The organism is Microcoleus sp. S13_C3 (assembly GCF_036700905.1).
In the GTDB taxonomy this organism is placed as follows: Bacteria; Cyanobacteriota; Cyanobacteriia; order Cyanobacteriales; family Microcoleaceae; genus Microcoleus.
Genome location: NZ_JAUBPT010000058.1, coordinates 1 through 45,571, shown reverse-complemented (window position 1 = coordinate 45,571; position 45,571 = coordinate 1). Strand labels below are relative to the sequence as shown.

The following is a 45,571-nucleotide window of genomic DNA, read 5'->3' as shown; positions in this document are numbered from 1 at the left end:
GCCCCATGCCCCATGCCCCATGCCCCATGCCCCATGCCCCATGCCCCATGCCCCATGCCCCATGCCCCATGCCCCATTACCTACTTTTCGATAATTTCCTCTGGACGCAGACCGGCACGGCGATCGGTGTAGGAAACTTCATGGGGGTCGATCGCACCTTTCGGCAAATAAGCGAATTCGCGCAGCGGTGTCACCATCGGATCGTCTGTAACCTTGTAGGGCAAACGTCCGAGGGCCACGTTGTCATAATTCAATTCGTGACGTTCGTAGGCGGCTAACTCATACTCTTCTGTCATCGACAAACAATTAGTCGGACAATATTCTACGCAGTTGCCACAGAAGATACAAACACCAAAATCGATACTGTAGTGCTTGAGTTGTTTCTTCTTAGTTTCTTTGTTAAATTCCCAATCCACCACAGGCAAATTGATCGGACACACCCGAACACAGACTTCGCAGGAGATGCACTTGTCAAATTCAAAGTGAATTCTGCCCCGAAAACGTTCGGAAGGAATTAATTTTTCGTAAGGATACTGCACCGTAATCGGTCGGCGTCTCATGTGGTCAAAGGTAACAGATAGCCCTTGACCGATATACTTAGCAGCTTGAAGAGTCTCTTTGGCGTATTCGCCTACTTGATTGAGGAATTTTAGCATGGTGTTCTCTCTCTGTACTTGAGTTTTTGGTAATTGCTAATTGATAATAGGTAATTGCTTAACAGCTATTTTTTTTAGCTGTTGCCATTTACCTATTACGAATTAACCGCCAAAAGCAAAGGGAAAGGCAAGCTTCAAAGCTGCGGTCAATAGCAAATTAACTAAAGCAACGGGCAGCAAAAACTTCCATCCCAAATCTAGCAATTGGTCGATCCGAACTCGCGGCAGAGTCCAGCGGAGCAGAACTGCCAGAAACAAGAAAAAGTAGGCTTTCAGCATCGTCATTGTAATGCCCAGCAAGCCGGTAATTACCTGCAACCAAGGAGTCGTCTCGCTCAATCCCAGGGCATTTGTCAGCACTCCGACAGGAATCGGGCATTCCCAGCCGCCGAGGTACAAAACTGCTACTAGCAGGCAAGAAAGGACGAGGTTAACGTAGGAAGCGATATAGTACAAAGCAAATTTCATGCCTGTGTACTCAGTCTGATATCCTGCTACCAATTCTTCTTCTGCTTCCGGGAGGTCAAAGGGCAACCGTTCGCATTCTGCTAGTGCTGCGATCCAGAAAATCAGGAAACCTGCGGGCTGCCGCCAGATATTCCAGCCGACAATGCCGTAGCCGGCTTGCTGCTGTACGATGTCGATCGTACTGAGGCTATTGGACATCATTACAACTGCCAATACTGCCAAAGCTAGGGGAATTTCGTAGCTGAGGGATTGAGCGGCGGCTCTGAGTCCTCCGAGGAGGGCGTATTTGTTGTTAGAAGCATAGCCGGACATCAGCAAGCCGATCGGCTGAATGCTAGACAGAGCAATCCACAGAAATATTGCTGTCCCCATATCGGCGATCAGCATATGCTCTCCGAAGGGCACGATTAAGTAAGACAGAAAAACTGGAATCACCACAATTACCGGGCCTAGGGTAAATAGCAGCGCGTCAGCTTTTGCGGGTACGATGTCTTCTTTGAATACCAACTTCAGACCATCAGCAACGGGTGCTAGCACTCCCAGAGGGCCGATGAATTCCGGGCCTACCCGCTGTTGAGCGGCGGCGGAAATTTTCCGTTCCAGCCAGACGCTAGTCAGTACCCCGAAGACGGCAGCGACAATCATCAGCAACATTGGCAGCGGTAGCCAAAGCACTTGGGCGATGTCCGTCGGTAAGCCCAAATTCATCAGGGCTTCTACAAAACTTCCTTGTAAGTCAATTCCTGGGTTCATTATTTCCAGCTTTTGAGCGCTCGCATATATTTTTATACCCATCCTTAGTAGGAGTAGGCTTGGAGAGTCGGGTGTTTGTAAAGATTTTTAATGCTTTACCGCTTTTTAGTATATCGCCGGACTGGCTCCAACAACGCACACACAGGGTGAAGTTATAATTATATGAGCCCGCAGCGTAGCTAATGGGGTTGGTAATTTATGGTTGGCGGTTGACGGTTGCAAGGCGGTGAGGACGCAAATTGAAAAACGACCAGCAAATATTTCAGTCCCCAGGCGGGGAAAAGGTAGAGCACTGCAGGGATTTTGACACGGATACACGGATGAGTTGAGCTATCTGAGCCAAACAAAAGGGCTCAGAGTTAAATCTGAGCCCTTTATAATGCTTTAAAGTAACTTTCAAATGGTTTAAACCATTGATTTTACGCTACTTTTTTTATGGAACTGGGCAGAATCGAACTGCCGTCCAAAGCGGGTATTTACCTTCCGATCGTTCACAGGTTTATCCCCTCTGATCCTCGGGGCGGGAACCATCTTTATCCTAAATGGGAGGATTTTCTAGTGATTGCTTTCCTAGCTAGCCGACTAGAAACGTTTAGCTAGGGCATCCGTTGGGGGTTGTTATGCTACCGTTAACGGAGTTAGGTGGCATACACTCTAAACCAAGCTCAAGAAGTTTTTAGGCTACAGCTACGGCTTTGCGAGCGAAAGGAACGATGTTGTTCGCATTTACTATTTTTTTTGAGCCGATATTAACGAGAGTAGACTCCCTCTCGACCTGCATCACGGAGCAGCTTTCGCCACCCTGTCGAAACCATTACAGCCCCTCGTGTGTTCTTTAATCATAGACAATATTTCGTGTTGCGTCAAGCGATTTTAGATTTTAGATTTTAGATTTTAGATTTTAGATTTGGGATTTGGGCACAAAGCTGAGTCAAGAATATTTACATCTTCCACCATTTTCTTGAACAGGCTTTCCGGCCTGTTCCACAAGAGTTGAGTTTTCCTGTGGGGTGGGCCGAAGAGCCCGCCCTTTCAACGTTTATTGACAAGGGTGCAAAATGTCAGCCATGCCAACTTTAATGCAAGTTGTCGTCCCAGACGCCGATGTAAATCCGATCGCGCTCATTGCGTTCGATCGTCCCTTCCAGCGAACCCTTCCTAAACGTAAACCGATTACTCCGGCGCTGCTGCACGTCGCCCAAGCCTTGCAAAATCTCCCTGCTGGCGCCGCCCACCATCCCGTTTAAGGCGGTTCGCACCACCAAATCGTCCACAGACTGAGCAAAAGAACCCTCTGTTTGTACTAGCTGGCCCGAATCGCGATCGTAAATGTAGCCGAGAGTAATCCGATTTGGCAATATTTCGTAAAGTGCGGTTCGAGTATTCGGCCAATAGCCCCTGGCTTGAGAGTCAGTCGGTTCTCCCAATTGGGATAAAATCTGACTTTCCGGCGTACCAACGGCAAATCCAGGGATTGTGGGAGTCTTCTGATAACTGGTTCCCGGTTGTTCGCTGGGTGCGGGCGATCGATCTGGCGGCAACTCTTTGTCAACAAGTTTTTCTGTTGGTGTGGGTTCGACAGCTTCGGGAGAAGGCGCTGGTGTTGGTGCTGGGGCGGGTGTTGGAGTTTCAGCAGCAGGCGCTGGAGTTTCAGCAGCAGGCGCTGGAGTTTCAGCAGCAGGCGGCGGAGCTTCTCTGCGAGTGGGTGCTGGCGTTGGTGTCGGCGCGGGAATTGGTGCGGGGTTCACGCGCGCGTCTGGATCTGCTGGGGCCGAAGTGCGATCGTCCTGGGCCACCGGTGCGGGTTCCGAAGACGGCCGGTTGAGGAAAACCCTAGCAATACCGACAAAACCTGCCACAATAAGTGCGATCGCCACGATCCCCAAAATCCACCAAACCTTGCGGTTGTTGTCCCCAGAAGACACCACCGCAGGCGCTGTTCTGGAACCCGCAGGCGACTGAGGCCCGTGTCCCGGAATCACCGCCACTGTCGGCCCGGTGCTCGGCGACGCTGCACCATGAGGCTGCCCCTGCAGCAGCGACAGCCACTCATCGACGGTAGCAGGGCGATTTTGAGCTTCTACCGTCATCCCCCGCATCACCGCCGAACTGACAGCCGCACTTAGTTGAGGCTGCAAGTCGCGGGGTGAAGGCATCGGCTGACTGGTGCGTAAAATTGCAGCCACCGGCACCTGTGCTGTCAGTAAAGTGTAAAGCGTCGCCGCCATACCGTAAACATCTGTGGCTGGCGTATATTTTCCTTGGGCAAAATACTGTTCTGGGGGCGCGTAGCCGTCTGACACCATATTAGTGTGACTTTGGGTTGCACCTGGAGTAAACTCGCGGGCAATGCCAAAGTCAATCAGCACGACTTCCTGAGTACCTTGGCGCAAAATAATGTTTTGTGGTTTGATATCTCGGTGCAGCAAACCCTTTTGATGAACTGCTTTCAAAGCAGCCCCAATTTGAGTGATGTAGAGAATTGCGACATTTTCTGGCAGCGGATTATTTGAACCGACTACATCTGCCAAATTCTGACCCGCAATGTAGTCCATCACCATGTAAGGCTGCCCGTCTTCGACAAAGAAATCGCTGACGCGGACAATATTGGGATGAACGCAGGAAGCCAACCGCCTCGCTTCGTCTTGAAACTTGCGATCGAACTCAGCAAAATTGGGTTGCTGCCGCAGAGATTCGTTGAGCGTTTTTATGACTACAGGCTGTCCTAAATAGCGGTGATTTGCCCTGAAAGTAATTCCAAAGCCGCCGCGGCCCAATTCTTGTTCGAGGGTGTACTTTCCACCCTGTAAAGTTTTGCCGATTAGCGCATCCATAGGTTCAGGCGATCGCGTACCAGATAATATGGCTGATTATGGCACGTCTAGTGGGTTCTCCTCACCAGTCCAAAGAGCGATCGAGAAGTACGATCGGCTCTAAGTAGCAGGTTGGCTTCTAGCTGACGTTGATACTTAGAGCCGGCCTCAGACCAGATGTGAGTGTATCCCATGATCTTCTCCGATCGCTGAACTATCTGGATTTTTTCTGGAAGCAGCATTCAAATTCATCCTTTTTTCAACTTCCCATTAATTCCTTTACTACTTTTTGTAACAGGGATAATTGACTGTTTTCACCGAGCTTTAAAACATTTTGAGTTAGCGTACTAAAATGTAAAGCTGTGATGGGATGCTCGATCAGTTCAGAGCTGGCAATTGACTCTCCTGAATATCTATTCCCAATCAAATGATAGACTCTAAAGCCTTTCTTAATCAATTTTCCGATACTTTGTGCTGGAGGAACATAATACTGAATAAATGTTTCGTTCTTCAAATCCAAGCAGATCATATTTTGGATTTTGTTAATAGGTTGAATCTCGCTGTTGTAATAGGATATCAAAGGTAATAATCTACTACTATTTTCACCTTGAATTGTTCGGTTGATTGTTAGCTCTCCGCTTTCGATATCTTCAATAATACCCATCCGTCCAATTAAGGTTGGCGTATAAAAATCATTTGTATAACAACTAATATACAGAGCCTCTGATTCATCTACAAAATATTTTTGATCGTTAATTAATTTTTCTGAACTATTTTTTCTCCTTCTTAAAAAGCGAAATTTAGATTCTATTTGTTTCAAATCGCGCATTAAATTTTTTATGTATATGCAACCATCTTGATACAGAAATTCTACCGCAACCGCTTTAGCTTCCTTGTTTTTAGGGCTGCGTACATAAATACTAAAAAATTGTTTTTCCGGAAATGATTGATTAGTAATACGCAAGCCCAAGTTCGGATTTGCAAGACTCTGGGATATCCAGTTCTTAATTTCCAACTCAATCAAAACTTTCTGAAATTCTGGGGAAATATTTATTTTATGTGTAGAGCAAAAATTTTTCCATTGCTTGCTATCTTTTTCCCCTATTAGATAAGCAAAAATAGAACCCTCTACATCCAAAAAATTACCCTCGGTAAAAGCTTTCGTCTCATCGTGGAGACTAGCTCGATCGATTTTACGATCTGTATAATTAAGAAGCGCCCAATCAGATTGCTCATCTCCCACAGCAGTAAATTTTGGTATATTTATCCCCTGTGTGCTAAAAAACTGTCCTGTCTCCAAATAGTTAAATCTTTTCTTTAACTGTGAATAAAAATCTACTTGCGATTCACTATCTATTGTTGTTGATGGACACCACAGAGCGTCTTTTCTCTGGTAAGCCATTGAACCCGCTTCTTCCTCCAAAAATTTATTGAAAACCAAATAGTTTTTTTCCGGTTCGAGTTGAATATCTGACCATTTAATAGATTCAGTAATTCTCCAGCAAATCTCGTCCTCACCGTCAGCTTCTACTTCTTCATAGGTACTAACAGTTTTTCCATCATTGTAAAATGCGATAGTAGATACGCCTTGATGTTTCAGAAAATGTTGCAGAACTTGTTGGTCAGATTCAGCTAAATCGACCCCAGTATTGTTAATAATTTCTAACGATTCTACAGATTCTATGTCTTTGATGAAATGGTTTTCTAAGTAGTGATCGGCCTGAAAATGAAGAGACTTGAAAGCAATATTGCACTCACTTAAAAAACCCTCAAATTTTGTCATGAGGTTTTGGTAATGATAAAGCTGAGTTTTTTTGAACTTGTCATATTTTTTAGGATCGCTATCAAATTGCATAAAATAAATATAATTTTTGCTGCGAGCATCTAGATCGCGCTCGAAGTAGTAATTCTTATTTTTGTATACCAACAACTCTCCTAAATTATCACCATCTACAGTCTTGTAATCTTTTCGATCTTTTTGTAATAAAAATTTTCGGTTTTTTCTAGACAATGTTAATGTTAGTACATTATGTGGATTGTATTTGATTAACAAATTCTGTCCCCATACAAAAAGAGCGTCTTTCGATTTGCTTAGCGTCGTGGAATGAAGTAACAGTAATTCTTCAAAACCCTTTAGTGTTTCAACGGATAAGCCTTGAGACAGAATATAAAACTTGAAAATGAGGTTGAAAATTCTTTCTCGATCGCTAGAATTGTCTGTAAATAACTTTTGCCATCCCGAATGATTTTTATTAGGGGATAAAAAGAACACATATTTTTGGCCACCAGTATAGGATAGGAAGTATTGAATGTCTGAATTTTCCCGTTTTTCCCCATGTTCAACCAGCCTTTTTTTGATTTCATTTTTAATTTCTTTATGCCGTTCTTTATAAAAGCTAGCCGGTGACTCCTCATTTTCAAAATCTTTATCTTTAGCAATCGGATCTTTAAGAATAAAATGTTCTATCCCTTGTCCGCTTTTAAATAGATACTGAAACAGTTTTTCGGCAACTTTTTGTGGAGTTTCTAAGATTTTTATTTGGTTGGTTCGCGATATATCTGATAAGGCTGCTGTTTTATTTTTCATTTTATTTCTCCTTGTGAAACAAAAAGTCTGTGAGGATATTGGATTGTACTGGACAATTGCGATCGTCAAAGAAAATCAAATTTCCCGAAAATAACATGGGTGAGTATTGTAGATTTTTTTCTTGGGCGGCGTGCAAGTTAAGAAGTAACCCCCTTGCGGTGCTAAATTCTGGATAGTCTGAAACAATCGCATTCAGCTTGTTTTCGGTTTTATCCAGCGTCTTTTTGGACAGGCGATTTCCCGAAGCCACGCTCCAAGCTTTAACATCAATACAAAATAGCGTATTCTCCTTGACATAGTACAAATCAAACCGCTCGTATAGCTTACGATACTTTTTGAAATCTCGCAATGGCTCAAAACGATAGCTGGATTTTATGTCTTTCCAGTCTTTGCCTTGGAAAACTTCATCTTTAATCCAGCCTTCCACAAAATTTTCAGCGAGTGAGGGATACAACACATCGTAAAAGAAATGCGGACGCGGAATATAAGTATTAAAAACTTGCGGTTGTGGCATCAACTTGTTGTACCGTCTGTAGATTGAATCAGTCGAAGTATCTAGGGAGCCAATTTCATTACCTTCTAAGTCATAGCCTCGCTCGCTGATTTTTAGATATTCAGGATATAACCGCTTCTGATAAGGATATATTTTTTCCCCATTGATGCTATCACTGATAATCTGGATTTTTTTACCGCTTTCTTCCTCGGAAGCTAAATAGGGCGTAAATTCAACTTGTTCTGGGTTGTGATAGAATAATGACTCAATAAATTCAGCAGGAAATAGCCCTGAATCTCGCAACTTTTCCAGATACTTAGCTGGGTCTTTGAAAACAATTGGGTCGCGCAACGCATCCCACGTTTTTGTGATGTCAAAAGTATGTTTATTAAGATGAAAGCGCTCGATTTCCTCCAACATTTGTGTTCTAAAGTCTTGAAAAGCCAGAGTGGCATCAATCTCATCAATAACATGATCGTCATAATCCTTAATCGATCGTTTTTTCTCTTCTTCTCGAACGCTTAAGTAAACTTTGTGGTTGTTAACGGAAAATTTCCGAATTTCCTCCTTTTCTTTCCCTTCCAGGTATCTGTAAAAATTCACTAAATTTTTTCTGGTTTCTTCATTAACAAATATTTTTACCACTTGGTTTGGAAAATCGCGTCTCTCAGATCTGCCGATAGCTTGCAAAACTTGTTTACCTAATAAAATCTGGTGTTGCTGCTGTCGAAATTCTCCCGCTTCTGGTCGGCTGAGGTATTGGTTGAAATCTTTGATTTCAAGATTAGACTCTCCCAAGTTTACAATACTTTTCATTAAGGCAAAATGGTAAAGCGTAATAGATAATCCCGAATCTTTTGATTTGTTAAGCGATGGACCCATTACTGTATAGTAACTGTCCATTAACAAAGCTAAAGAGTCGAAATCTTTTTCATCGCCGTTAGGGTTTCTGATGATAGGATTCAATCCTTTGGAAGCTGATTGATAAGCCGATATAAAGAAGATTTTCTCCCCTTCTTTTTCAACCAGCTCATCCAAATACGTGTGAGGAACTTTTTTGTCGCAGTAAAGACTGTTGAATGAGGCCTCATACAAAATTATTTTAATCTTAATATTACTCTGATATTTCTGATGCCTCACTTGCATATAATATATGTTTGGATGCTCTGGTGACACCTCAAATATAAAGTTAGCCTGATTGCGTTGCTCGCAATGTTGAATTAACTTTTTAATCCAGCGTAGAGTTTGAGTAAAAGCAATTGTTTCTTGAATTGAGTCATCCTCAAACAGGTAAAACAAGAAACGAATAAACTTTTGAAGTTCTTGGATTTTGTAAATTCCCAGCCAATTCCCATCCTGCTGGAGATTATCGATAAAACCTTTTAAAATAGTTTCTTCAAATCGTTCCACAACTGTTTTAGTTGCGTTATTTGGGAAAGACAATAAATCCTGACCGAAAAACTTTACTGCAATCTGTCGCTTCGCCTCACGACTCTCTCTGATGTTTTCGCAAAGCGATACTTCTTCCTCGCTCATTTCCTTAAAGGAACTTTGACCGGATTCACTAGCATTCCGCAATTTATCTTTGAAATACTGCATATCATAACTGGTGCTTAAATCTCCTAAAATTCCTCCTGTTGCTGAAATCAGAAAAATCACATTACTATTATTGCATAACATGGAATTTATCTTGAATTCAGGCGAAGTCAATATAGCCGTACTACCAATAGAAACTTCTCTAAGAGCGCGATCGATAAGATTATTTTTAGGATTTTGATAACGAGAAATTTCTTTGATATTTATGATAGACTTATAACTTTCATAGACATAAGTAGTATTTAAGTATTTTAGCAGTTGATTTTGCGAGGGGCTTTCTTCACTTGCCTTTTGGACTTTAGCTATTTGTTTCGACCAAATTTCTAAAGAACGGGATTGAGAATCTTCAGCATCTAAGACGTTAGCTAGAAAATCTTTGATGGTTTTGATTTGCGATCGAACAGCTAGAATGGCATAAATTAACTCTGCTACAGAAGTATTATCTGCCACTTTTTCCTCTGTGATTTGGACGTGCCCGCCAGAAGGTTTGGTTAAAAACAATTCTTGCAGGGGTTCGAGGTTGTAGATGTATAGGTTGTTGTATGCAAAAATGTTCATTAAATCATCACAGATTTTATTGTAAAGCTTTTGAGGAATCAATAAACTTCTATTATTCTCGAATTTTGAAACAACTCTGGATAACCTTTCAAAATTAAATATAATGTGATTTGGTTCATCATGATTATCGAAAATTTCCAAAATTTCTTTCAGTGATTCGTCAAGCCCATTTTTAATTCCTACTATCTGTTGTAAAAAATTGATAGAGTTTCCCTCCTCAACAGTCAGTCTTTGATATGTGCGGGCGAATTTTTGCAATTTTTCTTCTAGAGCTTTGTCTTTTTCCAAGTGTTCTTGAAATTCGTAAAAAGCTCCCTTATTCTTATCTACAAAATTTAAAAAATCTCTGTTTTCATTGTTTTGAGTTGAAAACAGCATCGAAAATTCTCTATTGATAGATGACAGCGCATTATTGATTGCCAGTTTTTCAGGAGAGATGATATCAATCTTCTTCTGTAGCATAATTTGATAGCCATCTTCCTGCTCGTCCAAGGCAAGGATAAACTTTCTGGAGTTATCTGTATGCTGAATAACATATCGATCGAGATGACTGCTTTTCTTGACCCATTTTGTACCGTTGTGGATAAAGTACGGAATAAGCGTTTCAAATTTATCATACGTGAGCATCAAAATTCCCGATTTGTTTTGCAGAAGGTGGAAGGGAAAAAATATTTCAATTAACTTTAAACATTCAGCAGGACAATTACTTTTATCTAATTCACATTGGATAAAAAATTCTAAAAAGCTTTCAATTAAATAATTCAGTTCCCATATTGCTTTATCAGTCTCAGATTTATTAAAATCCTCATCTCCCAAACCTGTGTTTTTTACATATTCAAGGCGTTTAATCACATCTTTTACTTTCTCAAGGTTTCGTCTATTTGCCTGAAGCTTTTCATCAGTACATACTTTTCGATCGATCTTCCAAATCTTTTTGTTGTTGAGAATTAAAGATATCAATTCCTTGTATAATTTGATATACTCATCCGTCGTTTTCATTGCTAACGAATTTATTTTATACACGGGAATATCTGGGTATTGGCTCTCAACTGAAGTGGGAACACATAAGTGTTCTCTCAAGGGGGCAACATATATACCGATTATTTGATTTTTTGGATGTTCTTGTATGGTTTTATAAATCGCTTGAAACAATTGGTGAGTTTTTCCGGAACCCGTACCATAATTGATAAGTTTTAGTTGGGGACGGTTTTCGAGAAAGCTATCTTCAATAGTTGTAAGGTAGGAATTAATAATTTTGCAACGAACTGATTCTAACTGCTGATTAAGATCGTCTGTTTGCTTTTGCATTATGTGTTATCACCTTATCTAGAGTAAATACATATCGTGGGATAGTCTTTTCTTTGACTGATACCCATAGTAGCGCCTGAACTCTTGTGCTTTGTCTCGTAAATTGCTATACACCAGTTTTTTGACATCTTTCTGTGCCTGTTTGGTGTATACCAGATTCCCATTCACCACTCCAAAGAGCGATCGCCATCCTCAATTGCCGTTGCCAGTCCTTCCCGAATCGATTCCCGCATCCCTGGGACTGATAGAAGATACAGTGTCTCCTGCACAGATGCCCAGTCAGATTCAGATAATAACACTGCATTGCTAGTCTGTCCTGCAATCACAATAGGTTGGTGCGACTGACTCACCGAATCGATCAACTGCTGCAACTGCTTTTGGGCTTCATTGATTGGAATCATAATCTTCCACTTTTCTAAATACGCTTTTCTCGATGATGCTGGGTGGCTGTAGACACTCCCTTAATTATGAGCGAGCGCTCCCTTGCTGACTTCTATGATATCTATCTAATTCCTGGATTCTATAACCAGTTATCTACAGGTTCAATCCTCAAGGTTGGCCACTGTCGGTGCTAAGGCCAGTGAAAGCCGAGCTTGCCAATCCTTTGCCTCACCTTCAACCCCAGGATACTCGAGCTTAAAGTTGTCCCAATCTAGATATACTGAACCCGGTGATTCTGTCCAAGGAAATCCCGATTTCCAAGAAAAGTTTGGTTTCCATGCAACCTGATTCTTCCAATCTTCACTTGAATGAAGCACTTGATAAAGAATGTCAAAGGACAATGAAGTTTGCTCCGCTAAGAGTGTTGCATCATATAAATCTTTGCCTTGTGGATACATATCGGTTTCTAACCACAGCAATTTCCATGCCAATGACAGTTCTTTAGAAGCTGCCCACACTAACCTATTTTCACCAATTGACGAAGGGATATAGACCTCAATTGGATCGCACAATAGTTCTTCATTAAAAACCACATCCATATGCAAATCTCCTGAAGGAAAACCGTCTGCTTTCCAAGGGAAAATAATGCGCCTACCTGATGCACGTTCATAAGTCCAAATCTCAGTTATGGAGATTTTGTCAACGTCAATAATCGCATGACCTACATGAGGATTATCTGAAACTATCTGAATTAATCCATTGAACAATTCTCTAGATAAAGGGGAATTGACGCTAATATCGTGAGGCCGAAAAACCCAGTCTATATCACCGGGTTCTCTCGCCACATCTCCTAACCATGCTTTCAGTAATAAACTACCTCGTAAGACAAGGTGATCTTTCCAGATTGAACAACTAATAATTTGCAGCAGATAATCCATCACTTGCCGACGCATATTCAGCCATTGAGTTCTAATCTCTGGATCTTGAAATATTGGCTCTCCCAGACGAAATGCTCCCCGAAGATGCTTTTGGGGAATTAGTGCCGGCTCGAAAACTGTTGGGCGTTCAATTTTCTCACCTTGTTCTGAAACAATGATGTATGTCTTCGGATCGTATTTCATTAATCCTCCTTTATATTATGCTTGATAGTTATTCCTGTGAAATTGGTGATTTTTTGCCTATTATACATCCTATTAGCGAATTTTATATTGTGTTTAATAATTATTAAGCCTGTGAAATTGGTGATTATTTACCTATTATTCGGGCTATCCTCTGATTTTATATTGTGCTTGATAATTATCCGTGTAAAATTGGTGATTCTTTCCCTTGAATCCAACCTGCGTCAAGGTCAAGATTACTATCATAGACAACAAATTCTGCTTCGACATCGATCGCTAAATATCTCAAAGTAGCGATCGCTTTTAAGAGAGTTTGAAGTTGTTGTTGAGCTTCAACACGACCAACGGAGATACAACGCTGAGTGACAAATCGCTCGTGATATTGGTCACTCCGAGTCTGGAAGAGATTACGAGAGAGATGAGCAGAATGTCTTTCGGCAATGTCCATCAGAGGCAGAATATCAGCAGAAGGTTCAAGCAACAGTTTGATATGATGCTCAAAATAGCGATCGCATGGATGGTTTAGTGCTTCGGCATTAGACTGCGGAACACTCTGATTCCACTGTGGCACCTCAATTTTGATGCGTGTCACCGTGAAGCCTTCAGCATTTAGAGATTGGCTTGAATCAAATGCCGTCTTTAACTCGTTTGTCAGGCTACCTTGCCCATGCCGCGTCAACATTAGTTGAGATACAGTAACCCCACGGTCTAGAACTATATGGAGAAGTTTTAGACCATGATTAATGCCCCATTGTTCAAGCGCCTCTACTCTGTCCAAGTCCTTGAGGCAAACGGTAATGTGAGTTTCAAATTTTCCAGTGAATTCCATGAATTCTTCCTAATAGGTCGGCTCACCGGAGTCGCTGTACAATACACTATCGAAACGCTTGTCTCGGAACCCTGGCGAGTTGGTAAGCGCCCCGACTGTCCAACAATTGATATTGATTTGGCTGCAATCCTAATTCCACAAATTTCTCTGGATATCCCAGCAACAAAATAGAGGGAGAATTTGGGTTCTTAGATTCCTTAATGTAGTCGATCGCCTTTGTAACAGCTCGGTTGTAAGTCACCTGCTCTTGGGTATAAAAAACCAGACTTGGTTTCCAGAAACCAACCATAATAAACTCTTCCCCCGGCAGTTTTTGTTGAACCGCAACCTGTGCTAACTGTCTCAGAGGTAACTGGCGGTTGATATCAACCACTTTGTAGGCAGGAGTAAGACCAAAGATGATAAATGCTACTAACCCGATGAAGTTAGCAACCAAAATCCAGCGCTGTTGCCGCTGCCAAAGTAAAAGTGCGATCGCCACCGCTGCCGTTATCCAAATCGTACCGCCTACAATCAGCAATCCCGACTCCTGAATTGCTTGGGGAAAATTGGGCATAGCCGGGTCGTCTCCGAGCCAGTTGTAGCAGTAGAAAGTTGCTCCCGCTATAATTAATAAAAATACGACATTGAAAATGTATGTAACTAACAGCCCTCGCGGTAAAGAATTCGGTTTTTTTTCTAACTTTTCCCGCCTGCTTTCGGGTTCGTTGCCTGCAATAATATCGCTCCACAGCAGCGTTACCAAAATCGCAGCGGCGGGGATTAAAGGCAATACATAACTCGGCAATTTGGTCACGGCGATCGTAAAAAAGCCAAAGATGCAAGCGAACCAAAAGAGGGCAAATAAACTCAACTGAGCCGATCGCGGTTGACGACGCCAGTAACTGCGCTGCCAAAAACGGGTGCGGGCGATCGCCACCGGCAAATAAATCGACCAAGGTGCAAAACCAACTAGCACTACAAAAAAGTAAAAATACCAAGGCGCCGAGTGCTTGTTGACTACGCCAGTAAAACGCTGGAAATTGTGATAGCCGAAAAAACTGTCAATATAAGTTTGACCGTTGGCTAAAATAACCAAAATGTACCAAGGCAGGGCGATCGCCAGAATAATCAAGATTCCAGACACCGGACGCATTTCGCGCCAAAGTTGCCGAAAATTTCCCAAATAAAGCCCGAAGCTGCCAACAATCAGCGCTGGCACGACAATTCCCACAGGCCCCTTAGTCAGAATTGCTAAGGCAATTAGTACGTAAAAAGTCAGATACCACTTATTGGGAAATGGCGAAGCGGAAACAGTGGAAAATTCTGCTTGTTCTCTCTGTTCTTCTAGAGTGTAACCAAGGAAAAATGCGAGTAGTGCCGAACACATACAGGCGACTAATAGCATATCTGAAACGCCAGTCCGTCCCCAGGCAATAGTTTGGGGGTTTAAAGCTATTAGGGCAGCACCAATCCAAGGAGTAGAAAGAAAGAGTGGGAGACGGGGAGAGGGGGAGAGTGGGGGAGTGGGAGAGTGGGAGAGTGAGGGAGGAAAGACAGTTACATTCCTCCGTGTATCCGTCTCCGAATCCGTGTCGTGCCCTTCCTCCTTCCTTCTTCCTTCTTCCTCCTTCCTTCTTCCTCCTTCCTTCGATAGGGTATAAAATCCCAGGCAAGTCAGACCGATCGCGCACAAGGCCGAGGGAAGACGCACGGCCCATTCGTTAACACCCAGAGTGCGGTAAGCCACCGCCATCAGCCAGTAAATCAACGGCGGCTTATCAAACCTAGTTTCGCCGTTGAAATAAGGAGTGATCCAATCTCCTGTCACCGTCATTTGACGGGCGGCTTCGGCAAACAACGGTTCGGTTTCGTCAACTAAACCGATGTTGCCGAGATTCCACAAGAAACCTACCCAGGCGATCGCGCACAGCCATAAAATCGATAGCAGCAAAGGTGCGATCCTCTTCGTTGGCGTAGCCCCCGTAGGGGCGGGCTTTCCTTCGGATCGCTTCGCTAACGCTAACGGGCGCTTCCTAAACTCTGACAAACTTTTAATAACTTCCTTCACGCAAACTTCCTGCGATTTTAGATTTAAAATTTTCGCTCGCATAGAGAGTCTACCGAAAGATTCGCATTCTCGAAACTCCCAATTCGATCGAATCCGGTTAAACTCAGATGTTACACCATTCTCAACAAGGCTTTTATGAACAGGCAAGATGCCTGTTCCACAAGAAAATTTATATTTTGTGGAACAGGCATCTTGCCTGTTCTTGAGAATGGTGCAAGATATCAGTTCAACTGAGATGTTGCACCATTCTCAACAAGCATTTCATGGGCGGGCTCTCCTGCCCAACCCCTACTCCCCCCAAGAAAATTCACTCTTTGTGGAACAGGCATCTTGCCTGTTCTTGAGAATGGTGTGGCTATGTGAGTTTAACCTCCCATAGCCGCACCATTCTCAACAAGACCGGATGACCGGCTTTCTCGACCAAAATCTCGGCACCTGCAGCTAAGGGTTCACGGCTGCAAAATTAATTGCCATTCTCCGGCTGTGCTGTTCCAAGCGGGCGAGGGTGTCTCTCCGGCGACGTAAGGCCCCCAGTAGTGGCGAGAACCATCCTGAGCAAAAACCACTAAAATGTCTCCCCGTTTGACTTGTAACTTGCCCTCCGGCAGCGATAGCATCAGTCCCTTGTCGCCACCTTCTCCGGGGGCAAAATCCCAGTGCGCGGGTTTGCCGTAGGATTTCTCGGCTTCCCGTTTCGACAGGAGGGCCACTCGCACTGGGTGTTCGCTGCGGTTGCTGACGCGCAGACTGCCGGCGGCTTTAGCATCTACAGGGATTGAGGAAAGCAATTCCTCCTCTGACTGTGCGGGGGTTGGTGTTGAGTCGGGTTTGGGCTCGCTGGCGGTGTCTGCTGAACCTGTCGCGACTGGGGAAACGGGGGGTGTGGGGGGATATGCGGTGGCTTGTGAGGGCCAATCGCTGGACTGATTGGAACCGTTGGAGATAGTGATTTCAAAACGTCCTAGAAACATTCCTGTAATTAGGACGATCGACACTCCAATTACGATCTGGTAAATTTTAAGATTCATAAATTTTAGGCTTAAAGGATAGACTGCACCCGCAATGAGTCTTAACTATTTTTAATGTAAAACCAGGGGCTGCTGTGCCACAAGATACAGTTACACTTAAATTTATTGACCGTTCTCGGCGATAAGTCGCCGATCGCTCAATACCATCTTAGATGTTAAATTTTATATTTTAGATGGCGACATACTGACCCCGGTAAGGATTTGGAGTTGGTCGGGAGGGGCCTTTGTTTACTCATCGGTATAGCTTTTCATACCAGTTGAAAAAAAGAGTGCCACTATAGGCGCGTACTCCAAACCCCAATAGTAATCAGTAATTCCCAATCTCAAATCTCAAATCTCGAATCTCAAATTGTATAACTTTTATGCAGAATACCCGAATTAACAGATTAATTGATGTTCTGGGCGATCGCTTCCGAGGCTGGCTGAGCAATCCTTGGCGGCGGATTTCGCTTCTGATAATTAGCCTGCTATTCGGCACTTTTTTGGGAACAGCTATTTCGACGATCGCCGGACAATCCGCTGAGTGGGATATTATCGCGGCCGGGCTGTTGGTGTTGTTGACGGAGTTCGCCAACTGGCTGGTTTACGCCCGCCTGCGGCCTGTAGCAGGTTCTTTTTCGGTGGATATGCTCAATGCTCTGAAAATTGGTCTGACTTACAATTTATTTGTGGAGGCTTTTAAACTTGGCTCGTGAAAAATGCTCAAATATTTGTCGGTTGTAGACAGTATTTATACAAACCTGCTCTTAAAAAAAGTATCTGTATGGGCGTGTAGCGTCAGTCGATTTAAGATTTTAGACTTTCGGCGTCAGCGCTTAGTCGCAGAATTTTAGATTTGAGATTTATTCCACAGATGAATCTGGGAAATTGAACTAAGGTCGCAATTTTTGATCTCTCTACGACAGGAGTCGAGGGCTTGTATTTGTTGTTGCGTGGGGTCAAATATTTGTCAATTCCAGATAGTATTTGTACAAAACCCGCCCCCGCATAGAGAGTTTTTAGGATATGGATCGATCGACTGTAACCCCTGTTGAAATTTTACATCGATGGCAAGCCGGCGTTAGCGAAGCCCTCGAAGAGGATCGCCTGAGCGCTCCCGACCTCAATCACCTGGCTTTGTGGGAACTGGCAGATGATTTGCGATCGCGCGCTTTTGGCATTACTTCCGACAATGTAGGCGATGTTGTCCGCTGCAAAACCGATTTATTCTTTTCTCTTCTTGACGAATTGCATACTTTTCCCCTCAAGTCAACTGTTTTCCTCGAAACTTTGTGGAATCTTTGGCTGCCGCTGGCCATGCAATTATCGGCTGCAAAACAAAGTTTAAACCGTCCTTTAATTCAAGGAATTTTAGGAGGGCAAGGAACGGGAAAAACAACTTTATGCCAAGTTTTGAGGCTGATTCTGGGAAAATTGGGATATTCTACTGTCAGCCTTTCTTTAGACGATCTTTACAAGACTTTTGCCGATCGCCAACAACTCCAAAAAGCAGACCCGCGTTTAATTTGGCGCGGCCCCCCCGGCACTCACGATATTGACTTGGGAATCGCAGTTTTAGACAAGTTGCGCGGTTCTCAAACTCGCGAATTAGCAGCAGTTGACAATCCCAAATCTGATGCCATAAAACCGGATATAATTAAAAATATAGAAATTCCCCGGTTTGACAAATCTGCCTATGGAGGTGCAGGAGATAGAAGTCAACCCGAAATTATTTCCGGTGCGGATATTGTACTTTTTGAAGGTTGGTTTGTCGGTGTGAATCCGGTGGTTGATGCCAAATTAAACGAGTTTTTGGCGGCTGCACCGTTTCCGATTTCCACAGAAAGCGACTGTCAGTTTGCGCGCGATATGAATGCGAAGCTGCACGACTATCTGCCACTGTGGAACCGATTAGATCGGTTGATGGTTTTGTGTCCCCAAGATTATCGCATTTCTCAAGTGTGGCGCAATCAGGCGGAACGGGAAATGATGGCTACGGGGAAATCGGGAATGTCAGAAGCCGAAATTAATCGGTTTGTCGAATATTTCTGGAAAGCGCTGCATCCCGAATTATTTATTAAGTCGATGCTGGAGGGCGATCGGGTGGATTTAGTAATTGAAATTATGAGCGATCGCACTGTCGGCAAAATCTGTCGGGCGATCGACTTAAATTTAAGCGATTAGGGAGAGTTAAAATTAACGCTTTAAGGACACAACATTGTTGTGTCCCTACCTTATTGCAGCCTTTAAGGACACAACATTGTTGTGTCCCTACTGTATTGCAGCTTATCGTGCATTCAATTGAGAATTCAGGACTTATTAAAAAGTGGTTTGACGCGCGAATTAGAGGGGTAAGGCGCGCCATAAGCACCCTACAATACAGAGGTTTTGCATCGAGGATTGAGAATTGCTAAATTAGCTGCCGGGAGTACCAAGATCGATCGCTTTCTGCATCAAATCGTCGCTAACTTCGCCCGGTGTACCTGCGGGCTTAATTTCCTGAGCCATCGAACGAAAATCAGCGGGATTGCCGCTTGTATCTGCCGGCTTTGCGGTCTCTTTAGGAGCAGGAATAGGAAATTTAGGTGCAGTTGCAGCGGCGGCAGCTTGAGCGCCGGCACCCGTGCGATCGATGTCACTAACGCTGAATTCTTTTGAAGCTTCGTAGTCTGCTGATACATCAACGGTCGGCAACTTTTGTTCTCCAGCTTCCGCGCTTTCAGTGATCTGCTGAGCGTCAAAGCTCTCAATGTTATTTGGTTCTGTATTGATTTGAGACATAGCCGACTCCTTGCTAGTTTTATTTAACAATTCACTGTATCAATTCTTACTTTAATTCCATGCTTTTTCATCTACCCGCAGATGTATCGTTGGCTTCTATCTTAAGGATGATTTATTCTAGGGTGATGCCTTAACATTACGCCGCTTTCCGAAAAGAATGCAGCTTTAGACAAGATCCAAACCCATACATACTAAGCCATTCCCCATTGTTTAATCTAAAATCTAAAATTTAAAATCTAAAATCGTATTACCTCTCGGGGATGGTGACGGGCACTTACAAATGTTGATATTTATATATTCTGGAAGCATTTTTAAGGAATTTGATTTATGAACTCACCCGCCGCCACCAATCCTCATTCTCTCTCCAACGACACTAAAAACATCGTTCAGACAATCAACGGGTTGGGTACAGATGAAAAACTGGCGCTGCTCTACTTTGTTTATGAAAAAATGGGAGATTCAGTTACACCTGCAGCTCCCGCCGCTGCTGACCCACAATTAGCTCCCATGCTGCTGGATGATTTTTACAAGCTTTCCCATGACCAACAACTGAATATAATGCGAGGGATTGTCAACCGCGACGACACGCCGTATTCTCACGCTTACGGAGCTTTAACTGCTAACAATCAGTTGGTGGTTTGGTATGCTTGGGCTATTGGTATGGGGGAAACAATTGTCGATATTCCCGAAGGATATGAGGCAACTGAGGCTGTCAATGGCGTGTTGGGTCAATTTGAAGGTCTTGAGTTTGAACAGCAAATTACAGTGCTGCGCGACGTAGCTAATACTATGGGCTACACCGATGTTAAACCAATTGCTACTCAGGCGGAAGTAGGGAAAACTTCTAGTCTTTAGATAATAGTCTGCTGTTGCAACCTATCCTACACAAACTCTCCTCCTAGCAGAGAGGGACTCAAGAATAAAGGAATTACCCAAAGCCTCTATATGTAGGGTGCGCCTCGGCGCACCCTACCGCTATAATTAGTAGGTAAAACTTTTTTTGCCCTTAGTCCTATTTATTCTTTCGTGTATTAGAGAGGGACGAAAGTCTTTCTATGGAATGAGAATTAAATAACTTACAATGCGTGATGGTTTGTGGGATGGGCCTAAGAGCCCGTCCAGAAAGGGCGGGCGGGACGCCCACCCCACGCCCTATCGGGAACACTCCCCTGATACAAGGGGAGGAGAGGAAGCAGGATTATTCTTGTTTCCCTCTTTAATAAGGGGGGACTTGCGGGGGGGTGAATTGGACTTTTGCAAGAAATCTAATCATCAATCTTATAGCAATTGTTAAAAATCGAAGCACCCCGCGCCGGACTTAGGTCTTGCGATTTCCATACAGATGCTCCCGTATAATCTATATGTATATCTATTTTTTAGCCGTCAAAAAAAAACGGGTCAGGAAGTTAGTTTTTTCGGATAAATTTTTCGCGGGAATTCCATCCGAAATGTCGAACCTTTTTTGGGTTGACTTTCGGCAGTAATAGTGCCGTCGATCGTTTTGACTAAAGAAGCACAAATAGCTAGTCCTAAACCGGTGCCTGGATATTTGCGAGTTGTGGTTTGGTCGCCTTGGTGGAACTTGTCGAAAATGTGGGGAAGAGCCTTTTCACAGATGCCGATTCCTGTATCCCGAACGGTGAGAATTAGCCGATCGCAATTTAATTCCCGCACCTCAATATAAATGCTGCCCTCATGTGTGAATTTAACCGCGTTGGAAACGAGATTGGCCAAAATTTGCCGCAGGCGCACCTTGTCATTAACTATCAACTGATCCTGCAAGCACACGCTGACGGACATTGCCACGTTCTTATCGGTGGCTTGATTTCCGAATTCCCGGGCGACATCCATTACTAAATGGGCTAAATGAAATTTTTCAATTTTTAATTCTGTGCGGCCACTCTCGATTTTGGAGAGGTCGAGGATATCGTTAATCAGCAGTAGCAGATTTTTGCCGTTATGTAAAATGCGTCCCACCATTTCTGTTTGCTGGGCGGTCAGCAGTTGTTTGTGCTGGCGCAGCAGCAATTGGGAAAAGCCGATAATCGAATTCATGGGAGTTCGCAATTCGTGGGACATGATGCCCAAAAATTGCGATTTTAACTTGGCTGCTTCTAGCAGTTGCAATTTTTGCTGTTGAATGCGTCGCACCTGATTTTCCAGTTCTTCCTGCTGACGAATTAGCAGCTCGTTTTGCAAGTCTAAAAGCTGTTCCTGCTTTTTTAATTTTTCGATCGCCAGCGCGTTGTTAATCGCGATCGCCGCTTGTTTTCCCATCACCGCCAGCAGTTGCTGAGTATGCCTGTCCATCGCCATGCTGTCTTTCCCGTTGCCGATAGCCAACACACCCAAACGCCCGCTTTGCCCCGACTCGATCGCCGCTGCACAAGCCGCCGCCGGCAACAAGCCTTTGCCGCACTCCGACCGCCACAGTACAGACTCTCCGGTTGCAAATGCTTTCCACAGCAGCTTGTTTTGCACGTGCGGGGTTTTGCCCCCACCAAAGTTTTCCGTGCCCCCGACAGCGCTGAGTTTGAGACCGCTGCAATCGGACTCCAGAAGAGCAACTAGGCAAAATTCCGCTCCTGCGATCGCCTCCACAGTCGCGTCCGCGATGGCTTGCAACAATTCATTCCAATTACCCGCGCGCTGGCTCAATATATTTGTAAACTGCTCTATCACCTGTAACTCCCCCCCAGCCTTTATTACCGTCCGGGCTTGGCACCATTTTTCATCTTTGAAGTTAGCTTCCGAGCGCGCTTGATGGCGCCAAAACTCTGGTTCTGCTTGGGGCTCGGGTTGAGTTTGTTCGATCGGCTCCATATCTGTGTAGGTTCCCACCCACTCCAAAACTTCCTGACTGTCCGGGTTAGCAGGCCCTCCTTTTGCCACGTTCCAGCGGTAAGTGCCCTCTCGCGTCTGCAGACGAAATATAATTTCGTAGCTTGGCGGCGGGAACTTAGAACTGTGCGATCTTGCCAATAGACGAGGGCGGTCTTCTGGGTGGACGCGCGCCAGATACCCGAAACCCAAAGCTTCTGCTGCTGGTACCCCGGTGTACTCCTCCCAGCGCTGACTGAAATAAGTCGCCCAGCCGTCGGCATTTGTTTTCCAAACAATGTGAGGAATTGCCGACCACAGGCGATCGTCCTGAGTTTCGCAGTCGCCAACTTGGGGTTGGGGCGATGTTATTTCAGATACTTTGTGTAAGATTTCCGAGTCGGAAAACTCCGAGGGAAAAGACTTATTGCCGTGATACTGAGTCATAACAGGTTATATAAATAAGCGTTGGACTAGAGCCCTAACACCGATTAAAGACTCGTGCTGCTAGCTTTATTGATTTTGAGGGCCCAAGTGCATCAAAATTTTTTATACTTTAAATTTATCGGGGTAGTGGTATCCTTACCTCTATCAACGGGCGGACAATGAGATAATTCAGTTAAACTATTGAAACATTGAGAGCTTACCTGTCCCGAGGAAGGCTCGTGCAGGCATCGCGGCAAAATAACTTAAAAATTAACTTGCATTCTTGGCGGCTGCATGAGTATGCTTTAAAATGATGTGCGACCTGTAAAACCCTAAATCAGGACACATTCTCAAATTTACTCAGTTTAGCTGAGTCAGTTGACGATATTTTAAAAATTTAGCGGGCTATTGGAAGAAAGATGAGTAAAATTCGCGTTGCTTTGGTAGAAGACCATGACCTGACAAGAGTCGGCATCCGCACTGCTTTACAACAGCGTGACACGATAGAAGTTGTCGGCGATGCAGCTAACGCTACAGAGGGATTGAAACTGCTTCAGTCTTCAAAACCTGACGTGGCAATTGTAGATATTGGCTTGCCGGATTTTGATGGCATTGAACTTACACAAAAGTTCAAGAAATCGGTAGCGGAGTCCGATCCCGATACCAAAATTTTGATTCTGACTTTTCAGGACAATGAAGAAGAAGTTCTGGCAGCTTTTGCCGCCGGAGCTGACTCTTACTGCATGAAAGATATTAGCTTCGATCAGTTATTAGATGTAGTAAAAGTAACTCACGAAGGTAACTCTTGGATCGATCCGGCGATCGCCCGTATCGTCCTGAAACAAGCTCGCACTCAGGAACCCGCGCCGGAAGAACCGAAGGCTGAGGGTAAAAGAGTCACGATTAAGGCTGCCGAACCCGAGTTTAGTCACATCATTGAGACTTATCCTTTAACCGAGCGGGAATTAGAGGTTTTGGAACTGATCGTGCAGGGTTACAGCAATGCTGCAATCGCCGAAAAGCTGTACATTACTGTCGGTACAGTCAAGACTCACGTTCGCAATATTTTGAACAAGTTGTGCGCTGATGACCGCACTCAGGCAGCCGTTCTCGCCCTGCGTTCTGGCTTGGTTGGATGAAGCCTTATCATCAGGCAAAATCAAGTTAAAAGTAGGGTGCGCTGGGCGCACCTTACAGCCACTGATTAAGGGTGTGCAGTGCACACCGACTAACTAATTGTTACCAAAAAATTAGGCTAGGCAGTGTGCACCAGCCCACCAATTGTTTGTTGTTAAAAAAGGGATAAATTTTAAAGCCACATCTATCCATGTACAGAGATTTTTTAAAATTTTAAAAAGACTGAATCTACCTTAAGATAGATGCTAAAAAACTATGCTATTACTAATACTTATTGTTGAGCGATCCCCAGTTAGATAAATTTCGCTTGCACTGCCGATATTGCGCGATTTCACTTCATAAAAGGCAGAGACAGAGGCCAGATTACGATACTTTTAGGAAGAGTTAAGCCTTAAAGAAATTATATCCGTAGAGTGATGCTGAGTTCGCTTAAATTTGCGAAATTAAAAGTATCAACTGCTACTGAAATATTTTAGAAAGAGGTATTATGGCGGCCCCAATTGAATTCAAGTTATTTGCTCCCTACAACAAAGGAGCTGCTTTGATTGGCTCTTTTTCTAATTGGGAAGAAATCCCGATGGAAAAGGACGAAGAGGGTTATTTCCGCACGCGAGTTGAGTTGGAGGATGGCGTTTATCAATACAAATTTCGCGTTCAGTCGAAAAGCTGGTTTCTGGAAGCAGATCAGTGGGTAGATGTGGTCGATCCCTATGCGACTGACATCGACGATCCAAGTCAAAACGGCATTGTTCGGATCAAAGATGGCGATCGCATTATCGATACCTATGTGTGGAAACACGACGATAAACCGCTACCGGCCGATCGGGAATTAGTGATTTACGAAATGCACATTGCCGACTTTTCCGGTGGCGAAGATGATCCCTTCGCCCGCGGCCAGTACAAGCACGTCGTCGAAAAACTCGATTACCTAGTCGAACTCGGCATCAATGCGATCGAACTCATGCCCCTCAAAGAATACCCAGGCGACTACAGTTGGGGCTACAACCCCCGCTACTTCTTCGCTGCCGAGTCCAGCTACGGAACCACAGAAGAACTCAAAAACCTGATAGACGAGTGTCACGGGCGCGGGATTCGCGTCATCATGGACGGGATTTACAACCACTCGGAAGCGTCGAGCCCCCTCACTCAAATCGATCACGATTATTGGTATCACCACGAACCCCGCGATCCAGATAACAATTGGGGCCCGGAATTTAACTACGAATTCTATGACGAAAACCTAGGAACTTTCCCGGCGCGCAGATTTGCTGGCGATACAGTCCGCTTCTGGATTCAAGAATATCATCTCGACGGCATTCGTTTCGACGCGGCGCGACAAATTGCTAACTACGATTTCATGCACTGGGTAGTTCAAGAAGCCAAAAATGCCGCCGGCCCCAAACCTTTTTATACCGTTGCCGAATACATTCCCGACGAGCCCAGCATCACTAATCTAGACGGGCCGATGGACGGCTGCTGGCACGACAGTTTCTATCACTCCATAATTCCACAACTCTGCGGGGACAATTTTGATTTAGAACGCCTCAAAGAGGTAATCGACTGCAAGCGGCAAGGTTACTTGGGTGCGACGAATGTAGTCAATTATTTGAGCAATCACGATCACGATCGCATTTTTGCCGAATTGGGCTCGCGCGGAATTTTGGATGAAGCCGCCTTCAAGCGGGCAAAGTTGGGAACCGTGCTGTTAATGACAGCAGTTGGCGTGCCCCTAATTTGGATGGGCGAAGAATTTGGCGAATACAAAGCCAAAACCATTGAGCAATCTAAAATTGACTGGACGCTGCTAGGAAATGACCTGAATAAAGGTTTGTGGGAATACTACAAAGGCTTGATTCACCTGCGTAAAAATAACCAAGCACTTTACACAGAAAACATCGAGTTTTTCCACGAAGACCCTGACTCGAAAGTTTTTGCTTACACTCGCTGGAACGATGAAGGTTCGAGAGTTGTAGTAGTGGCGAATATGTCGGAAAATTATCTGGCAGGTTACAGCGTTCCCCACTTCCCGGAAAATGGAACTTGGCACGAATGGACGGGGAATTATGATATTGAATCGGGCGAGAACAATATTATGATTGACTTGCCGGAATACGAAGCCAAAGTGTTTGTTTGGCAGTAAGGCAACGGAGGACAAAGGCTTTCGCCGTTTCCCTACCCCAAAATAATCATTATGTAGGAAAGGGCACTGCCTTTCGTCGTGTCAACTTAATCTATCAGTCCGCCAGTCCTCCCACCCGGCAGTCCGCCAGGGACTGAAGTCCCTGTCTAATAGCTGAAGTCCTCTGAAGAGGACTAATGAGTTTTTCAGTCCTCTTCAGAGGACTTCGGCTTTGAGGCAGGGGTTTCAACCCCTGCCGGACTGCCGGAGTGCGGGTTTAACGCTAAGTTGACACCTATGGGCATGGCGCCGTGTCTTACTCCCCGCGCCGGAAACGGCGAAAGCCTTTGTCCCTACAGATATCGCTCAAAAGAGAAGCTTTTGTTTGTTCCCGGATTGATTTTCTAGGCACAATTGCGTTGCCGCCGGCGCCGGTATGGGTTTGCTAAAGAAGTAACCCTGACCCATATCACACTGATGCGACTGCAAAAACGCCAACTGTTCTGCTGTTTCCACTCCCTCAGCAATCACCTGTAAATTCAGGCCCTGTCCCAAGGCGATCGCCAGTTTCACAATAGTAGCACCGTTGCTGCCAGTCACCAAATCGGCCACGAAAGATTTGTCTATTTTTAAATTATTGAGGGGAAAGTTTTTCAGAGACCACAGCGAAGAATAACCAGTGCCAAAATCGTCCAGAGAAATGTGAATTCCCATGTCCTGCAACTGCTGCAATACCGACACCGTAAAGCTCACATCTGTCATCGCAATGCTCTCGGTAATTTCTATTTCTAAATATTCGGGATTTAACTTGGTTTCTGATAAAATTTCGGCGATGATTTGTACCGTGTGAGGTTGCAGAAACTGGCGGGCTGATAAATTCACTGCTATCCGCATCGGCGGCAATCCCTGTAACTGCCACGCTCGATTTTGCAAGCAAGCAGTCCGCATCACCCATTCGTCAATTTGGCAGATTAATCCTGTTTCCTCAGCTAAGGGAATAAATCGATCGGGAGGAATCAAACCGCGTTCGGGATGCTCCCAGCGAATCAGAGCTTCCATGCCCACTATTTTGCCAGTCTTTAAATTTATTTGCGGTTGATAGTACAGGACAAACTCAGATTTTTTTAGAGCTTTGTAAAGATGATTTTCTAAGTTAAGATCCTCGGAGACTTTACTGCCGATCGCCTGCGTGTAAAACTGATAATTATTGCGACCTTTTTGTTTAGCTTTGTACATCGCAGCATCAGCATTTTTTAGCAAAGTTTCTGCATCTTCTCCGTCATAAGGAGCCAAAGCAATTCCCAAGCTAGCCTTAATATAAAGTTCCAGACCCTCAAAATCAAAAGGACTGCTTAAACTCTGGATAATTAGCTGGCAAATTTTAGTTGCTTCCTCCGGGGTGTTGATATTGTACAGCAGCACAGTAAATTCATCGCCGCCCCAACGAGCCATCGAATCCCCGACGCGCAAACAGTTAGTCAAACGCCGAGATACACTTTGCAGCAACAAATCGCCCACGGGATGACCGAGAGTATCGTTAACATTTTTAAATCTATCTAAATCTAGAAAGATTACTGCCAGCATTTCTCCATTTTGGTGAGCGCTAGCTAAAGCTAAAGACAGCCTTTCATTAAACAGTAATCTATTAGGTAAACCAGTTAAGGGGTCGTGAGAAGCTTGATGTCGGATCATCGCCTCTACACGCCTCTGCATTACAGCCATGTACAGGTGAGTTCCTAAAGATTGTGCTAGCTTCTGTTCTTCGCTAGTCCACTTTTGAGCTTCGCCTGTTTTGATTTCTTTCCAAGCTGCAAAGGACTGTCGGGGACGATCGTTCCGGGCGTCCGAACTGCAACGGCCCGCCCACAAAATTTCTGTTTCTATAGGGCTGCGAAAAACGGTGAGACAGCCGATGCACTGTTGGCGGTATTGCAGCGGTACTGCCAAAAATGATCGAATGGAAGCTGCGAGTAAATTGGCAGAGACTGATTTGAGTTGAGGTTCTTTAGAAATATCGGAAATGGCGTACAAGTGTGGTACGAGAAAACTCGAAATATTGCTGTCAATTGAACTGTAATGCTGGGAATAGAGATTTTCAAAAATACCTAATTGGCTTGTATGATTAGCCGTTTGTGCTCGATCGTCTTGGCTTGCCCTCCACATAATCTGCTGCCAAAACGGGCTGAGTTCAAGGTCGATGTCCGTGGGCTGCTGGCCACAGGTATAAAGCAAAGCGGGCCGATCGCCAAACTCGGCTGCAAGGTAGAGTCGCCCTCCTGAACCACGCAAATGCTTGACAGTTTGTTCGAGAACTGCTTTCCGAATTTCGTTGAGTTCCAGAGGAGAATGCAGCAAACTGGTAATTTGGTTGATAACGGCTTCGTCGCGCGCTTGCTGTCTAGCTTGACTGAGTAGAAAAGATTGGGCGATCGCAATTGAAAGTTGATCCACAAGCAACTGCACCATTTTCAATTCTCGATCGCTAAACCGTTTCGGTTGGCTGTGATGAGACACCAACAGTCCCCAAAGGTGATTTTGATGCAAAATCGGCACCGTCAGAGAAGAACGTGCCCCCATAGCCTTGAGATATTCAGCGTGACAGGGGTCTACAGGACGATAGCTAATATCTTCAACTGCTAAAGTTTTGCCGGTTTCGGGACAATCTAACCGATTAATTGTTTGATGCTGCAATTCCACATCTACAATCACTCGCTGCCGCGCTTTGAGAAACATTTCCCGAGCACTCTGGGGAATGTCGCCTGCTGGAAAGCGCAAACCCAGCATAGATGGCAACTTGTGGCCATTGATGGACTCAGCAATCACCTCACCGCTACCGTCTGCCTCAAAGCGATAAACTTTTACTCGATCGCTTTCTAAAAAGCTGCGGATTTCTCGCGCAGTTGTCGTCAAAATCTCTTGGAGTTCTAAAGAGTTACGGATGCGATTGGTAATTCGATTGAGTAAAATCTCTTGTTCTAAAGTCGATCGTGACATTTGTCTAACTTTGGTGCGGGTCATCGCTTTTGAGCTCCCGGGCTGTTGACAGCATTTTTGCGAGCCACAGTCTTAACTTGCCCTGTATTATAGCTGGCAAAAGTATAGTCATTTATTGCACATGACATGGGAGGCGTCAAGTCCCTCCCCCTTCACTTTCACTTTGAGCGGATTAACCCGCCTCGGCTGAACTACGCAGCTCCCTATCCCATTGCTAAACGCATTTGGGATTGCTTTTCTGAGAATGTTGTACGAAGCATTCACATCAGAATTAATTAACCGACCGGTCGATGTTTTGTACAAACCTCGCTTCATCCGTTTACCAGTGAACACAGGCTCTTTTTCTGTTTTTCCATAAACAGGAATTGGGTCTAAACCTAAAAAACTGGAGCGGGATGTGTAGGATTCTTCCTGCACAATTACTGTGATTCCCACCAACCGAGATTTGTATTCTAACTTCTCAATTAATCGAGAGTGAGGAATGCTGACAAAGTTTTGGTTGGTTTGTTTACCTAGATTGATATCGGTTTTCCACTGTGCATTTTTGCCGATTACCAGCGTTCCAATTTGGTTCACTACCAAATGGTCAACAATCACACGACTAGCATGATGCAAGTAATTATCAACTTTCTGATTACGACAGCGAGTTAATCGCTGAATTCTGGGTGAGGTTTGACGATTCCCTTTTAACTGGGATTGTAATCGGGATTTGCGTTTGTTGTAGAACTGGTTAATCGATTTCAATGGTCGCCCGTTAATCAACAAAGGGATAAATCCCGGTTGATTTGAAGTTAACGCCACTAAATTATCCAGTCCTAAATCAATACTAGCTACAGAGTTGGCATTGCTGATGGTGGACTCCGGTTCATCATAAATCACCTCAATTACATAGGAATCACATTTCGGAACCAGTCTAACTTGACAAATTTGGTTGGGATTGAGTTGGGTTTTAATTGAAAGCTCAGTGCCGGAAAGTTTGAGAATTCCTTCCTTTAACTGTTTGCTACTAATTGCTTGAATCGTGTAAACGAGAAGGTTTCGCCCTTTGACTTTATCTTTGTACTTTGGCAATTTTGGGCGACCAGTGAATTTTGAATAATCAACTTTGTAAGCTTTAACGGCTTCAAAAAACGATTTCCAATTCTTGTCTAAAACCATTAAGATTTGCTGACTTACTTTAGCAGGCAAAGTCTTGTAGGCTTCATGAGATTTCATCAATCGGTTCATTTCGTTGTAATTGACATAGCCCCATCCATAAATAAAGTTCTGACGAATGACGTAATTGGCGACATTGTAGAGGTTTTTGGATTTAAAGGCTAGTTCGTCAATTTGGGCGAAACGATGTTCCGTGGATTTAATGATGTGCCTCTCTGTTAACTGCATTTGAGATTTCCGTTCTTCAGGCTGTGCGTATTCCTTATTCAACACTCACAACATAATACCATTATTGTTTATAATTGCTTATAAACTCAATGAAGTTTTACAATACATTACAATACTTTCGCGGCATCTAGGGGCTTGACCCAACCCAAGAGCGAGAAACTCTGTTTCTGGCGATATTTCTGGTTTTCCGACAAATTTGGGTGATAAATCGGGTTTTTCACCGCACTTATATCAATTCCGGTAACACCGGAATGATGGTTGACTGTTGACTGTTGACTGTTGACTGTTGACTGTTGACTGTTGACTGTTGACTGTTGACTGTTGACTCGATTTTATGATTCCGATGCAACCGGAAACGATATGACAAGGCAAGGCAAGAGCGATGTGACAATTAGTGAGGACTCAAGTTCGATCGAGTTCGATCGGACTTGAGTCCTCAGTACAAAGCAATTGCACAGCTACAAGACAAAAGCTATAGAGAAACCGGGTTGACCAACCAGTTTTCTGCCCTGGGGAGGGAGAATACTGCTTAGTCAACCCGGCTGGTAAGTATTTATACCTGAAAAATGGCGTTAAGCCGACGCCCAAATTTCCCGAATTCTGTCCGGTAAAAAGCCAGCTATTTCCTGAATTCGCTCCTCGGACAGCTCATCCTTCGTTGCCGAAAATACAGCGGCGATCGCAGTTTCCGGTTTTACTCCTGAAGGAAGTGCGCCTTCTAGTTCCACCCTCCGTGCAAACAAATTGCCATCGATCCCCGCAGGTGCAGGCGGGCCGGTCAAAGGCTGACGTATCCGGCTGAGCAATCCCACCAGCGGATTGGTATCTTTCCAGAGGTCTGCTATTTCTTGTTGCAGGGTTTTGTCATCCGTAGGCAAAACTTCTTTGTGCAATTCAGATTCCACGTGCTCGATGGCGTCTTTTGTCATCACGTCGCGCATGACCCGGTACACTACTTCGGTAATGTCGCGGGCATCAAAAATATCCTCCAAGTGACCGTTTACCATCACTTTTTCCAAAAACGGCATATCCTTTGAAGCGATAGGAACTGCCGATCCTTCGTGGTGGAGCGAGGTCGGAGGATTCGTCTCCATTTTGTGTAACAGTTTCTGGCCTTTTTCTGTTAACTCAGCTTCTTGAAACGCCACTAAAGGCGGCAATAACTCAGCTCCTCCATAAGGCTCGCCACTAAACTGAGCTTTGATAAATTCCCTTTGGTTGAGGTAGTCCAAATGACCGAGCAATTCCGCTTCCGCCACCGGGTGACCGACATATTCTTCGGCTGCGTTCCTAATTTCCGACTCTCCCCTGCCGTTTCCGCTACCAATTTTTTTGAGCAAAATGTAAGTCAGGTCGTCTCTGATTGGAATTGTCATTAAAACCTCCTAGGTTAATATCCGGTAAAGCTTAAGTAAAAACAGAATCTTTTTACTTGCTTAAATTGTGATGATTACTACTTAAAAACATTGAAGTATAAAGTAGAGTAATCAAGTATCTCTCAGCAGGTGGAAGTTATTAAAATTAAGTATCGGTTAGAATCTTCCTTTAGGTAGATCCTTGTAGGGAAACCCATGTTTAATGTGGTTAATATCCTAAAAAGCTGTCGCCACTATTCAATGCTATTAAGCGAGGATGCTTTCGTGGTAAGAGTTTTCGTATTTATTGCGTATTTTTACCAAGGCTGACGCACCAAGAGGGCCTCACCTGGTAATTGGTGCTGGGAGAGGTAGAATTAAGCAGATGCTATGGAATCAATCAACTGCGGTCGTTTTGCACGCAGCTTGTAGGGATATTGTATCGGGTGAGACCAAAAACTGGTCATGGGAGAGCTACAAATACGAGCCAATCTGTTTCAAGTGCCGCAGCGCCACTTGAAGAATGCCTCGGAGACAAATTTTTTGATGGTTGCGATCGGCATTTATGAACTACCTTCATTGGGACAATAAATTGGAATCCTCGTCTTTCATTAGCGGTCAACCCCCGGTTGATAAGCGTCCTTTAGTGTTGGCTGTAGACGACAATCCTGACAACTTAGAGCTGCTGACACAAATACTCGATTTATTCGGCTGCGAGTGCGTGGGAGCAGTTGACGGGTACGGAGCTCTCTCCACAGCAGTCGCTCGACAGCCCGACCTAATCGTACTTGACATTTGCCTGCCCGATATAGACGGTATGGAAGTAGTAAAGCGCGCCCAACAAAACCCCGATATCAGACATATTCCGATTGTTGCTGTCACCGCACTAGCAAAACCAGAAGACCGCGATCGAATTCTCCAAGCAGGCTGCGTGGAATACCTTTCCAAACCTTTTAACATCAAAGATTTAGAAACAGTTATCCGCCAGCACATCAACTCTCCACTGGTTTTGGTTGAGTTTTAGATTTATAATTAGAATCACGAACTTGAGGTGCAGAGTCCAAAATTGCGATCGTTCCTGTGCGGCCTGTCTCCAAGGTCGCATCGCGGAGCAAATCCGTGACTCCCACCCCCAAAACCTGTTGGATTAATTCTTTCAGTGGCAATTCCAGAACAGATTCTAATTGTGTTCGCACCTGCAAAGCCAAATCTTCCTGACCGTTCTGAGCCAGCAGTTTTTCGGGTTGAGTAAGCCCATTTTCGACAACAATTATCAATTTGTTATCCAAAAGATTGCAGAGCGCCTGACTCGTTGGATGTCCAAGTTGAGAGCGGTACAAAGCTTGAATTCCCTGCGAAAGAGTCCGTTCTAATTTCCCCCGAGTAGGTTCTAAGGTTTCCCCTGTCATATATTTTATTGAAACCATAATAGATAAAAAAGACTGTTAGCTGTTAGCTGTTAGCTGTTAACTGTTAGCAGTTAACTGCTAACAGTTAGAGATAACCGTCGCGCTAGCCGACAGAAACTTGATTAGTTTCCACCCCAGTTGCACCCTTAACACCTTTAGCAATTGTCACCAATCTGCTGACAATTTCCTGACTGGGAACTGTACCTTTGAGAACCACCGTAGTGCCATGTTGAGCCACATAAACAGTCTCAATATCGGCAACATCTGGATTTGCATCGAAAGCCTGAGCCACCCGTTTAGCTAAACCGCTTTGATCGTATTCTCCATTCAATCCCATGCGTTCCGGCGGGATTGTCTGAGCGCTCGCAGCAGGTTGAGCTTGAGCTTGAGCTTCAGCTACAGGTGCTTGGTAAGCGGGAGCGTCAACAGTTTCTTGATTTTCTTTTTTTTCTAAACCAAACAATCTTTTTAGCCAGCCCATAGAGTTTGTCCTCCGACAAAGTTTGTGTTAATTGACGTGTTAATTGACGTGTTAATTCACGGTTGGCAAGTCGCCCTGTAATTGTGATTCTCAATACCAGGAATTACGATCGCACTCTTGGATGCAGAAACCGAGTTTTTTTTACAAAAAAGTATCGTTACAGCCATCCACCTAGGTAGAAAAACCCGGTTTCTTGACTTTGGTGCGCCCATCCTAAATACAATTTACTGTTGTACAACTTCGCAGATCATCTGCCTGGAGACATAATTCTCCGGCTCTCAAACAAATACTTGCGCTGACCATTCCGGCAAATCAAACTTAAACCCTTCTTCGCCAACTTCTACTATTTTGTTGTACATCCACTCGTGCCAAGTTCCCCCAGCCGGAAACTTAGGAATGCTGTTACCAGATAGATAAGTATCCGAAAAATTAGCGACAACTACTGCTCGCGTTCCCTCATCGCTCCAGCGGTAATAAGCCAGCACTTTGGCTTCGGAATTTTCGTGGATAAATTCAATATTTTCGGTATAAAGTGCCGGCAAATGTTGCCGCAGCCGAATCATGTGTTTGTAGTATTCCCACAACTCATGATTGGGCTGATTTTTCAACAAAGACCATTGTAGTTTATTCGGCTGGTTGGGAGTTTGCCGAGTGGATTGTCCAAACTATTCGCCCATCCACAGCATCGGTATTCCTACTGCTGTGACTAACAAAACCGGGCGTTGCTGATTGGGAGCATCTCATATTTGTAAAAATACTTCTTCTGGCTCCTTCCTTCTTCTGGCTCCTTCCTTCTGCCTCTTTCCTTCTGCCTCTTTCCTTCTGCCTCCTGCCTCCTGCCTCCTGCCTCAAAACTCCAATTTCTAGCGGAGGGCTGCAAAGGTGAGATGCTCCCTGCTGATTTATGGTATGAAAGGCTAAATATGCAAGTCATAGAAACCAGTATCTACAAAGCTTCGGGATTTTCAACTTATTTTTTTTCATACCTTGATTAAGCAACGCCCTGAATTTTAGTGCGGAAATAACCTTTATCATCTTTTTCTAAGGAAATTTCTGCCCAGTTGGAAAAGGAGCCTGGCAGTGTAGCTGCTTTGTTGTTCGGGGCGAAGAGTTTGAATTCAATTGCAGCGGCCATGAATAGCTTGTTTGCAGAACTGATAAGTGTGATTAGTATTGATTTTTACCATTTTGCAAATCGGTCGCCATCGTTCTTAAGAGTTAAACCTGTAAGTCTTATGTTGTAAGGTGCTTGGGGGCGCACCCGGAGGATTTAGTAGTGCGAACCCTAGCGATTGAGTAAGGTTGGCCCCTAGGCACGCGGAAACCTGATTTTCATCAAAAATGTAGTTAAAGTAACTAAAAATTATTAAGCGCTGTTTATGAAAAATAGTCGGACTGTTTTTAGTTAGTAGTCTGAAACCCTAGATTTTCCGTTGTAACGAACTTGCCTTGGAGCCGTGAAACCCTTATTCTACCGTGGGCTATCAAAAACTGTCTGAAGTATTGTATGAAAAGTAATTTAACTTTTGATAACTAAATAAATCGTGGTGAACATTTAACATTTGTAACTAAAGAAACATTTTTTAGCCTACAGGAATAATACCGTAGAAAGATGTCATTTTATGCGGAAACAGCGAGGATGATCGTGTAATTGTAAGGCAAGGGAAACCAGAACGATGAATCCTTTATTCAACTGGGTTTTCCTCCGACTTTAAGGCAAGTTTGAGCCGAGAATAGCAATGATTATTTTTGCTTAGGTCTTGGTATCACTTGTTTTATAGTTTTTGACTGGTAAACTTTGTAGAACAAAAATCAGCTTTAACGACGGCTGCTACCTCAGTAATTGGTAATTGGTGAAAATCTCATTCGTCCCTGTTACCCGTTAGATATTCCGAGCAGTGGCTTAAGGCTCTAAAAGTTTAATGTGGGATGTTGGCGAATTACCGTTACTGTAAAACTCTGGAGTGTTAAAAATGCTAAAACAAATGTGTTGGTTGCCCAGATTGGGACGCAATGGAGAAAAGATATTGCACTTACGCACCGATGCCCGTCAGGGGTGGCGGCCTTATACAGCTTTTCCGCAGTTCGCTGTATCCGACTACCGGGAACCAGGTGGTTCTAAGGGATGGGCAACATATCAAAAGCTGAGAGTTCAAGGGTGGAATTTAATATCGACTGCAGAAGGGCAGCAGTCGATTTTTGGCGAACAGAAAAGTGCTTAAAAAACCCGATACCGCAGCAATAAAAGAAGAGGTAAAATCCTCTTCTTTTTATTACTTTTGGAGAGAGCAACTGGGTTTTTAACCATCCTACTTGGTAGAATGGGTAAGGTGTGCAGTGCTGACCTTATACCAATTTAATGTGAAGTTGTACATATCTCGATCCCCCTAAATCCCCCTTAACAAGGGGGACTTTGAGAAGAATCTTGTCCCCCCCTTCTTAAGGGGGGCTAGGGGGGATCGGATTCTATGCAACCTCATAAAAAATTGGTATTACATAATTTTAAGATGTTTGCCAGTTGCAAGTAAATTAGGCGATCGCCCTTTCTCTGTCTGCTGTAGTTGCTAGGTTATGGAGCACCGGCTGGCGAGTTCTCAAGTTAAACCGGTATCCGTGGGGGAGGATGTGCAACTTGGCGCCGCAAATCGCTAAAGCCTCATCCTTCAAAAGTCCATCTACATTGTCGTGGAGTTTTTCCGACTCGTCGATGACAGTTACAGCGCTTTCGCCAATGACTTCCAACTCGTCACCGTGGACTAAAATAGCTGTATTTTCGTCAATACCAAATCCCAACACGGCAGGTTGCAGCAAGAGTGCGGAAACTAAGCGTCCCAGACGACCTCGCTGGGCGAAATGCTGGTCGATGACAACTCCTGGAAGGAAACCCATTCCCGGGCCCATTGCTACCACATCAACGCGGGGATTTGTCTCCGAGTCTCCTTCAATAATCATCATGTCTGGCATCATCGCCGCGCCGGCACTGGTGCCCCCAATGATAATCCCTTCAGAGAAGCGTTTGTGCATAGCTGCGTCGAGTTTGGTGTCTTTCAAGCAGCTAATAATCCGCGCTTGATCTCCGCCGGTAAAGAATATGCCAGTGGCTTGTTCGATCGCTTCTAAATACTCTGGATTGCGGGCCTCTTCGGGTCTCTGGGTGTCAACAACTCGCACATCTTCAGCGCCAAGCCGCTCAAACACTCGGATGTAATTATCTCCTACTTCTCCCGGCAGGCTTGTTGCAGCCGTCATCACTACAATGCGGGCTTTAGTCCCTCCGGCGCAGCGCAAGAATTCCCGCAGAATTTTGCAGTCCCCCTCTTTGTCTTCCGCGCCACCAATAATTAGCAACTTCCCCTGAATTTCGCTGCTCGCCATATTATCTCCACTGTTAATTTATTTAATTTCACTAAAACACAAACTTCTTTTTTCCGAAAACCGCCAAAAGGTATATCTAGATACCAAAAACCTCTCAGACTTCTACCACTCTAGAACGCACACAGCAAGGGTGATATGGGAGTTTACTCATCCTCGATAATCCACGAAACAAACTTACCCCCCTAACAGGAGATAGGGGGGGTCAACAAATGAGCTTAAATTACAGGGCCCACGCGCGCGCGGTGATCGATCCGGTTTCTGATCCGATTCTTCGCTAATCCTCCTCTGATTGCTCGTAGAAATCCGGTTGATGAGCGTAAGTCCTCAATTAGCCCGATCGCCCGTTAGTGCGATCGCTCGATCAAATTGCTCAATATGGTACTCGCCCGTTCTAAAGGTAGGTGTCTGGGTTTGCCGTTCCAGACAATCTGATATTCGTTGCTGTTTTGACCATCACCGTAGCCAGAAATTAGCTTCCGGTGAAATGCTTCCTCAGCTAGGTGGTGAACTTTTTCCCTGAGAGCAGTTTGTGCGATCTTCATAATTTGCTGCCTCTTAAATTTTCTTTCACTGTCATAAACAATTATAAGTACAGAGTGTACCTCTCAAAAGTTATAGCTTTTTTTTGCGAGGGGGGAAAGAAGTAGTCATTAGTCATAAGTGCTTAGTTAGCAATGCCTAGTTACCAATGCTTAGTCATCAATACTTAGTCAGATGTTGAAGGAAGAAGGAATATTTTCCCACTCTCACCCTCTCCCCCTCCCCCCATCTCCCCATCTCTCCCACTCCCCCTATCGGGCCATACTGAAGGCAGAATGGGTCGGAGTATTTATCTCACTGCTGGAATATCTATGCCCGCAGGTAGTATCCCATGCACCGACTATAAAGTTACCGTAAAAAATTAGCTCAAAGGAGGTTAGAAAATGCTGCAAGAAACAAGTACCGAAACAGCCCGCGTCAATGCTCGAAAAACCGATATTTTTGATGTTTTCAACTTCAAACACTATATGGGGCCTAACCCTTATTTAGGAACAGCAGCTTTAGTTTTTGATTTAGCGGTGACGGGGGCGAGCGAACCTTTGCCGATCGCACATTACCAGGAAATTATTGGCGATCGCTACCCGCAACTGCTGCACGAAACTTTCTCGAACCATGCCCAACTGTTCGGCCGTACCGCCTCAGAAGTAGCCAAACTCGACATGGGTTTGCACTTCCAACATTGGAACATCAAGCCGTTTTCTCAGTTTAACAGAATCAGCATAGAAGCACTTCACGCCCGCACCGCGAGAGCCGTAGTTTACGCAGTTTGGGATTGGTTTGAAGCCATCAATCAAAATCAAAACTTTCCCTTGGAAGCACAAATGGGCGCGCTGCAAAATATGTTCCGGCAGTCAGTTTACGGAGGCCCGACAGTTTATTCGTTAATGCGATCGGCATCCCAAAAAGGCATTCCCGCATTTTATTTGTGGGATGAAGGACTAATGCAATATGGGTACGGTAAAAAACTGGTTCGCGGCTCTGCAACTACCTTTGATTGTGACAGCCACTTAGACTCAGATTTTACCACGCGCAAAGACGATTGTAAAGCTTTTCTCGCTACATTAGGATTTCCTGTTCCCAAAGGCGATATCGTCTCCACAGAAAACGGAGCTCTAGCAGTTGCTAGAGAAATTGGCTACCCAGTTGCTATCAAACCAGTAATCGGTCATAAAGGAATTGGCGTAACAGCAGATGTCCGGGAGGCAGAGGAATTGCAGGCGGCTTTTAAAAGAGCAGTTAAGGCCATTCCCGAAACAGACCCGGTACGAGTAATTGTGGAAAACAGCATCAAAGGATCGGATTTTAGGCTGCTGTGCGTTGACGGCAAATTTGTTTCTGCAACTGAACGCCGACCCGCTTGGGTAACAGGTGATGGCGACTCAACAATTCGCGAATTGATCCGCCGTGAAAACCGCAAACCAGAACGTTTGGATACGCCAACTTCGGCGATGAGCAAAATTCAGTCCGACGAAGCGATGGAAATGTATCTGGCAGAACAAGGGCTGTCATTGGATAGTGTGCCAAGTAGCGATCGCACTGTGTATCTACGCAAAGTCGCTAATCTTTCCGCAGGCGGCGTCAGCATCGACGCTACGAGCACTATTCACCCGGATAACATTGTTTTGGCTCAAGATATCGCCCTACATTTTCGGTTAACTTGTTTGGGGATTGATGTGATAACAGAAACTCTCGCCCAATCTTGGAAAACAGGCAATTTTGGGATTATCGAGATCAATGCCGCGCCGGGAATTTTTATGCACCTCAACCCCGCTGTCGGCGAAGGGGTTGATGTGCCTTCGCATATTATCGAAACTTTCTTTGAATCGGGAAAATCAGCCAGAATTCCGATTATTACTTTCAACATAATTTCGGTACATGACCTACAAGAAACCATCGACCATATTCTGTTGCAGCATCCCGATTGGACAATCGGTGCTGTTTGCCGCGGTGGACTTTTTGTTAACCGTTCTGAAAAAGTTTTGAATAAGAATTACCATCTCAACTTGCAAAGTTTGCTGCGGAATCCCAAGCTCGATTTGTTAATTGCTGAATATCCAGAAGATATTTTGGAAGCTGAGGGAATGTTTTATCGGGGCAGCAATATGGTGGTGCTGGACAATCCGGGGGAAACTGAGATGATGTTGGTCAGAGAAAGCACTGATGACGATACTGTTGTGGTGAGGGAAGGAAATAGTATTTCTATTCGCCGCCAGGGATTGATCGAACAGTATACTCTGGGGGATGATGAACCGTTTACACGGGTTTATTTGAAGGAAATAGGGACTGTTTTGTAAGCGGTTCCACCTTTAAGTTGGCTTTGTGGGGCGGGTATTGAGTACCCGCCCCACCAGATCAAGGCTTTTTCTTGTTCCCCGGTTCTTCCGGGGCAGGAAGTTGGGAACGCCGAGATTGGAACAGAGTTCGTTACACTTAGTTACAATTGGTCGCAATCCCTCAGTCGTGGATGCACTCTTGCTAAGAAACCCGGTTTCTCCCGATATTTCTCGTTACCACACCAATATTTTCATAGAAATTGGGTTTCTCAGGGTAAGTCCTATTGCTGCGATCGTAAGTTTTTAGACAATCTTGTTTGTGCGCTGTCGATCGTGCTATCAAGGAATTTCACAAGTCCTTAAACGAATTGCACTCCGGTGGCAGAAGGTGTGGAATATGAATGTTGCGAGCAATTGGTTTAATTCGCTGACCGAAAGTTTACAGTCGCACCGTCGTTACATTCCAGCAGCGCTGACTCTTTGCACCGGTACGAGTTTGTCCTTGGCAGCAGCAGCCGTTGTGTGGCATTCGGAACACCAACGAATGCAAGCTGAATTTCATCAGCAAGCCGATCGCCTGAATGTGACATTGCAGCAAAGCATCAACAAAAATTTAGAAGTTCTGTACTCACTGGAAGCATTCTACAGGGCATCTACTGAAGTTACCAGAGAAGATTTTAAGCAATTCGCTCAACCTGCACTTGCCCGAAATACTGCTATACATTCTGTTAACTGGATTCGGCGCGTGCCGGCTGCCCAAAAAGCAGCTTACGAAAAGACAATTCGAGCCGAAGGTTTTCCGACATTTCAAATTTACGAACGAACTCCTGACAAAAAGCAGGTCAAAGCAAAAGTGCGATCGGAATACTTTCCCATTATTTACAGAGAAGCATTAGAAGAAGATAACAAAGTGATCGGTTTTGATGTTGCCTCCAGCCCCGATCGCAAAACAGCTTTAGAGAAATCGGTGAATACCGGGAAAATAGCCGCTTCCGCGCGAATTAGATTAGTCAGCAACAATCAACCGGGATTGCAAGTATTTCTACCAGTACCCCGCCGCACAACTTCTGCTGATAACTCGGTCAAGGGCCGCCCAAACCTAATGGGAGTTATTGCGGGTCTGTTTCAGATCACCAGTATGGTCGATTCCTCTTTAGAATCGCTAAATTTAGACAAGATTAATTTTTACCTCTATGACGACTCTGCTATAGAGAAAGAACGCTTTCTGGTGCGCTACGACTCACAAGCTAAGCAGTTGATAGATAACCCAAAACACGAAAAGCCAGAGTTAACTAATATCCGGGGAAAAATCTGTAAAAATCCTAGTGCTTGCACTCGCTTATTTAACGTAGCAGACCGCCAGTGGAGGCTGCTAGTTTTGCCTGGAAAGGGGTACAACAGTATGAGGACGTATCAGGGTTCGCTGGCAATTTGTGCGATCGGGCTATTGATGACTGGCAGCTTGACGATTTACCTGTTGATGTCTCTAGAACGTACTGCAAAAGTAGAACAGCAAGTGTACGATCGTACAATTCAACTAAAACAGCGCACCGCTGAACTAGAAACAGCACTAAAAAATTTGCAGGCAGCTCAATTTAAACTCATCCAAACTGAAAAGATGTCCAGCTTGGGGCAGTTGGTGGCTGGAGTTGCCCACGAAATTAACAATCCTGTCAACTTCATCTCTGGCAACCTGATCCATACAGGCGCATATACTAGAGACTTGCTCGAACTTGTGGAAATATACCAGCAGCAATATCCGAACCCAACGCCAGAAGTGCAAGCAAAACTAAAAGATATTGATTTGGAGTTTATCAGTGAAGACTTGCCTAAAATCCTAAAATCTATGAATATGGGAGCTGAACGTATCAGCCAGATCGTGCTTTCTCTGCGGAATTTTTCGCGCTTGGATGAAGCTGAAATGAAGTCGGTTGACATTCACCAAGGCATTGACAGCACCTTGATGATTTTGGATAGTCGGCTGAAACCAAAAGCTGATTTTCCTGGCATTAAACTCATCAAAGAATACGGAAATTTGCCATTAGTAGAGTGCTGGGCGGGACAATTAAATCAGGTATTTATGAATGTTTTAAGCAATGCTATTGATGTTTTATCTGATGAAGAAAATCCAAAAATGCTCGAAAACAACGCCTCGAATTCTGCCTTTTTACCTACTATTCGGATTCGCACTGAACTTTTAACTTCTAATTGTGTATGCGTGCGAATCGCTGACAATGGAACGGGCATGACGGAGAATGTACAAAAACGTTTGTTTGATCCATTTTTTACTACCAAGCCTGTAGGCAAAGGTACTGGCTTGGGATTGTCGATCGGCTATCAAATAGTGGACAAACATCAAGGTTCGCTCAGGTGCGTATCGGCTCCGGGAGAGGGAACTGAATTCTGGATTGAGGTGCCGGTGCGACAACAGCCTAAGCAATCTGTTTCTAAGGTTTTACCTGCGGTAGGTGCCAATCGATTTTAGATTTTAGATTTTAGATTTTAGAGGCGACCCCACGGATAAATACGTTCGGCAAGTTTCATCGGATACAGGTTTTTTATTTCTGGACGGATGAATCACGTGGCGGGTATCCTGGATGCTTTCGGTCAATTGGAATTAGCGGAACAAATCTCGCTTCTAGCGGAGTGTTGCGGGGAACATCTCAATGAAAGCAGCCCAGCTATAAATTGGAGACAGGAGACAGGAGGCAGGAGGCATGAGGGGGCAGGGGGCAGAAGGCAGGAGGGGGCAGGGGGCAGGGGGCAGAAGGCAGGAGGCAGGAGGAAAGAGGAAGAAGAAAGGAGGCAGAAGAAAGGAGGCAGAAGGAAGGAGGGGGCAGGGGGCAGAAGGCAGGAGGCAGGAGGCAGGAGGCAGGAGGCAGGAGGCAGGAGGAAAGGAGGCAGAAAGAAGGAGCCAGCAGAAGTGTTTTTACAAATAGGAGATGCTCCCTAATTCCTGTTTAGAAAAGGTGAACTATCCGCACTCTACTTTGGAAAGGCGCGATGTCGCACTCTACTTTCAACGGTTAACAGTCAACAGTCAACAGTTAACAGTCAACAGTCAACTATTATAGTTATTAGCAAGCGCGTGCTAATTCCCAGTGGAATATTACCGAAAACAAATATCTGGGGTTTTACCAGTCGTAACAATTTATAATTGTAGCAAGGCCAAATTACCAATTATTAACTACGATGTCTTTACAATCTATTAGCATTCCGCCCACAACGGATCGCAAACCTGTCGCTTTGATGGTCGCTTTGCATGGATGGGGTGCTAATGCTCGGGATTTGACTTCCTTAGCACCCTTTTTCAATTTGCCGGATTATCAGTTTGTGTTTCCCGATGCCCCCTTTCCCCATCCCCAGGTAATGAGTGGCAAAGCGTGGTATAACCTTCAAAGCAAAGACGCTCAGGGATTGGTAGAAAGCCGGCAATTGCTGAGGGAATTTTTGCTGTCTTTGGAAAGCAGCACGGGCGTGCCTTTGTCTCGCACGATTTTAGGTGGCTTTTCTCAAGGCGGAGCGATGACTCTAGATGTGGGATTGACTTTGCCCCTAGCTGGTTTAATTTGTCTGAGCGGTTATTTACACCAGATTTCGCCAGTTGCTGGGAGTGTTTTGCCACCTGTTTTAATCGTACACGGTACTCAAGATACTATTGTTCCCGTTAGTGCTGCTGTGCGATCGCGCGAGACTTTGACGGCTTGGGGATCTGCGGTGCAGTATCGAGAATTTAACATGGGACACGAGATTCTGCCGGAAGTTATAGAGGAAATGCGAAGTTTTGTTGTAGAAACTGTGTCGAAATCTGATTAAAGGTTTAGTATATAGTATGGCGGAAGTCTCGGGCAGGGGAAAAAAATGAAAACTTTAACCAAAGCATCGCGCGATATAGCTGTACTTACTTCTCAGGACGTGGCAGAATTGGCTGTCCGTTTGGAAGTTGACGATTATACAGATCCTTTTGAGGGATTGAATGATTGGCATTTGTTGCGAGCGCTTGCTTTTCAGCGGCCGGAGCTGGTTGAACCTTATCTCCACCTTCTGGATATGGAAGCCTACGACGAAGCATAGACTGAAAAATCTAGCTCAAAATTTTCGACGGAATTGAGGAAGAAGTTAGCAGCATATTTTGTTGCAGATTAAACAGATGAATTAGGGATTTTAGTCTGTTTTTATCTTGATTTCTTTCTTGATTCTTTTTTATGAAAAAATCACATGAAAGGCAGACGAATTTTAATCGGGGTTAGCGGCGGGATTGCAACTTATAAAGTTTGCGAAGTAGTTTCCACTTTAGCGAAAGCTGGAGCGGAAGTTAAAGCTATTCTTACTGATGCGGCCGGGGAGTTTGTCACGCCTTTGACTTTTGCTACTCTCTGCCGCCATCCTGCTTTTACTGACAAAGATTTTTGGCAACCAAGTCACGGGCGCCCCCTGCATATTCAACTGGGAGAATGGGCGGAAGTTTTTGTAATTGCTCCCCTGACAGCTAATACTTTGGCTAAGTTGGCGGGGGGTTGTGCTGATAATTTGCTGACTAATACTGTCTTAGCTTCTACTTGCCCAATTTTGCTGGCACCGGCGATGAATACGGATATGTGGGAACAGCCGACGGTGCAGCGGAATTGGCGGGAAGTGTTGAGTTATCGGCGCTATCATGCTGCGAATCCGGGGGCGGGTATGCTAGCGTGCGATCGCGCGGGTGTCGGCCGGATGGCAGAACCTTATGAGATTTTGCCTCATATTGAATCGCTGTTGTATGCCAAGGGCGATCGAGATTTAGCGGGTCTTCGGGTGTTGATCAGTGCGGGAGGAACGCGCGAACACCTCGATCCGGTGCGGTTTATCGGCAATCCTTCCAGTGGCAAAATGGGTATAGCATTGGCGCAAGCTGCACAGCACCGCGGCGCGACAGTGACGCTGGTACACAGTATAACGGGCGAATTGCCGCTGTCAGGTGTGCGGGCGATCGCAGTTGCGAGTGCAGAAGAAATGCGGCAGGCGATGCTGCAATGCTTTCACGATGCGGATTTGACGGTGATGGCGGCGGCGGTAGCGGATGTGAGACCTGCCGAGTACAGTAGTCAGAAATTGCCGAAGCGATCGCTCCCGAATTGTTTGCCTTTGGCACCGGTAGCGGATATTGTGGCAGAGTTGGGAAAATTGAAACAGCCGCACCAAAAATTAATCGGGTTTGCAGCACAAACTGGGGATATTGTCAAGCCTGCTTTGGAGAAATTGCGATCGAAGAAACTGGATGTAATTGCGGCAAACCCGATCGATCGAATAGGTGCAGGTTTCGGCAGCAATACCAATCAAGCAATATTAATTAATGCCGCCGGCAAGCAAGTAGAAATAGCACCTTGCAGCAAGCTAGAAATGGCTCATCGGTTGTTTGATTTTGTGAGGGAAGGGTGAGGGCGACCGAACTGCGATGATATTACCAATTGCGGATTTGTCGCTGGGCGGGGCGGGTTTTTGAGATGGTAGGTTTCTAACATAAATGGTTGGTAAAACCCGCCCCTACGATGGCCTGTAGGGGCGGGTTCACCAATAATATTTAATACCCGGAAACAATTTATATAAACCCGCCCCCACACAACCGATAATCTAGATTAACCTTTACTGCGCTCGAAATGAAATATTTTTCGCCTTGTGGGGGCGGGTTTTTGAGATGGTAGGTTTCTAGCATAAATGGTTGGTGAAACCCGCCCCTACGATGGGCTGTAGGGGCGGGTTTTACCAATAATATTTGAGACCCGCAAACAATTTATATAAACCCGCCCCCACACAACCGATAATCTAGATTAACCTTTACTGCGCTCGAAATGAAATATTTTTCGCCTTGTGGGGGCGGGTTT

Annotated in this window: 40 protein-coding genes and 1 other RNA gene; 16 read left to right on the top strand and 25 right to left on the bottom strand. The window is 44.7% G+C overall.

Translation table 11 applies throughout. The features are described from left to right. Positions 1-80: 80 nt before the first annotated feature. The 11 genes from ndhI to QUA16_RS17350 form a co-directional block, all read right to left on the bottom strand. On the bottom strand, positions 81-656 hold the full coding sequence (gene ndhI / locus QUA16_RS17400) for an NAD(P)H-quinone oxidoreductase subunit I (RefSeq protein WP_293246901.1): 576 nt from the start codon (positions 654-656) through the stop codon (positions 81-83). 102 nt (positions 657-758) lie between these two features. After that, on the bottom strand, positions 759-1,877 hold the full coding sequence (gene nuoH / locus QUA16_RS17395) for an NADH-quinone oxidoreductase subunit NuoH (protein WP_333104642.1): 1,119 nt from the start codon (positions 1,875-1,877) through the stop codon (positions 759-761). Positions 1,878-2,310: 433 nt separating this feature from the next. Beyond that, positions 2,311-2,701, bottom strand: a transfer-messenger RNA (tmRNA) gene (ssrA, locus tag QUA16_RS17390). 252 nt (positions 2,702-2,953) lie between these two features. Then, entirely contained in the window at positions 2,954-4,711 is a 1,758-nt protein-coding gene (locus QUA16_RS17385) for a serine/threonine-protein kinase (RefSeq protein WP_333104643.1), read from the bottom strand. A 47-nt stretch (positions 4,712-4,758) separates the two neighbouring features. Next, positions 4,759-4,932, bottom strand: coding sequence for a hypothetical protein (locus QUA16_RS17380; protein ID WP_333104644.1), 174 nt, complete (start codon positions 4,930-4,932; stop codon positions 4,759-4,761). Between the two features lie 17 nt (positions 4,933-4,949). Then, positions 4,950-7,277 carry a hypothetical protein gene (locus QUA16_RS17375; protein WP_333104645.1) on the bottom strand — a complete coding sequence of 776 codons (2,328 nt, stop codon included), beginning with the start codon at positions 7,275-7,277 and terminating at the stop codon, positions 4,950-4,952. Position 7,278: 1 nt separating this feature from the next. Then, positions 7,279-11,232, bottom strand: coding sequence for a hypothetical protein (locus QUA16_RS17370; RefSeq protein WP_333104646.1), 3,954 nt, complete (start codon positions 11,230-11,232; stop codon positions 7,279-7,281). A 164-nt stretch (positions 11,233-11,396) separates the two neighbouring features. After that, positions 11,397-11,633 (bottom strand): type II toxin-antitoxin system Phd/YefM family antitoxin, encoded by a 237-nt coding sequence (locus tag QUA16_RS17365; protein WP_333104647.1) that lies wholly within the window; start codon positions 11,631-11,633, stop codon positions 11,397-11,399. A 141-nt stretch (positions 11,634-11,774) separates the two neighbouring features. Then, positions 11,775-12,734: a nucleotidyl transferase AbiEii/AbiGii toxin family protein gene (locus QUA16_RS17360; protein ID WP_333104648.1), complete on the bottom strand. Its 960-nt coding sequence runs from the start codon at positions 12,732-12,734 to the stop codon at positions 11,775-11,777. Between the two features lie 175 nt (positions 12,735-12,909). After that, on the bottom strand, positions 12,910-13,560 hold the full coding sequence (locus QUA16_RS17355) for a hypothetical protein (protein ID WP_333104649.1): 651 nt from the start codon (positions 13,558-13,560) through the stop codon (positions 12,910-12,912). 46 nt (positions 13,561-13,606) lie between these two features. Continuing rightward, complete coding sequence (locus tag QUA16_RS17350) at positions 13,607-15,652, bottom strand: ArnT family glycosyltransferase (RefSeq protein ID WP_445252154.1); 2,046 nt, start codon at positions 15,650-15,652, stop codon at positions 13,607-13,609. Positions 15,653-15,758: 106 nt separating this feature from the next. On the opposite strand from QUA16_RS17350, the gene QUA16_RS17345 reads away from it, so the two are divergent. Next, positions 15,759-15,989, top strand: a complete 231-nt coding sequence (locus QUA16_RS17345) for a hypothetical protein (protein WP_333104650.1) — start codon at positions 15,759-15,761, stop codon at positions 15,987-15,989. Between the two features lie 70 nt (positions 15,990-16,059). Here the strand turns inward: QUA16_RS17345 and QUA16_RS17340 are convergent, their stop codons facing one another. Continuing rightward, positions 16,060-16,638, bottom strand: coding sequence for a hypothetical protein (locus tag QUA16_RS17340; RefSeq protein WP_333104651.1), 579 nt, complete (start codon positions 16,636-16,638; stop codon positions 16,060-16,062). Positions 16,639-17,000: 362 nt separating this feature from the next. On the opposite strand from QUA16_RS17340, the gene QUA16_RS17335 reads away from it, so the two are divergent. Further along, on the top strand, positions 17,001-17,333 hold the full coding sequence (locus QUA16_RS17335) for a DUF565 domain-containing protein (RefSeq protein WP_333104653.1): 333 nt from the start codon (positions 17,001-17,003) through the stop codon (positions 17,331-17,333). Positions 17,334-17,643: 310 nt separating this feature from the next. Further along, the gene (locus tag QUA16_RS17330; protein ID WP_333104654.1) at positions 17,644-18,801 is read left to right on the top strand and encodes a glycerate kinase; all 1,158 of its coding nucleotides are present in this window, start codon (positions 17,644-17,646) and stop codon (positions 18,799-18,801) included. 231 nt (positions 18,802-19,032) lie between these two features. Here the strand turns inward: QUA16_RS17330 and QUA16_RS17325 are convergent, their stop codons facing one another. Further along, a complete protein-coding gene (locus tag QUA16_RS17325; RefSeq protein WP_333104655.1) occupies positions 19,033-19,398 on the bottom strand; it encodes a hypothetical protein in 366 nt (121 codons plus the stop codon). Between the two features lie 327 nt (positions 19,399-19,725). Here QUA16_RS17325 and QUA16_RS17320 point away from each other — a divergent pair, with 327 nt between their 5' ends. Next, positions 19,726-20,253, top strand: coding sequence for an orange carotenoid protein N-terminal domain-containing protein (locus tag QUA16_RS17320; protein ID WP_333104657.1), 528 nt, complete (start codon positions 19,726-19,728; stop codon positions 20,251-20,253). Positions 20,254-20,796: 543 nt separating this feature from the next. Here QUA16_RS17320 and QUA16_RS17315 read toward each other — a convergent pair. Further along, on the bottom strand, positions 20,797-22,665 hold the full coding sequence (locus QUA16_RS17315) for a PAS domain-containing sensor histidine kinase (RefSeq protein WP_333104658.1): 1,869 nt from the start codon (positions 22,663-22,665) through the stop codon (positions 20,797-20,799). A gap of 398 nt (positions 22,666-23,063) precedes the next feature. Between QUA16_RS17315 and QUA16_RS17310 the strand changes: the two genes are divergently transcribed. Both QUA16_RS17310 and QUA16_RS17305 read left to right on the top strand, forming a co-directional pair. Then, on the top strand, positions 23,064-23,783 hold the full coding sequence (locus tag QUA16_RS17310) for a response regulator transcription factor (RefSeq protein ID WP_333057024.1): 720 nt from the start codon (positions 23,064-23,066) through the stop codon (positions 23,781-23,783). Between the two features lie 485 nt (positions 23,784-24,268). Continuing rightward, entirely contained in the window at positions 24,269-25,921 is a 1,653-nt protein-coding gene (locus QUA16_RS17305) for an alpha-amylase family glycosyl hydrolase (RefSeq protein WP_333104659.1), read from the top strand. Positions 25,922-26,266: 345 nt separating this feature from the next. On the opposite strand, the gene QUA16_RS17300 is transcribed toward QUA16_RS17305, so the two are convergent. The 4 genes from QUA16_RS17300 to QUA16_RS17285 all read right to left on the bottom strand — a co-directional run bounded on the left by QUA16_RS17300 (position 26,267) and on the right by QUA16_RS17285 (position 31,653). After that, the gene (locus QUA16_RS17300) at positions 26,267-28,918 is read right to left on the bottom strand and encodes an EAL domain-containing protein (protein ID WP_333181268.1); all 2,652 of its coding nucleotides are present in this window, start codon (positions 28,916-28,918) and stop codon (positions 26,267-26,269) included. Positions 28,919-29,002: 84 nt separating this feature from the next. Then, the gene (locus tag QUA16_RS17295) at positions 29,003-30,277 is read right to left on the bottom strand and encodes a transposase (protein ID WP_333104662.1); all 1,275 of its coding nucleotides are present in this window, start codon (positions 30,275-30,277) and stop codon (positions 29,003-29,005) included. Positions 30,278-30,503: 226 nt separating this feature from the next. Beyond that, positions 30,504-30,668, bottom strand: a complete 165-nt coding sequence (locus QUA16_RS17290; RefSeq protein ID WP_333104663.1) for a hypothetical protein — start codon at positions 30,666-30,668, stop codon at positions 30,504-30,506. A gap of 181 nt (positions 30,669-30,849) precedes the next feature. After that, a complete protein-coding gene (locus tag QUA16_RS17285; RefSeq protein ID WP_333104664.1) occupies positions 30,850-31,653 on the bottom strand; it encodes a DUF2267 domain-containing protein in 804 nt (267 codons plus the stop codon). Positions 31,654-32,097: 444 nt separating this feature from the next. On the opposite strand from QUA16_RS17285, the gene QUA16_RS17280 reads away from it, so the two are divergent. Then, entirely contained in the window at positions 32,098-32,223 is a 126-nt protein-coding gene (locus tag QUA16_RS17280; RefSeq protein ID WP_333104665.1) for a hypothetical protein, read from the top strand. Between the two features lies 1 nt (position 32,224). After that, positions 32,225-32,656, top strand: a complete 432-nt coding sequence (locus tag QUA16_RS17275) for a response regulator (protein ID WP_333181267.1) — start codon at positions 32,225-32,227, stop codon at positions 32,654-32,656. On the opposite strand, the gene QUA16_RS17270 is transcribed toward QUA16_RS17275, so the two are convergent. The 5 genes from QUA16_RS17270 to QUA16_RS17250 form a co-directional block, all read right to left on the bottom strand. Next, the gene (locus tag QUA16_RS17270) at positions 32,625-33,059 is read right to left on the bottom strand and encodes a DUF2294 domain-containing protein (RefSeq protein ID WP_333181266.1); all 435 of its coding nucleotides are present in this window, start codon (positions 33,057-33,059) and stop codon (positions 32,625-32,627) included. The two genes, QUA16_RS17275 and QUA16_RS17270, sit on opposite strands and share 32 nt — an antisense overlap. An 85-nt stretch (positions 33,060-33,144) precedes the next feature. Further along, complete coding sequence (locus QUA16_RS17265) at positions 33,145-33,522, bottom strand: BON domain-containing protein (RefSeq protein ID WP_333104668.1); 378 nt, start codon at positions 33,520-33,522, stop codon at positions 33,145-33,147. 278 nt (positions 33,523-33,800) lie between these two features. Next, positions 33,801-34,133: an alpha amylase C-terminal domain-containing protein gene (locus tag QUA16_RS17260; RefSeq protein WP_333104669.1), complete on the bottom strand. Its 333-nt coding sequence runs from the start codon at positions 34,131-34,133 to the stop codon at positions 33,801-33,803. 95 nt (positions 34,134-34,228) lie between these two features. Next, positions 34,229-34,402 carry a hypothetical protein gene (locus QUA16_RS17255; protein ID WP_333181265.1) on the bottom strand — a complete coding sequence of 58 codons (174 nt, stop codon included), beginning with the start codon at positions 34,400-34,402 and terminating at the stop codon, positions 34,229-34,231. A gap of 111 nt (positions 34,403-34,513) precedes the next feature. Next, positions 34,514-34,657: a hypothetical protein gene (locus tag QUA16_RS17250; RefSeq protein ID WP_333104671.1), complete on the bottom strand. Its 144-nt coding sequence runs from the start codon at positions 34,655-34,657 to the stop codon at positions 34,514-34,516. Positions 34,658-35,495: 838 nt separating this feature from the next. Here QUA16_RS17250 and QUA16_RS17245 point away from each other — a divergent pair. Further along, complete coding sequence (locus tag QUA16_RS17245) at positions 35,496-35,744, top strand: hypothetical protein (protein WP_333104672.1); 249 nt, start codon at positions 35,496-35,498, stop codon at positions 35,742-35,744. Positions 35,745-36,051: 307 nt separating this feature from the next. Here the strand turns inward: QUA16_RS17245 and QUA16_RS17240 are convergent, their stop codons facing one another. Both QUA16_RS17240 and QUA16_RS17235 read right to left on the bottom strand, forming a co-directional pair. Then, positions 36,052-36,897 carry a cyanophycinase gene (locus tag QUA16_RS17240; RefSeq protein ID WP_333104673.1) on the bottom strand — a complete coding sequence of 282 codons (846 nt, stop codon included), beginning with the start codon at positions 36,895-36,897 and terminating at the stop codon, positions 36,052-36,054. Positions 36,898-37,241: 344 nt separating this feature from the next. Beyond that, entirely contained in the window at positions 37,242-37,439 is a 198-nt protein-coding gene (locus tag QUA16_RS17235) for a hypothetical protein (RefSeq protein WP_015175364.1), read from the bottom strand. Positions 37,440-37,820: 381 nt separating this feature from the next. Between QUA16_RS17235 and QUA16_RS17230 the strand changes: the two genes are divergently transcribed. The 7 genes from QUA16_RS17230 (at position 37,821) to coaBC (ending at position 45,128) form a co-directional block, all read left to right on the top strand. Further along, entirely contained in the window at positions 37,821-39,731 is a 1,911-nt protein-coding gene (locus QUA16_RS17230) for an ATP-binding protein (protein ID WP_333104675.1), read from the top strand. A gap of 376 nt (positions 39,732-40,107) precedes the next feature. Next, positions 40,108-42,195: a CHASE domain-containing protein gene (locus QUA16_RS17225; RefSeq protein ID WP_333104676.1), complete on the top strand. Its 2,088-nt coding sequence runs from the start codon at positions 40,108-40,110 to the stop codon at positions 42,193-42,195. 87 nt (positions 42,196-42,282) lie between these two features. Then, positions 42,283-42,663: a hypothetical protein gene (locus QUA16_RS17220; protein WP_333104678.1), complete on the top strand. Its 381-nt coding sequence runs from the start codon at positions 42,283-42,285 to the stop codon at positions 42,661-42,663. Further along, positions 42,653-42,784, top strand: a complete 132-nt coding sequence (locus QUA16_RS17215) for a hypothetical protein (RefSeq protein ID WP_333104679.1) — start codon at positions 42,653-42,655, stop codon at positions 42,782-42,784. The genes QUA16_RS17220 and QUA16_RS17215 overlap by 11 nt, the downstream gene beginning before the upstream one ends. A 118-nt stretch (positions 42,785-42,902) precedes the next feature. Then, on the top strand, positions 42,903-43,526 hold the full coding sequence (locus tag QUA16_RS17210; protein ID WP_333104680.1) for an alpha/beta hydrolase: 624 nt from the start codon (positions 42,903-42,905) through the stop codon (positions 43,524-43,526). Positions 43,527-43,571: 45 nt separating this feature from the next. Beyond that, complete coding sequence (gene isiD / locus QUA16_RS17205; RefSeq protein WP_333104682.1) at positions 43,572-43,784, top strand: protein IsiD; 213 nt, start codon at positions 43,572-43,574, stop codon at positions 43,782-43,784. A gap of 144 nt (positions 43,785-43,928) precedes the next feature. After that, the gene (gene coaBC, locus QUA16_RS17200) at positions 43,929-45,128 is read left to right on the top strand and encodes a bifunctional phosphopantothenoylcysteine decarboxylase/phosphopantothenate--cysteine ligase CoaBC (RefSeq protein WP_333104683.1); all 1,200 of its coding nucleotides are present in this window, start codon (positions 43,929-43,931) and stop codon (positions 45,126-45,128) included. The last annotated feature ends 443 nt before the right edge of the window (positions 45,129-45,571 follow it).

Excerpts from the sequence above, each read along its gene's own strand:
- QUA16_RS17295 (WP_333104662.1), bottom strand. The coding sequence starts at position 30,277 with ATGCAGTTAACAGAGAGGCACATCATTAAATCCACGGAACATCGTTTC.
- QUA16_RS17330 (WP_333104654.1), top strand. The coding sequence starts at position 17,644 with ATGGATCGATCGACTGTAACCCCTGTTGAAATTTTACATCGATGGCAA.
- QUA16_RS17280 (WP_333104665.1), top strand. The coding sequence starts at position 32,098 with ATGGGAGAGCTACAAATACGAGCCAATCTGTTTCAAGTGCCGCAGCGC.
- QUA16_RS17300 (WP_333181268.1), bottom strand. The coding sequence starts at position 28,918 with ATGACCCGCACCAAAGTTAGACAAATGTCACGATCGACTTTAGAACAA.
- QUA16_RS17375 (WP_333104645.1), bottom strand. The coding sequence starts at position 7,277 with ATGAAAAATAAAACAGCAGCCTTATCAGATATATCGCGAACCAACCAA.
- QUA16_RS17215 (WP_333104679.1), top strand. The coding sequence starts at position 42,653 with ATGCTCCCTAATTCCTGTTTAGAAAAGGTGAACTATCCGCACTCTACT.
- QUA16_RS17355 (WP_333104649.1), bottom strand. The coding sequence starts at position 13,560 with ATGGAATTCACTGGAAAATTTGAAACTCACATTACCGTTTGCCTCAAG.
- QUA16_RS17325 (WP_333104655.1), bottom strand. The coding sequence starts at position 19,398 with ATGTCTCAAATCAATACAGAACCAAATAACATTGAGAGCTTTGACGCT.
- QUA16_RS17230 (WP_333104675.1), top strand. The coding sequence starts at position 37,821 with ATGCTGCAAGAAACAAGTACCGAAACAGCCCGCGTCAATGCTCGAAAA.
- QUA16_RS17250 (WP_333104671.1), bottom strand. The coding sequence starts at position 34,657 with ATGGCCGCTGCAATTGAATTCAAACTCTTCGCCCCGAACAACAAAGCA.
- QUA16_RS17365 (WP_333104647.1), bottom strand. The coding sequence starts at position 11,633 with ATGATTCCAATCAATGAAGCCCAAAAGCAGTTGCAGCAGTTGATCGAT.
- QUA16_RS17380 (WP_333104644.1), bottom strand. The coding sequence starts at position 4,932 with ATGCTGCTTCCAGAAAAAATCCAGATAGTTCAGCGATCGGAGAAGATC.
- QUA16_RS17210 (WP_333104680.1), top strand. The coding sequence starts at position 42,903 with ATGTCTTTACAATCTATTAGCATTCCGCCCACAACGGATCGCAAACCT.
- isiD (WP_333104682.1), top strand. The coding sequence starts at position 43,572 with ATGAAAACTTTAACCAAAGCATCGCGCGATATAGCTGTACTTACTTCT.
- QUA16_RS17350 (WP_445252154.1), bottom strand. The coding sequence starts at position 15,652 with ATGCGAGCGAAAATTTTAAATCTAAAATCGCAGGAAGTTTGCGTGAAG.
- QUA16_RS17345 (WP_333104650.1), top strand. The coding sequence starts at position 15,759 with ATGCCTGTTCCACAAGAAAATTTATATTTTGTGGAACAGGCATCTTGC.
- QUA16_RS17225 (WP_333104676.1), top strand. The coding sequence starts at position 40,108 with ATGAATGTTGCGAGCAATTGGTTTAATTCGCTGACCGAAAGTTTACAG.
- QUA16_RS17270 (WP_333181266.1), bottom strand. The coding sequence starts at position 33,059 with ATGGTTTCAATAAAATATATGACAGGGGAAACCTTAGAACCTACTCGG.
- ndhI (WP_293246901.1), bottom strand. The coding sequence starts at position 656 with ATGCTAAAATTCCTCAATCAAGTAGGCGAATACGCCAAAGAGACTCTT.
- QUA16_RS17240 (WP_333104673.1), bottom strand. The coding sequence starts at position 36,897 with ATGGCGAGCAGCGAAATTCAGGGGAAGTTGCTAATTATTGGTGGCGCG.
- QUA16_RS17370 (WP_333104646.1), bottom strand. The coding sequence starts at position 11,232 with ATGCAAAAGCAAACAGACGATCTTAATCAGCAGTTAGAATCAGTTCGT.
- QUA16_RS17245 (WP_333104672.1), top strand. The coding sequence starts at position 35,496 with ATGCTAAAACAAATGTGTTGGTTGCCCAGATTGGGACGCAATGGAGAA.
- QUA16_RS17235 (WP_015175364.1), bottom strand. The coding sequence starts at position 37,439 with ATGAAGATCGCACAAACTGCTCTCAGGGAAAAAGTTCACCACCTAGCT.
- QUA16_RS17265 (WP_333104668.1), bottom strand. The coding sequence starts at position 33,522 with ATGGGCTGGCTAAAAAGATTGTTTGGTTTAGAAAAAAAAGAAAATCAA.
- QUA16_RS17335 (WP_333104653.1), top strand. The coding sequence starts at position 17,001 with ATGCAGAATACCCGAATTAACAGATTAATTGATGTTCTGGGCGATCGC.
- QUA16_RS17360 (WP_333104648.1), bottom strand. The coding sequence starts at position 12,734 with ATGAAATACGATCCGAAGACATACATCATTGTTTCAGAACAAGGTGAG.
- QUA16_RS17385 (WP_333104643.1), bottom strand. The coding sequence starts at position 4,711 with ATGGATGCGCTAATCGGCAAAACTTTACAGGGTGGAAAGTACACCCTC.
- QUA16_RS17320 (WP_333104657.1), top strand. The coding sequence starts at position 19,726 with ATGAACTCACCCGCCGCCACCAATCCTCATTCTCTCTCCAACGACACT.
- QUA16_RS17220 (WP_333104678.1), top strand. The coding sequence starts at position 42,283 with ATGAATCACGTGGCGGGTATCCTGGATGCTTTCGGTCAATTGGAATTA.
- QUA16_RS17340 (WP_333104651.1), bottom strand. The coding sequence starts at position 16,638 with ATGAATCTTAAAATTTACCAGATCGTAATTGGAGTGTCGATCGTCCTA.
- coaBC (WP_333104683.1), top strand. The coding sequence starts at position 43,929 with ATGAAAGGCAGACGAATTTTAATCGGGGTTAGCGGCGGGATTGCAACT.
- QUA16_RS17285 (WP_333104664.1), bottom strand. The coding sequence starts at position 31,653 with ATGACAATTCCAATCAGAGACGACCTGACTTACATTTTGCTCAAAAAA.
- QUA16_RS17305 (WP_333104659.1), top strand. The coding sequence starts at position 24,269 with ATGGCGGCCCCAATTGAATTCAAGTTATTTGCTCCCTACAACAAAGGA.
- QUA16_RS17315 (WP_333104658.1), bottom strand. The coding sequence starts at position 22,665 with ATGACTCAGTATCACGGCAATAAGTCTTTTCCCTCGGAGTTTTCCGAC.
- QUA16_RS17310 (WP_333057024.1), top strand. The coding sequence starts at position 23,064 with ATGAGTAAAATTCGCGTTGCTTTGGTAGAAGACCATGACCTGACAAGA.
- nuoH (WP_333104642.1), bottom strand. The coding sequence starts at position 1,877 with ATGAACCCAGGAATTGACTTACAAGGAAGTTTTGTAGAAGCCCTGATG.